The sequence below is a fragment of the Dermacoccus sp. Tok2021 genome, from assembly GCF_019895135.1.
GTDB lineage: Bacteria > Actinomycetota > Actinomycetes > Actinomycetales > Dermatophilaceae > Dermacoccus > Dermacoccus abyssi.
The window spans coordinates 1-57,671 of record NZ_JAGTHU010000015.1 but is presented as its reverse complement, the minus strand read 5'-3'; the positions used below and the strand labels follow the sequence as shown (position 1 = coordinate 57,671).

The following is a 57,671-nucleotide window of genomic DNA, read 5'->3' as shown; positions in this document are numbered from 1 at the left end:
CAAGACTGCGATGACCACGATGGTTTCGATGAGAGCGGAACCTTCTTCACTGTGGCGGTCGACGACGTCGTGACCGACAGTCCTTTCGACGCTCACGCGGAACGCTCCTCGACGATCGCGCGCCCGCTGGTGTGCAGCGTGAGCCCGACACCGAACGGCCCGAGCACGGGAACGGGCGCGTCGATGTCCACCCGAATGACGTCGAGCCCCTCCGCACTGCTGCGATGCGCTGAGATCGATCCTGCGTAACGCGGACTGAGGGAATCGGACACGAGGTCGCGGGCGCGCTCCTGTGCCACGCCGGGACCGGCATCGACCCGAGCGCCGTACCGGGCACTCTCTGCTGCTGCCATGGTGAGGGTCGAACGGACGTGGGTGGCGTAGGCGAACTGGCAGACGACGAGGAACACGCCCACGATGAGCGCCATCGTCATCGTGTACTCAGCCACGGCCGAGCCTTCGTCCCCGGAGAGCGCGGCGACGCGACGCTCCGGGCGTCGACTCATCCTCCGGACACCTTGTTCATCGCGGCGGTGAACATGTTCTTGAGCAGGGGCCCCGCCGTCTGCCACAGGAGTGTGACGAGGCCCGCGGTCATGAGGGTGACCAGCACCCAACCGGGCACGTCGCCGCGATCCGGTTGGCCTGTCAGCCGTGTCATGACGTTGCCGGCGGCTCGGCGGACTCGGCGCTGGACTGAGACGAGATGAGACATGGTGTGTTCCTTCCGGTGGGGTGTCGGTGAGGAGTTCCGACAGGGTGGGGTCAGAGGTTGAGGTCCAGGGCGGCGATGCCCGGATAGACGGCGAAGAGGATGGTGATCGGCAGCACTAGGAAGACGACGGGCGCCATCATGAGGACCTCCTTGCGCCCAGCTGATTCGATGAGTTCCCCGCGGGCGGCTTCACGGGCGTCCTGAGCCTGGGCCCGAAGAACGTCGGCAAGCGGGGTCCCCCTCTCGAGAGCGACGATGACGCCCTCGATGAAGCGGTTGACCGCCATGACGTTGGTTCGCCGAGCGACCCCCGTGAGCGACCGCGCCAGTGGCGTTCCTGCCCGCGTCTCGTCGAGAGCGCGACGCAGTTCGTCCGACAGCGGGCCGCTGCACAGGCGGGTCACGTGCTCGAGGGCGCCCAGGGGCCCCTGCCCTGCCGCTACCGCGAGCGCCAGCATGTCGGCCACGGACGGGAACTCGGTGAGCATGCGCGCCTCGCGACGGGTCGCCTGCTGCGTCAACACCTGGTCGCGAAGCACGACACCGAGCCCCGTCGCAAGCAGAATGAGAGCCGTAGCGCCCACCGGCCCGGACTGCGAAGACGACCCACCCACCAGCAACACGAAGCATGCGGCGGCGAAGCCGGTCATGCCCCATACCGCTTGGCTCGTGCGGAACATCTGAACGTCCGGGGCGAGCCCGGCTCGCTCGAGTCGGGAGCGCACGTGGTCAGCGCCTCCGAGGACCCTCCCGAGCCCCGAAGCGACGGAGTCAAGCAGAGCTCGTGCGTTACGGCGTGATCCTGGACCTCGGTCACCGGTGAGAATGCCGGTGAGGCGCTGCTCGAGAAGTGACGTTCGCGGGCGCACGAGCCATGTACCGATGAGCAGTAGCCCGGCACCGATGCACAGTGCCGGCCACCACGCTGCGTAGGTGCTCATCGCATGACTCGTTCCTCTGTCGGCAGCCGACCGATGGCGCGCATGGCGAGGTAGGCAATCCACGAGACGATGCCGCCCACCACGAGAACGGCCACTCCCGTGCTGGAGCGGTAGGCGTCGAGTCCGCCACTGCGGAAACCGACCACGACGAGAGCGAGCCAAGGCGCCGCGAGCGCCAGGCGAGCGGCACTCACCGTCCAGCTCTGTTTGGCAGCCAACTCAGTGCGTGTCGCGGCGTCCTCGCGCAGGAACGAGCTGAGTGTGCGAAGCAGACGTCCGACGTCGGATCCTCCGACGTTGCGGGCGAGTCGCAAGGACTCGATGAGCCGGTCGGCGGCCGGATCCGCGAGGGAGCTCTTGAGTACGTCGAGCGACACGTCGAAGCGGCCGTGCGCGGCATCGTGCCGGGCGAAGGCGGCAAAGTCCTCCCGCAACACCTCGGGACCGTGGTGGGCGAGTTGCCGCAGAGCTTCCGGAATGGAGAGGCCAGCGCGTACCGCGGAGGCGACGTGATCGACAGCGTCGGGCCACGCTTCACGCCGAGCCCGAAGATGGACGACGGCGCGGTGACGCACGAACATCCACGGCGCGTAGAGACCTACGGCACCACCGAGCAACGTCAGAGCCGGAACTGCGGTGGCGACGAAAACGACGCCACCTACGACGAGGGCACTGAGCATTGAGGCCGCGACGACGGCTCCGACCCCCTGCTCTCGAAATCCCGCGAGCGTCAATTGCTCACGCACGCGCTCGTACTGACGTGAGCGGCGTAGAGACGCCACCGGGGCCACGGGCTGAGGCGCGCTCCAGGCACTCCACATGAGGAGTAGACCCGTGCCGACCGCCGCGGCGCACAATAACGCCGTCATGACGACAGCTCCCGCGCCAGTGCAGCCAGGTCAATACCCGCCCGTGCGAAGCGGGGTTCGCCGTCAAAGGCCGCGAGCAGCCGTGGGTAGGTGTCCTGCCCCTCTTCGTAAAGGCTGATCGTCTCCACGGTGTCTCCTTCGACGCGGCCGGTCACGCGCAGCACCTCGCGGGTGGAGCGGCGCCCGTGCCGATCGAGGCCGAGGTGGACGACGAGGTCAACCGCGTTGGCGACCGTCGGGACAACGAACGACGAAGAAATATTGGGGCCCGCCAACAGCGGAAGTGTGCACAGCTTCGTCAGGGCTTCACGGGCAGAGTTGGCGTGCAGAGTGGCGAGGCCCGGCAGACCGCTGTTGAGCGCCAACAACAGATCGAGCGACTCGGCCTGCCTCACCTCCCCCACGACGACACGCGAGGGGCGCATGCGCAGTGCTTCCTTGACGAGCATGCGCAGCGTGACCTCGCCGTTGCCCTCGAGGTTGGGTTGGCGACACTGCATCGCCACCCAGTCACGCGCCGCGAGTTGGACCTCGAAGACCTCCTCGCAGGTGATGACCCGCTCGGTCGGCGGAATGGCACTCGCCAGGCAGTTGAGCATGGTGGTCTTGCCGGCCTGGGTCTGCCCCGAAACGAGCACGTTGAGACCCGCGCGGACACATGCGCTCAGGATCTTCGCGAGCCCCGACGGTAACGAGCCGCGACGCACGAGATCGTCGAGTGAATGACTCGTGGCGACGAACTTGCGAATGTTCACCGCCCAGAACTCGCGGGTGACATCGGGGATGACGACGTGCAGACGTGATCCGTCCGGAAGAGCTGCGTCGACGAACGGAGCGCTGAGGTCCAAGCGACGACCGGACGAGCGCAGCATTCGTTCGACCAGCGCGCGCACCTGTTCGGGCGTGAGAATCGTGTTCGTCAGCTCGGGGATTCCCGAGCGTGCCACGAACACGCGGGCCGGTTCGTTGAGCCAGATCTCCTCGATGGACGGGTCGTCGAGATAGGGCTGCAAAGGCCCGAAACCCGCCACCGCGTCGAACACGGCCTTGGCCTCGTCCTTCGCACTCGGAAGCGCCGGGAGCCCGGCTCGTGCGCGAGCGAGCTCGGTGGCTGACACGATCTCCGCAATGATCGAGCGGACCTTCTCCGGTTCGGTGCTCGGATCGACGGCACGCGAGCGCAATTGCTCACGGACCTCGTCCTCGATGAGACCGACAGCCATGGATGGTCACCTCCCGCCGACTCGCTCGTCGAGTCGATTCGTTCCTGGCGGCCATCAAAGGCTCCGGCGGAACCGAGCGGGGGTTTAGCCGAAATTCTTACCAAATTCTTACCATTCGCTTTCTCGGAGTTATCCACAGGAAGAAATTGGCTCTGTTGCCGGCTCGCGGGTTCGGCACACGCTGGTCACCATGAAGGTGAAACTGCGTCTGGCGCTCGCGAACCCCGACCAAGCCCACACCCGCGTCTTCGACATCGAGGCCCCCGCGGGCACACAGTTCACGACGCTGCGCGAACACCTCGGCCCGGCTCTCGTCGGCAAGAGACTTCGAGTGGACGACATCGACATCGACGACGGATTCCGCCTCGGCGAGCCTCCGCTCGTCGACGGCGCGTCCCTCGAGCCGCAGCGCACGACCATCACGAACTCGGTTCCCACTCCGCTTCGACTGGTGGTGTCCGCCGGGCCGGGTCAGGGACGCTCGTGCCCGCTTCCTCCGGGTGAGCACATCTTGGGCCGCGCCCACCCGCTTCTCACCGACGACCCGCTCGTGTCCCGAACACACGCTCGCGTCATCGTGCGGCGCGGCTCGGTCGAGGTGTGCGACGAAGGCAGCTCCAACGGAACCTCACTCGATGCCCGGGCATTGGATCCGGGTGAGCCCTGCGTGTGGCGGATCGGTCAACATCTACGCCTCGGGGGAACGCGCATCCGGCTCGACACCACGCTCGAGCCCGTAGCGGTGGAAGCCCGAGGGGACGGCACACTGCGCATCCCCGCTCCGGTGGCGAACCGCCTCGAACTGGCGCCCACCCGGCTGGAGTGGCCCTCACGTCCCACGGCCCCGCCCCGCAGCCCGCTCCGGTGGGTGGCAGCACTCGCTTCTGTGCCGGTGGCCCTCGTCATGGCCGTCGTTCTGCACTCCACCCTCATGCTGGCGTTCATGCTCATCGGGCCCCTGACCATCGGCCTCACGTATCTCGACGACCGCCGGCGAGGTCGGCTCGGAGGGCGAGCGGCCGCTCGTGAGTACGCGCGATCCAAGGCGGATACCGGGCGACGAATCGACGACCTCCTGAACCGCGAGCGCCTCGAGCGCACCGCACGGCTCCCGCCACCGGACGTTCTCACCGACGTCGCGGCGGGGCGTCGGCCGGGCATCGCGTCGGGTGAACGCAGCTGGCCCCTGGTTCTGCGTCTCGGACACGGAACGTCTCCGTCGATCCATTCCGTGACTCATGACGGCGTCACACGTCACCTCACCCTTGACGACGCGCCCGTTGCGGTGGCCCTCACTTCTGGCGACCTGCTCCATCTCGACTGTGACGCCGCCTCGGTGGGTGCCTGCATGGAACACGTCGTCGCCCGGCTTCTCGTCGAAGGCGTACCCGGCGCCTGCGGCCTCCACGTCGTCACGGACATGGCTGAGGGTGCGCGGTGGACGTGGTGCCGCGACACAGCTCGCCTCGAGGTGGGAGCAGCCCTACCCGAGGACACGGAACAGGACCTGGCAGAGCGGGCCGCCCGACCCGGTCACACCGGCGACGAGCTTCCGGTTTTCGTCCTCGACGCGCGCAGCGAGGGCGCACGCGAGGCGTTGAGACGCTGGCTCCCCGTGGCCTCGGGGGTTCTCGTCTGGGTCGGACCGTCGGCGCCCGGAATGCAACGCGAGAGGCGCGGCTCAAGCGGGCCGACCGATCTCGTCGTCACGGTCCGCCACGGCCACAACGCCTCCTTGCTGCCGACCGGTCACCGATTCACCTTCGACGAGCCGATCAGTTCGTGGTTCGTCACGACGACCAGGCTCGCGCGGCGGTGGGCGACCACCTCACGCCGAGGCACGAGTTCGTCCATTCCGACGACGGTGCCCGCCGACAGTCTCCTGCCTGCAGACGTCGCCCGGGCATGGGCGGCCGGACCGTCCACCGCCGTCCCGGTCGGGTTCGGGGCAACCGGCCCCGTCCACCTCGACCTCGTCCGTTCGGGGCCACACGCCCTCGTGGCCGGCACCACGGGTGCAGGCAAGTCCGAGTTCCTCCTCGCCTACCTGCGTGGCCTGTTCACACTCAACGGGCCTGGCGACGTCACCGCACTGCTCATCGACTACAAGGGCGGAGCCACCTTCGGCCCGCTCGTCGACGCTCCCCAGGTCGTCGGTCTCGTGACGGACCTCGACAACTCCCTCGCGGAACGGGCTCTGTCCGCGCTCCAGGCGGAGATCAAACGACGCGAGCACACGTTGGCTGCCGCCGGGTACAACTCCTACACGGCATATCGAGCCACCCCACCGAAGAGTGCCACGGCGCTGCCGCGTCTCTTCGTCATCGTCGACGAGTTCCGCGTCCTCGCAGAGGAACTGCCCGAATTCGTTGCAGGCCTTGTGCGGCTGGCGGCTGTCGGTCGGTCGCTGGGCATGCACCTCGTCCTCGCCACCCAGCGCCCCGGTGGCGCCGTCACCGCAGACATGCGCGCCAACCTGGACGTACGGGTCGCACTGCGTGTCCGCGAACGCTCCGACAGCATCGACGTCATCGACTCCCCCGCCGCCGCAGCGATTTCGCCTCGGCATCCCGGGCGAGCGTTCCTCGCCCACGGCGGGTCGACCCCTGTCGAGCTGCAGACGGCCTTCACCGGCGCGCCACGCATGCTCCACACCGACGAACCCCCACTCCACGTTCACGAGGTCGATCTCCGCGCACCGGGCCCCCTTGCTGCCGAGCCCGAGTGCCCCGGATGCCGGCCGGCGGGCCATTCCACGACGAACGACCTGGAAACGTTCGTCGCCGAAGCCAAGGCTGCCGCCACGCACCTACCTGCTCCGCGCCGCCCGGTGCTCCCGCCCCTGTGCGAAAACACCAGGCCTGTTGCCCACCTCGCCATGGGTGAAGTGCGCTGGCCCGACCTCCTGCTCGCGCGCCCCCAAGCAGGCGAGCGCCCGCGAAACAGCGTGCCGATCGCCGTCGTCGACCTCCCGCACGATCAATCGCAACCGGTCCTCTCAGGAGCCGGCACCGAACACATCGGCATCGCTGGGGCTCCTCGCAGCGGGCGCACACACGCTGCCATGACGATTGCGAGCGCCAGACGGTCGACGGGCGAACGCACCTGGTGGGTCGGCGACGTCCCGAGCTTCCCCGTCGACGACCACTTCGCCGCTGACGATCCGGACGACGTCGTGCGCCTGCTCACCGCCCTCAACGAGCCGAGCCCGGTCGCAGAGCGCGTCGCGATCGTCGTCGACGGCTGGGAAGCCCTCAACGACAGCCTCATGCGCATCAACCACGGGCTCGCGGCGGACGAGATGTTGCGGCACGTGCAGCGCGCGCACCAGTTCCGCAGGGTGTTCGTCATCACGGGAGCGCGATTGGTTCTCGCGTCCAAGCTCGCGGCGCTCCTCGAGGTGAAGATCGTCCTGCGTCAGAACGACCAAACGGAGTACTCCCTCGCGGGTCTCCGTCCGGCACAGGTGCCCGCAGCCATGCCGCCCGGACGCGGACTCGTTCTGCCGCACGCGCACGTCCTGCACTTCGTGTCCCCGGGCGAGCCGGGTGAATGTGACACCCTGTCACCATGACGAGTACGCGCAAGATCACCGCCGCCGTCGCGCTCACGGGCGCCCTCATCGCCGCGCCGGCCATCGCCGCCGAGACGAGCACGCCCGGCACGTCGACGCCGAGCAGTACCTCGAGCACGTCCTCCGGCTCGACCTCGAGCAGCTCGTCGTCGTCGAGCAGTACCTCGTCCTCCCCGAAGTCCCCCAAGGGGAGCGCCATCACGTTGCGCCTCGACGGCAAGGGCAAGATCGACAAGTCCGCGCTCCCCAAGGAGTCGACCCTTCTGGCTACCGAGGAACTGCGCTCGATCGTGCCGGGTCTTCGGTCGGCCGACTTCTCGGACGGCACGCTCACTCTCACCGTCAAGGGAGAGGAGAGCGACAACCGCAGCCGCATCGTCATCGAGTTCGATCGCTTCGGCACAAAGGCCGACGTCACGAAGGGTTGGGACGCGGACAAGAAGGCTCACCAGGCTCGTGCCGCCAAGAACCCCGGTATCTACACCTTCGCCGGCCCTGGCAAGAACGGTGTGGCCGACTCCTTCAGCGACGGCACGACCACACACGTCCTGCTCACCAACGGCGATGCCGCGGGCCAGATCTCGTTCTCCGGCATCGGGTTCTCCTCACTCGGAGACGACCACGCGAGCGCCCGCAAGGCTTACCGCGACACGGTTGTGCCCAAGCTCGTCCAACTGCTCGGCAACAAGGTGAAGGCCGGCGGGCCGGCCAAGACGCCGACCAAGTCGTCGAGCGCGAGCCCCTCCTCGAACAGTTCGTCGAGCAGTTCGTCGTCAACGTCGAGCAGGGCCTCTGCCTGACACGCTGCATGGTCGACCGGGCGTCAGAGAACGGCGTCCGCCTGGTCGTCCTCGTCCGGGTCGAAGCGCGGCAGCGTGAGCGCCGCGACGAACGAGACGACCGCAACAACGAGCGTCGCGACGCCGAACAGCTTGGCTCCCCCGCTGATGAGGCTGAACGAGACCGGCACGAGCATGCCGTTCCACAGCAACGTCGGGGTCTTTGCCAGGCTCTTGTGACGAAGCAGGTTGATCGCGAGCAACGCCACGCCCGCCGCCAGGACGACCAGAACAGCGGCCTCCGTGAGGGCGCGGGTCGTGGTACTGGCCTCCCCGTTGATCACGCCGTACGCCGACATCGCCGCCATGACGAGCATCGCGAGCGCGGCAAGGCCGGTGCCGGCGGCACTGACGAGCCAGGCTGCATCACTCGATCGCGCAGGTGTGCGGGATGGCGTCTCGTCGGGCAGTTCTGAGGCATTACGGGGTTTTCGCGTCACGCCGTAAACTGTACGTGGCACCCTCCGTGAGCCGACATGTGATCAGAAACTCACACAATCGAACAAAAAAGTTCGTCGAAACCCCTTGTGCGTACGCCGGGCCAGGTGTGAACCTATAGGGGAACGCCCACCCGCGCCCCGAACGATCATCGTTTCGATGCATCGCACAGCGCATCGGACCGTCGGCACCCCGACATCGTTCGCACCGACCCCGCCGGTTTCAGCGGAGACTCAAGGAGCAATGCCACATGGATTGGCGCAATCGCGCTGCGTGCCTGGACGAGGACCCGGAGCTTTTCTTCCCGATCGGCAACACCGGCCCGGCCCTGCAGCAGATCGAAGACGCCAAGGCCGTCTGCCGTCGTTGTGAAGTCATCGACACGTGCCTGAAGTGGGCACTGGAGTCCGGTCAGGACGCCGGTGTCTGGGGCGGCCTTTCGGAGGACGAGCGACGCGCTCTCAAGCGTCGCAACGCTCGCGCGCGCCGCGCCAGCTGATCGTTCTCATCGCGTCTCAGCGGGCGGCCCATCATCACGATGGCCGCCCGTTTTCGCGTCCCCTCCCCCCGATGACGCATCGAGCGGACGCAGCCGTGCACTGAACCGTGCCCTCGTGCCGCCTCCCGGTTCGGCAGCCCATTCGATCGTTCCGTGCAGGTCCTGGACGAAGGTGCGCACGATCTGAGTACCGAGACCCGACGCTCCCCCGGCCACGCCTTCCCCGGCGACGAGGCCGGACCCGTCGTCCACCACGCTGACCTCGAGGCCGTCGCCGTCACGACGCGCCTCCACCGTCACCCGTCCGCCGCGCTCCGCGAGGCCGTGCTCCACCGCGTTCTGTACGAGCTCGCCGAGCACCATGGCCAACGAGGTAGCGTCCTCGCTCGAGAGCACCCCGAAGGAACCGACGAGCCGCGCCTCGACGGGAGCGTCCGGCAGCCGTGCCACGTCGACACCGGTCGTGAGTCCTCGCTCGGCCACCTCGTCGAAGTCGACCGCTCCGCCGAATCCCGCGCTCAACGTCTCGTGGACCGCCGCAATGACCGCGACGCGACGGCCGGCATCCGCGAGCGCCCGCTGTGCCTCGATGTCCGGCAGGCGCCGCGCCTGCAGCCGCAGGACGGCCGCCACCGTCTGAAGGTTGTTCTTCACCCGATGGTGAATCTCACGGATCGTCGCGTCCTTCGTGATGAGCTCGCGATCGCGGCGGCGCAGCTCGGTGATGTCGCGCAGCAGCAGCGCCGCCCCGAAACGGCGCCCCTCGGCGATGAGTGGCACGGCGCGCACCATGAGCGCGGCCGACCCCTTGCGGAACTCGGCGTGCCACGGCGCACGACCGGCAAGCACGACGCCGCCCTCCACAGGGGCTTCCGCCGACGTCACGCCGCGCTCCTCGAACGCCGTACCGAGCCGAAGGCCGAGGGCGTTCGTCTCGATGCCGAGGCGCCGCAGCGCCGAGACGGCGTTCGGGCTCGCGTACGTGATGTGACCGCCCTCGTCGAGCGCGATGACACCGTCACCGACTCGGGGTGCACCGCCACGGCCACTGGAGGCGCCCCCTCCGTCGGGGAAGGTTCCGTCGGCGACCATCGTCAGCAGCGCGTCCGACAGCCCCAGGTAGCGGCTCTCCAAGCGCCCGCGGCGTCCGACGTTGCCACGGATCATGTGTCGACTGAGGACGGCCACCGTGGTGATCGTCCGTCGCACCGGGATGGTCTCGACCGTGACAGGCTCCCCGTCGTCGTCCTCATCGGCCGACGTCCGTTGCCCGGAGACAGAACTGCGGGTCAGCCGCGCGGCGAGTTCCTGAGAGGGCGCCACGCCGACGAGGTCCTCGGCGAAGATGCTGACACCTGTCGTGGGCCGCACGTGAGCGGCGGCACGCCACCCCTCGTCCGTGCTGACCCACAACACGAGGTCGGAGAACGACAGATCCGCGAGCAGCTGCCAGTCGCCGACGAGCTGGTGCAGCCACTCGTGGTCGGCCTCGTCACTCCACGAGGCCGACCCGAGAATGTCGGTCGTCGTCACGCTCACGCGGTCGGCTCGGCCTGCCCTGCGTCGCCGGAGGTGCCACGCGTCAGCGTGCGCAGCGTGCGCAGCGCGACCGACATCGGTGCGAGACGCGATTCGGCCCGCTCGACGCCGGCGATCGCCGCACGGCCGCGCTCGACCGCGAGCGCGTGCCGCTCGGCCCAGGCGTTCCAGCGCTCCTCGGTGGACCCGGCCTCCGGCGCCTCGAGCATGACGTCGCGTGTGAGGTCGGTGAGCACCGCGTAGGCGTCGTCACGCACCGCACCGCGGGCCAGTGCGTCCCACCGGTCGTCACGCGGCAGCTCGGCGATGGCGTCGAGCATGCGTCCCAGACCGATCTGCGCCGCACCGTGGAAGTACGTGCTCGCCACGGCTTCGACGTCGGCGTCGATCTCGTGCGCCAGATCCGTGATGTCGAGCAGGACGAACAGATCGAGCAGGGCGGCGGCCCGTCGGGCCAACTGCTCGGGAACGCCCTGTTCCACGAGACCCGCCGCCGTGTCCTCGTACTGCTCCCGGCCCACGCCGATGACGAGCTCCGGAACCTTCGGCGCGAGAAGGCTGACGGACGGCTCGTAACGCTCGATGAGCGCCGACACCGACGTGTGCTCCACCTCGTGATGGACGAACCAGCGGGTGGCTCGGTCGAGCAGACGACGCAGACGCAGAAGCAGAGAGGACTGGACGTCGGTGCTCACAACGTTGTCGAGTGCCTCGACCTCGTCGATGAACCTCTGCGCGTCGAAGACCTCACGGGCCACGACGAACGCCTTCACGATCTCCTCCGGGCGGGCCCCCGTCTCCTCGCTCGCGCGGTGGACGAACGTGATGCCGCCGCGGTTGACGAGGCCGTTGACGACCGAGTTCGTGATGATCTCGCGACGCAGTGCGTGCGCCTCGATCGCCTCGGGGTACCCGGTGCGCAAAGCGTCCGGGAAGTAGGCGGCCAGTTCACGCACGAACCACTCGTCGTCGACGACGTCGCTCGCGAGGACCTGATCCTTCAGGCGCAGCTTCGCGTAGGCGAGCAGCACGCTGAACTCCGGCGAGGTCAGGCCCTCACCGGCCTCGATCCGCTCGTCGATCTCGACGTCGTTCGGCAGGAACTCGAGCTCGCGGTCGAGGAAGCCGTCCGCTTCGAGGGCGTCGATGAGACGACGGTGCACGTGCAGCATCGCCGGCGCCTGGACGCGCGCATTGCCGAGCAGCGTGTTCTGGTCAGTGTTGTGACGCAGCACCTTGTGGGCAACCTCGTCGGTCATCGACGCGAGAAGCTCGTTGCGTTCGTCCATCGTCAACCCGCCGTCGCGTACGACATCGGCGAGGAGGATCTTGATGTTGACCTCGTGGTCGCTCGAGTCGACGCCCGCCGAGTTGTCGATGGCGTCGGTGTTGACACTGACGCCGTTCTGCGCTGCCTCGATACGCCCCAGCTGGCTGACGCCGAGGTTGCCGCCCTCACCGATGACGCGGACGCGCAGGTCACGCCCGTCGACACGGATGGCGTCGTTGGCGCGGTCGCCGATCTGCTCGCTGGTCTCGCTCGAAGCCTTGATGTACGTGCCGATGCCACCGTTCCAGAAGAGGTCGGCCGGAGCGAGCAGCACGGCGTGCATGAGCTCGTTCGGCGTCATCGTCTCCACGTCGCCCTCGATACCCAGGGCCTCGCGGATCTGCGGGGTGAGGCGCACCTGCTTGGCCGAGCGCGAGAACACTCCGCCGCCCTCGGAGATGAGGTCACGTGAGTAGTCCGACCACGACGAACGCGGCAGCTCGAACAGGCGCTTGCGCTCCGCGTAGGAGGTGGCCGCGTCCGGATTCGGGTCGATGAAGATGTCGCGGTGGTCGAACGCCGCGACGAGGCGGATGTGCTCCGACAGGAGCATTCCGTTGCCGAACACGTCGCCGCTCATGTCGCCGACGCCGACCACCGTGAAGTCCTCGCTCTGGGTGTCGTGCCCGAGCTCGCGGAAGTGACGCTTGACCGACTCCCACGCACCGCGGGCGGTGATGCCCATGGCCTTGTGGTCGTACCCGTTCGAGCCTCCGGACGCGAACGCGTCGTCCAGCCAGAAGCCTGCGCGACGAGCCACGGCGTTGGCCTTGTCGGAGAAGGCCGCGGTGCCCTTGTCGGCCGCGACGACGAGGTAGGGGTCGTCGCTGTCGTAACGCACCACGTCCTTCGGGGGGATGACCTCGTCACCGTCACGGTTGTCGGTAACCGACAGCATGCCGCTGATGAAGGCCTCGTACGCCTCGACGCCCGCGGCGAGCCACGCTTCGCGGTCGCTCGGGTCCGGGAGCTGCTTCGCGACGAAACCGCCCTTCGATCCGGTCGGCACGATGACGGCGTTCTTGACCATCTGCGCCTTGACGAGGCCGAGCACCTCGGTGCGGAAGTCCTCGAACCGGTCGCTCCACCGCAGGCCGCCGCGCGCCACCTGACCGAAGCGCAGGTGGACACCCTCGACCTTCGGGCCGTAGACCCACAGTTCGAACATCGGAGCCGGTGCGGGGATGCCGGGCACGTCGGCGCACCGGATCTTGAAGACGAGTTCGGCGACCTCGCCGGAAAGGACCCGCGGGGTGTACGCGTTGGTACGCACGATCGCCATGATGACACCCTCGAGAGTGCGCAGGATGCGGTCGTGGTCGAGACTCGCCACGTCGGCCAGTCCGTCGGAGAAGCGCTGACGCACCGCCTTCGTCTGGGCCTCACGCTCGGCGTCGTCGAGGGTCGGGTCGAAGCGCGCCTCGAACAGACGCACGAGCAGCGACGTGAGGTCGGTGTTGGCCAGCAGCGCCGCGACGACGTACTCGTAGCTCAACGAGAAGCCGATCTGGCGCATGTAGCGAGCGAGGGCCCGCAGGTGACTGATCTGGCGCCACGTGAGCCCGGCAGCGAGAACGAGCTGGTTGAGGGCGTCGTTCGCGGCCTGCCCACGCCACGCCGCGAGAACGGTGTCCTGCACGTTCGTGCGGCGGCGCGAACTCTCCTGCGGGGTGTTGCCCCACATGGCCGTGCGGTCCGCGATCAGACCGAAGTCGTACACGTACGAGGTGCGACCGTCCGAGCGTCGAACCGTGTATGGGCGCTCGTCGGAAACCTGCACACCGAGGTGGGTGAAGATCGGGAAGACCTCGGTGAGCATGAGGGGTTCGTTGCGGAAGATCTTGAGCCGACGTTCGCGGGTGTCGAGGTTCTTGGTGCCGTAGAGCGTGAGCGCGGAGTCGTCGTCACCCAGCCTCTCCAGGCGTTGCATGTCCGCCACCGCCTGGCGTGGCGAGAACGCCTCGGAGTAGGCCGTCGAGAAGCCCGTGCCGTACTGCGTGACGAGAGCGCGGGCCGTCGAACCGTCGAGCTCACCCTCCGTCTGCGCGGCATGCGTGACACGCTCGGTCCACGTCCTGGTCGTCTCCAGGACGTGAGCGCGAATCTGCTCGGGCGTGACGTCGGGAATGGCGGCGCCGCGCGGCATGCGAACCGTGTAGAAGATACGGGCGAGCGCCTCGGAGCTCACCCGAGCCGTGTAGTCGACGTTCTGCGCGCCGTAGGTTTCGCGAAGGAACTCGGCAATGGCTTCGCGCACCCGGGTGTTGTACCGGTCACGCGGCAGGTACACCATGACGGCGACGAAGCGCCCGTAGTCGTCATTGCGTGTGAAGACGCCGACGTGGCGGCGCTCCTGGAGGCGCACGACCTCGGTGGCGATGTCGTAGAGGCGCGCGGACGACGTCTGGAACAGTTCGTCGCGCGGGTAGTTCTCGAGGACGTTGAGCAAGTCACGTCCGGAGTGGGAGTCGGGCGAGTGCCCGGCTCGACGCACGACCTTCGCAACCCGCTCGGCAACGACCGGAACGGTCGACGTCGGTGCCGCGTAGGTGCGGGCCGTGTGCAGACCGAGGAAGCGGCGTTCCCCGGTGACGTTGCCTTCCGCGTCGAAGGTCTTCACGCCGACGTAATCGAGGTAGGCATCACGGTGAACACGTGAGCGCGAGTTGGCCTTGGTCAGCATGAGCAGCTGCGGGGAGCGTGCCATGGCGCGGCTCTCCGGCGTCATGCGCTCGAACCCGGTGGCCGAACCCGATGCGCTGCGCAGGATGCCGAGGGCGGTGCCCTCCACGGGCCGCAGGACGTCCTCCTCGTCCATGGTGGCCAACTCGTACTCCCGGTAGCCGAGGAAGGTGAAGTTGTCGTCGGCCAGCCAGTGCAGGAAGCGGCGCACGTCAGCCGTGGCGAACTCGGGAACACTCACGGGCGGGTCGTTCTCGAGGTCGTCGGCCGTCTGGAGGGCCATGTCACGCATGCTCTGCCAGTCCTCGGAAGCCAGGCGCACGTCGCGAAGGACCTTGTGCACGGTCTCCACCATGTCTTGGCTGCCGTCGAACTCGCCCGCCGGCGAGAGGTGGAGATAGACCCACGACTCCGCGACCTCGTGCGCGCCCGCGGGAAGTTCCTCGCTGTGACCGGGCAGACGGACCGCACCCTGACGCTTGCGATTTCGCGTTGCCGTGATGAGGCGACCAGCATCGTCACGCACGGCACGCATCTGCGGGTGGACGAGATCCCCGATGCCCGCACCTCGAGCCGTGAACGCTGCCACGAGTGAGTCCACGACGAAAGCGGTGTCGTCCGTGACAACGCGAACCACGACACCCGAGGTCAGGCTGGAGACACCCGCGTGCTCCACCGCGTCCGCGACGAGCGAGCGCGGCAGTTCCTCCTCGACGACGACGACCGGCTCCCCCTGGCGTCGCTCGGCCGCGGCCCTCCACTGCCCTCGCACGATCCACGCGAGGTGATCGAGGGATTTGCCCTCCAGCTCCGCGGCCGGAATGTCGCCCAACACCCCCTGAGCGACTTCGAGCGTGACACCGACACGTTCGGCGACTTCGGACAGGACGGGCGTGGAAGCCTCGACAGACATGACCTCTCCTGGCAGGACGAAGAAGCGGCACGACGCTGTGCCACCTAGGCGACTCTAACGCGCGCGGACACCCGAGTCCGAGTCGAGGGCGAGCGGTGTTGCCGGGCCCTCGTCCCACCGGGGTTATCCCCAGGCACGGAGGGTGCGCCGACGCCGAGATTCGCCCTGCTCATACGCTGGGGGTATGCCTGCTGCCAGCCTCGCGAGTCGTGACGTCGCCACCCACCTGACGCGTTGTGCGCTGCGCCTGCTCGACATCCCGTTCGACCCTGCGACGGCACTGAACGGTGAGGCGTTCGACCGCGTCGTCGAGTCCCTGAGCGAACAACTGAGTGACGCCGCGGGCGCCGAACTCGCCGGGCAGCCCGCACCGTCGTTCACCGCTCCTCGCACGGGGCCTTTCCCGCCCCTCGTGACGCGACGGGCCCAAGCCGGGCTGAGGCGTCAGATCGAATCCGGCCGCCTGCCGGGGAACGCGGTTTCGGTGCGTCGGGCCGGTGAAGCGATCGACGACATCCATGACGAACTGCGGGCTCTGCTCATCGGTGAAACCGGGCCCCAACATTGCGGCGCGCTCGTCACGTCGGTGGCCGACGCCCTCGACCGTCTCAGCCGCGTTCTCGCCGCGTACCGTCACGGTTACCTTCGTCTCAGCCCGCTCGTGGCCGGCCAGGAGGGGTCGTTCGACGCCCTGGGCGACTCGGCAACACGTCTCGAGCGCTTCCTCACCCGATGTCTCGACCGTGTCGGTGACGACCGGATGCTGCGTTGACCCGACCACGAGGGTGGGCGCGTCGCCCCGAGCGGTCAGCTGCTCAGGAGTGCACGCACGCTGTCACGCTCCCCTGCGTCGTACCAGCTCAGTTCGAGCTCGGCGTCCTCCTGCACGCGCTCGCCCGGGTCCGCGACGAGGAAGCACGCGACATCCCGCAGACCGACGTCGCCCAGGAGCGAGATCGCACCCACGTGGCCCTCCGCGTCCTCCACGCGCTCGGGCCGCACGTCGAACGCGAGAACCGCCACGGGGTCACTGGTGGCTGCGGCTGCGGCGAGCTGGCAGGCGAGGTGCTCGTGCAGTTCCTCGTCACCGTCCGGTGCGAGTGCTCGCACTCCGGGCGTCACGCTCACGACATGGGTGGCCGGAACCGATCCCTCACGGGACAAGATGTCAAGTGCGTCGGCGTCGACAGGCATGTAGGCACGGATCATGGGCTGGCGCTCCTCGCTGGTTTGCGTACGTGCCACACCCTAGCGAGGGGCCCGCAACCGGCGCAGACCGCGGCGGGTCGCAGGTGGCCCGGCGGTGGCCCCGAGGCTCGCCGCGACCCGTGCAACCGCCGCCACGTACGCGCTGTCAGGTCGTGTGGTCGACAACAGCTTCCCGAGCAGAAGGGCGCTGTCCAATTCGTCACGCGCATCGGGCAGCACCGCCACCGGATCGACGTCGGCGAACCGAGCAAGCGCCTTCGTCACCACCTTCTCGGGTGCGCCGCCGACAGCCTGCTCGCGAGCCTTCGAGATGACGACGCGCGTGCCCGGATGCGAGCTCCCCACCTGTTCCCACTCGACGACGAAACGCTGCAACCCGATCGGGTCGCAGGCCGCGAGGGCCAGCAGCACGTCACTGCGCTCCACCGCTTCGATGCCGGCCGCGGCGCGCACCGGAGCCACGGTGTCGTACAGCAGTGACTCGTCGACGCTGAGGTCGCTCGCGATGTCGAGGACGATCCAGCGGTACCCCGTGACGGCCTGGTCGAGAACCGCGCCGAGATGAAACCGACTGAGCTCGTGCCAGCGTGACGCGCGGCCGATGCCCGTCAGGACGTCGAAGCCCTCGTCGAGGGTGACCGTGAGCGTACGCAGCTGCGACAGGTTCAGCGTCCCTGCATCCACGAGCCTCGCTGCGGCGAGCAGACCGGGCGCTTCGTCGAGGAGACCGAGGACCGGAGCACAGGCCGGAGCCACGGTGTCCGCGTCGATGAGCAGGGTGGGGCCGTCCTGCGAGAGCGCGTGTGCGAGGTGTGTTGCGCACGTCGTGCGACCGGGAGACCCGGCCGGTCCCCACACGGTCACGACGGTCGCGCGGTGCCCGGCATTGGGCGAGGTCGAGGCGGGTCCGACAGTGGCTCGCTGCGAGAAGGTGGACGGGGTGTCCGCCTCCTCACCCACCTCTTCGGTGGTGACCGAGAGCCCCGCGCCGCCCACCGTCACGGGCGAACGCTCCAGTGACCGGACGAGCTGCTCCAGCTCGCCCGAACCGACCAGATGAACGTGACTCAGAGCCCAGGCCTCACACTGGCGGGCGTCGGTCGGGGACGTGGGAGCGACGACGCCGAGGACGGAGGTTCCGCGCAGTGCGAGTTCGGCGACGACGCTGCCGTTCATTCCCGGGAAATCAGGGCTGATCGCGGCGACGGTGACGCTCCCGGCCTCAGCCACGGTGAGGAGTTCCTCCACGTCGGCACAACGACGCACGAGTTCCGCGTCCTCGACATCCTCGAGTTCAGCGGCGAACCGCGCTTCGAGCCGGGCGGAGATGGCTGTGGCGACGCTCGTCATGAGCGTCGACTCCCGGCCAGAGGCACGAGGGTGATCCGCGAGCCCGAGTTCACCGCGTCGATGATCTCGGCGAGCGATGCTCGCGGCACGACGAGCTCGACAGGCTGACCGTCGGCAACGGCGACCACCCCGCCCGAGCCGGAGCCGATGCGCGAGACGAGAGCTCGGTCGATGACCTGTCTCGGCCGTTCGAAGCTGTTCGATGTCGTCTCGCTCGACTTGTCGGCAACCCAGACCTCGACGTCCGTGCCCGCGCGCACGACGTCGGCCTGCCCGCGGTCCAACGTCACGGAGACGGCGCGCACGTCGACACTGCTCGCGTCGGCCACCGCCGATCGCGGAACGAGCTCGCCCCGCGCGACGGGCCTCTGAACGACGCCCGAGGGCGCCGGGCCGCTGAGGTACACCGACTGGACCTCGTCGAGACGCACGGCAGTGCGCACGACATCGCTCGCCTGAAGGCGCTGCCCCGGCACGAGATTGGTACGCGCCGTCCAGACCTGGACCGAGTCGTCGAGCCCGGAGATGACACGGAGGGTGCCGATGACACCGACAGCGAGCAGGAGGATCCCGACGATCCAGCGAGCGTCCTTGATGCTCGCAGGAACGAACCGCGCACCGGATCCGCCGGCCCGTCGTGACGAATCGTTGCTCGTGCCCGACGCGTCCTCACCGTTCGAACCACGCGCCGTCGTTCTCACGACCTTCTTGCCCCACGGTGTCTGCACCGTCGCTCTCCCTTCACCGGTTGTCCACAGCCACTGACATCGTCAGCGATGAGGGTCTCGGCGCAGGCCTAGAATGATGGTCAGATTTTGGTAAGAATTCCGCAGGCTCGACTCCGAGGAGGCCCCGTGGCTCAGCGCTTCGTTCAGATCGCCGATGTCGCCGAGACGCTCAACGTCTCGGCCCGCCAGGTGTACGGCCTCGTGAAGTCCGGCGAGCTGCCCGCCATCAAGATCAACAACCAATGGCGCGTCGAAGCCGACGAGGTCGAGCGCTACATCGAGCGGCAGTACGAGGCAACACGCAACGCGGTGGCCTCGGGCCACATCGACGACCTGTGACGCTCGTTCAGCGGTAGTCCTCGCCCCGACGGGCTCCCACCTCGATGCACGCCACAGCCTGTGTCGTCAGGACGACCGGTGTTCCTGCGGAGCGTCTCACCACGGCGTGATCGACGCCGACCGCATCGACGAGACCTGTGAACTCGTTGCCACTCGTCGTCCGCCACACGACGGTGGCTCGTGAGCGGGCGAGCGCCCGGAGCAGCGAGCCCCAGGTTCGTCCCACACTCGGCGCATCGTCCTTGTGGTGCGAGGCACGCAGACCGGTAGCGCTCTCGAGCGCGGCGGTGGCCACCACGACGGAGCCCGGGCGCGCGAGGTCGTCGACTCCGAGCACCACGTCCTTCCTGGTACTGCGATCCAGCGCGATCCACCCCCTGGCCACCTCGACGAGTCGCCCCCGCACCGGATGCGCCGCAGCAACGACCTCGACGTCGGAACCGAGCGAGCCGCGCAGCCGGTCCTCCAGTGTGACGGCGGCCCGTTCGGCGCGGACGCCCTCGGCGATCTCGACACGTCTCTGTGCTGCGCGTCGGGCAGCCTCCGCTGCCTCGAGATCGGCGAGCAACCTGTCCATGCGCATGGCTGAACGCTAGCCCGGACTCGCGGGCGAGCGGGGATTCTCCGGTGCCGCATCGAGGGCTGACCGCGCACGTCGCTCAAGCATCGCTAAACATTGATCATCATTAATCGACATCATTTGTCACTGTTCGACATAGAGTGACCTTCATCAACAGCGAAGGAGATCGGTCGGAACACCTCGAACGACTCCGGCGCGATTCACGAGAGAGGCGACATGATGACCACTCACACCACTGCCGGCGAGCGACGGCTCGCGGCGACGTTCGCATGCGGCGCCTCCGCAGTGTGCTTCGGCGGCGCCGTGTGGGCGGCCGTACACCTGCTCGGAACTCGGGCACAACAGACGACGGACGAGGCCGTGGCTTCGGTGTTCGTCGCGCTGGCCGGCGCCTGTCTCGTCCGACTGGCCTGGGTGTGTGGCGCAGCCGCCCTGGACATCCTCGCGACTCCGGGTTCACGCCCCGAACCGGGTGCACACGGCTCGACGGAGCGAGCTCACCGCAACCCGGCGAGGGCACGAGCCGCTTCGCTCTTCCTCGCCCTGGCTGCATTCGTCGGGTCCGGTGCAGCGGCGGCGAGCGCCACACCCGTCGCGGGCGTCTCGGTCACAGCGGCGACGCAGGCTCCCTCCCCCGACTTCGCGCCACAGGTGCCCGACGGGTCGCCCTCGACCACACCTGACTTTGCGATACCACCCACGTCGGATTCCCACACGGTGCCGCAGGAGTGTCGGTCTGCGCCCGAGCCTGGCTGGGTGCCCTCGTCACGAGCCGCGGACGCTCACAGCTGTCGCCTCGTCGTACCTTCAGGACGCGCCGCCGAGACCGGTACGCACGTGGTCCTTCGAGGACAGAACCTGTGGTCCATCGCGGCGGCGCACCTCCCGGAAGGAGCCCCGGCCGAACTCGTGGCCGACGCCGTGGGCACCTGGATCCAGGCCAATCCGGACCTCCGGGCGAACCCGGACGTCATCCAGGTCGGCGACGTGCTTCGCGTGCCCGGCGCGACCGTGGGAGCGCTCCGATGACCACCACGTTGCAACGGGTCGGCGAGCGACGTCCCAACCAGATGCCACCGGTGCTCAGCTCGGAGGAGGTGAGCGCAGTGCTGCGCGGTGAACTCGCCGCACCCACAGCCGGCGAGCTCCGGGCACGCCTGGCCACGGACTACGCGCGACGTTGCGGCGTGGACGAGGACGTCGACCCCATGTTCGGACCACAGCACACGCCGTCGGCCGCGCTCCCCGATGCACGCGTGTGGGTCCAACGATTCGCCCTGGCACTCGTCGAATGCCTCGACGGACGAAGGCCGCCCACGCAACTGTCGCGGCACGTCGACGCCGACGTGCTCGGCCGTCTGACGCGCCGCTACCGCACCGCCCTACGGCGCGGCCCGCGTGCCGGCCTGACGCGGGTGCGCCGAGTACGGGTCTGCGAACCGTGCGACGGGGTGGCCGAGGCAGCGGTCGTCGCACGCATCGGCGGTCGTCCGACGCCCATCGCTCTACGCCTCAACGGCACCGACGGCCGATGGGTCGTCACGGTGCTCGAAATGCTCTGAGGTGGCCGCGATCGCGATCAGCGCTTGCGCTTCTTCGAGCCCTTGGTGTTCTTGCCGCCCTTGGAGCCCTTCTGCTTACGGGAGCGATCGGCGGCGCGACGCTGCTCACGCGACTTCTCCTCGTCCTCGTCCATGACGTGGCCGTCGGCCGCAACGCGGTGCTCCTCGGCGAGCCCCTCCTCGTTCGGGGCGGTGAAGTGCATCACCTGCTGCTTCGGCGCCGGCGTGGAAGCCTCGATCTCGTCGGGATCCACCTGCACGTTGAAGAACAGCTGAACCGACTCCTCCTTGACCGCCTCGGTCATGGCGTCGAACATCTGGTAGCCCTCACGCTGGTACTCGACGAGAGGGTCGCGCTGCGCCATCTGACGCAGGTGGATACCTTCCTTGAGGTAGTCCATCTCGTAGAGGTGCTCACGCCACTGTCGGTCGAGAACCGTGAGGACGACGCGACGTTCCACCTCACGCGCCACCGTCGTGCCGAGGTAGGCGGTGCGGTCGTCGAAGGCGTGCTGCGCGTCGGAGCGAAGTTCCTCACCGAGGATCTCCGGGGTGATACCCGCGCGCCCACCGAATTCCGACTCGAGCTCGTCGAGGGAGATCGAGACCGGGTACAACTCCTGGAGCGCTCCCCAGAGCTTCTCGAGATCCCAGTCCTCGGAGAAACCGGAGGCCGTGGCGACGTCGATGTAGGCGTCGATCGTGTCGTTGATGAAGTGACGCATCTGGCCTTCGATGTCGCCCTCGACGACGCGCTTGCGCTCGGCATAGATCGTCTCGCGCTGGCGGTTGAGGACGTCGTCGTACTTGAGAACGTTCTTGCGGATCTCGAAGTTCTGGCTCTCGACCTGGCCCTGAGCGGACTGGATCGAACGCGAGACGATCTTGTTCTCGATCGGCTGGTCGTCGTCCATGCCCGACGTCGACATGAAGCGGTCGACGAGGCCGGCGTTGAACAGACGCATGAGGTCGTCCTGCAACGACAGGTAGAAGCGCGACTCCCCCGGGTCACCCTGACGACCGGATCGTCCCCGCAGCTGGTTGTCGATACGTCGCGATTCGTGACGCTCGGTGCCCAGCACGTAGAGGCCGCCGAGTTCCGTCACGGCGTCGTGCTCGGCCTTGACGGCCTTCTCGGCCTTCTCAAGTGCCTCGTCCCAGCTCGCCTCGTACTCCTCCGGAGTCTCCTCCGGGTCGAGTCCGCGCTGCTTGAGCGCCGCCACGGCCATGAACTCGGGGTTACCACCGAGCATGATGTCGGTGCCTCGACCGGCCATGTTCGTGGCGACGGTGACGCCGCCCTTGCGGCCCGCCTGCGCGACGATGGCGGCCTCACGCTCGTGGTGCTTGGCGTTGAGAACCTCGTGCGCCACGCCCTTGCGACGCAGGAGCTCCGACAGCTTCTCGGACTTCTCGACGCTCGTCGTACCGACGAGAACGGGCTGGCCCTTGCGGTGACGCTCGCTGATGTCGTCGACGACGGCGCGGAACTTCGCGTCCTCGGTGCGGTAGATGCGGTCGGCCTGGTCGACACGCTGGGGCGGGTTGTTCGTCGGGATCGTGATGACGCCCAACTTGTAGATCTGGTACAGCTCCGCGGCCTCGGTCTGCGCTGTACCCGTCATGCCCGAGAGCTTGTCGTACATGCGGAAGTAGTTCTGCAGGGTCACCGTCGCGAGAGTCTGGTTCTCGTTCTGGATCTCCACGCCCTCCTTGGCCTCGATGGCCTGGTGGACGCCCTCGTTGTAGCGACGGCCCGCGAGCATACGCCCGGTGTGCTCGTCGACGATCATGATCTCGCCGTTCATCGCGACGTAGTCCTTGTCGCGCTTGAACAGCTCCTTCGCCTTGATGGCGTTGTTGAGGTAGCCGATGAGCGGCGTGTTCTCCGCCTCGTAGAGGTTCTCGATGCCGAGCAGGTCCTCGACCTTCTCGATGCCGGACTCGAGCAGACCGACCGTCTTCTTCTTCTCGTCGACCTCGTAGTCGCCGGCCTTGACGATCTTGCCTTCCTTCGACTTCTCGGCGCGCGTCAGGTGCTCGACGATGCCGGCGAACTCGACGTACCACTTCGTGGCCGCGTCGGCCGGGCCGGAGATGATGAGCGGCGTGCGAGCCTCGTCGATGAGGATCGAGTCGACCTCGTCGACGATGGCGAAGTTGTGTCCGCGCTGCACGAGCTCCTCGGGCGACCACGCCATGTTGTCACGCAGGTAGTCGAAGCCGAACTCGTTGTTCGTGCCGTAGGTGATGTCCTTGGCGTACTGCTCGCGTCGCTGTGCCGGCGTCATCGAGGAAAGGATGCAGCCGGTCTCGAGGCCGAGGGCGCGGTGCACGCGGCCCATGAGCTCCGACTGGTACTCGGCGAGGTAGTCGTTGACCGTGACGACGTGGACGCCCTTGCCCTCGAGCGCGTTGAGGTAGCTCGGCAGCGTCGCGACGAGGGTCTTGCCCTCACCGGTGCGCATCTCGGCCACGTTGCCCATGTGGAGGGCTGCGCCACCCATGAGCTGGACGTCGAAGTGACGCTTGCCGATGGTGCGACGGCTCGCCTCACGGACGGCTGCGAAGGCCTCCGGCATGATGTCGTCGAGCGTGGCACCGTCCTTGAGACGGGCGCGGAAGCGGTCGGTCTCTTCGCGCAGTTCGGCGTCGGTGAGCTTCTCGAAGTCCTCCTCGACGACGTTCACCTGAGCGGCGATCGCTTCGAGCTTCTTCAGCGTTCGGCCTTCGCCGGCACGCAGAACACGTTCGACAACCTTGGGCACTCGACAACTCCGTAGATCGATGGTCGGTGAGGGCAGCGGCCCGCGGCCTCACACTGACGTAGTACGCCCGAGACGGACGCACAGTTCCCTAAGCCTAGTCGCTCGGGCGGCGCCCCTCGCGCCCCTCCCGCGGCGAGGCGTCCGACAACGCCTCGCGGGTCAGGTCGACCGCTTCCCGACGCGTCGTGACGTCGAGCTTGCGGTAGATGCGCGCGAGGTGATTGCGCACGGTGTGCTCCGAGATGAACAGGCGCGCCGCGATGGCGCGGTTGGCCTGTCCACCGGCGAGCAGGCGGAGGACTTCGACTTCACGCGCGGTCAGGACGTCGAGCACGCTGTCCGGCCGCAGAGCCCGTCGCGCCAGACGCAGCAACGACTGGGTGAGGTCAGGGTGGGCATAACTGCCCGCGACCGCGAGCGCCCCGGCGGCCTCGGTCAGTTCGTCGTGCGAGGGCACGTAGGGGAAGAAGGCTGCAACACCGGCGCCGACCAGTCGTTCCAGGACTGCTTCGTCGGCCGGCTCGACGACCGCCGCGACGTCCTCCGTACGGGCGAGTGCGACAAGGCGTCGAAGGGAAGCGATGGACGAGGGCTCGTGCACCGCGATCTGCCGGTCTTCGACCACGATGGTCGCGACGACATCACCTGACATGCGCTCCATTGTCACCGATCCTCACGGGAGCGACCCTGGGGGCGAACGGCCGCGGGACCGCCCGCACGGTGTGCGAACGGCCCCGCGGTCGAGTCCGCCGGTCTCAGGCGGTGGCCTCGTCGTCCTGCGCGACCTCCTCGGTCACGTCGAGGTGGATGACGCCGTAGGACCAACCGCGACGGCGGTAGACGAGGCTGGGACGCCCCGTCTCCTTGTCCTGGTAGAGGTAGAAGTCGTGGCCGACGAGTTCCATTTCGCGCAGAGCTTCGTCGACGTTCATGGGCGTACTCTGGTGAACCTTCTCACGCAGCTGGACCGGGCAGTCCGGGTCCTGTCCGAGCGCAGCGGGTGCTTCGTCCGCGTTGTCGCTGAGGTCGGGCATGACCTCGAGCAGCCCGAGGTCGGCCGTTGCCTCGGCGACGGAGGTGGGGCGCGCGTGGCCGCGGTGCACACGCCTGCGGTCGTGCTGGCGACGCAGACGCTCACCCAGCTTGGCCATGACGAGATCGAGTGCCGCGTACTCCTCGTCGGCCGCTGCCTCAGCTCGGATGACCGAGCGCTTGGCGCGGCAGGTCACCTCGATGCGGTACGCCTCTTTCGCACGTCGCGGGTTCGGTTCGTGCGTGACGACGACGTCACAGCGCACGACGCGCGGGTCGAGCTGCGGAACCTTTGCCAGCTTTTCCTCCGCGTGGCGGTGGAAGCGGGCGGGAACCTCGACGTGGCGACCGGTAACGGTGATCTCCATGGGAATGACCTCCTCAGGCCAAGAACTGATGCTGCGTGAGTCGGCGGGGCCGGGCACATTCACGGCGCCGCCCAGGGAACTGAGTGCATCACCTCCTGCCAGGAGTGGATCGTGACTCCACGCTAGACCTGTGAGGGGACCCACACCAGGGTTTCGTGACGATCCGATGAACAGCGCGTGACGTGCCCAGGACCACGGACGTCTCACGCGTCGCCCCGGACACCCGCGTCGGGCGTCGCGGCGACCGCTGCGAGGAGGACAGGGTCGTACCCACCGCGCACGAGGACACCGTGAGCCGAGGCGAGAGTGGCGCCACTGGTGACGACGTCATCGACGAGGACGACGCCGCACTCCTCCGGCGCATGGCCCTCGCGGGCGCTGGCCAATGCGAAGGCTCCGGCGACGTTGGCGCTGCGCTGGGCTCGGGTGAGGTGGGACTGGTCGACCGTGCGTCGCGAAGCGCGCAGCAGAGAAGCTTCGACGAGCGTCCGCTGCTCGGCACCTGCTCGATCGCTGTGCAGCGATGCACGCACCACCTCCCCGAGAGGGAAGCGGCCGCGTACGCGCGTCGCGGCGGGCGACGACGGGACGGGGGTGAGCAACCACCTCCTCGGGATCGGCCGCTCACCGTCGACGTACTCCGCGAGTGCCGCCGCGACAGCGGCGCGCAGCAGGACGCCGAGAACGGGCGCGAGGTCACTGCGGCCCTCGTCCTTGAACACGGTCACCCCACGACGCACCGCACCTTCGAACGGCGTGGCCGCATGGACGACGAGGTGTGGCGCGAGGCTGGGACGGACTCGCAGGAGTTCGAGCCGCGTTGCCCGAGCGCATGCCTCACACCACGGCGTGGACCAGCGTTCGCAGCCGGCACAGGTGACCGGCCACGCGAGATCGAGGAGCTCCGCGAGCGCTCGACGAAGCGGCGATCGGGAATCCTCGTGCACGAACGGGCTGGGGCGCATGCCTCACGGTCGCGCCTTGGGGACCCCAGGCGCAGCCGAGAACACCGACGTGTTGTGGAAAGGCCGGTCCGACGACGTGGTGGGACGTATCTCCCGTCACGGGTTGGGGACGATGACGTCCCCACGCGAGAGAAAGCTGCTCCACGACGAGCCCAGCCGTGTGAAAACTGTCTGGTTCGACGTCCGGACGAACAGCCCGTCGGAGCCACGCAGCGTGCTCGCGAGTCCGTCGCCGTGACGCACGACGGCGAGCGGCTCGACGACGTCGTCGATCGTCTGCAGCGCCGGTCGCTTCGTCCCGTCGATCGTGCCGAGGACCGCGAGGCTCGTCGCGTCTGCCCACACGATGCTCGTCGGGTTCTTCACGCCCCGGGCCGCGACGTGGGCCGGACCGAGGCGGACGGGGCGGCCCTTCGCGTTACGTTCCACCGCCGCCAGAACGGCGCGGCGCCCCTTCGGGTCCTTGACGATCATGGCGAGACGTTGGCCCTCGGGGGACATGCTCAGCGACTCGACCTCGCCTTCGCCGAGCCACGGCACCTGCAGCCGCACCGGGGCCGCGCCGGCCTCACTCGCGGACGTGTCGACGGCCCACACCGACGCGTCGCGCACCTTCGAGTCGGACCTTCCCGGCTCCGCGTTGGAGAACGCGTGTCCGGCGGTCCACAGCCAGCCGTTGGCATCGAACGCGGGGCGTACCAGATCGGTACCGAGCGAGTCGAGCGTGACGGCGCTGCCGTTGACCCATCGTCTGATCGAGGTGCGGTCCTTCGAGACCGCCGCGATCTGACGTCCTCCTTGGCCCGCTGCCAGGAACGTCCAGTTCGCCTCGACGGCGGGAAGCGACGGTCGTCCGCGCGCCGCTGCTTTCGTCGTGCCGGAGACGGCGTCGTTCGCGGACGCCTGCGTCCAGGCGAGGTAGGTGCCGCTGCGGGAGATGACGGTGTCGACGCCGCCGGTCGGGAGGCGATATCCCACGTCCGAGACCTCGTCGACCGCGCTGGGAAGGTTCTCGGCCTCCAAGCGGGTGGCGCCCACCGTGAGGTTCAGCGTGCCCGCCTCGGGTGCCTGAAGAAGGGTGGCGGTCATGGCGGCCCACAACGCCGTGCGCTGGGCGTTGTCAGCCCCGCTGGCCTGCTCGGACAGGTCGACCTGGGCGGTGCCCTCGCGAACGGGCACGGCGTCCACGGCGAGACGTGTGCCGTCGGGAGCGCTCTGTTCGACGGCCGGTTCGAGCCATGCGGGCGGCGCGGACAAGGACGCTCGGGCGAGCGCCGTCGCAAGGCCCTGACGTGGCAGGACGCGGGGGTCGGCGATGAGGACCCGTCCGTGGCGGGGCGGATAGTAGACGTTCGCCTTCGTGAAGAGACGGGTGACATCCGAGTCGCTCATCCACACGCCGAGGTTCGGCGGCAGGTCGGTGAGGCGCCATCCTGCGGAGGTCTCGCGGACGGAGAACTCGAGGGTCCGCTCGTACTGATCGGAGCGCTCGAGGTGTCCGTCCGGAGAGATCGTCGCAACGACGGGAATCCGCAGCCGAACCTTGCCCGTCTCCGGTCGGGTGGCGACGATGTCGCTCTCTCCACTGAAAACGGTCACGGCGGAACCCGGCTTCCACGCGGTGGAGGCTTCGGCCGTCAGGAAGGTGCGAGCCGCTGCGTGGTTGTCCTGCGACGACATCTGTGCCCGCACGAACCCCGTGGCGATGGAGCGCGGATCGTCGAAGGAGGACGCCGTGAGCGGCTCCACGGCGAGCGGCTCGTCGACGGCTCCGGCGTCGACGGCCTGACCGGCGCGCACCCCCGTCGTCGAGGGCAGGCCGATGCACCCGCTGAGAGTGATGACTGCGGCGAGGGTGAGCGCGGACAGACGCGCTGGACGGCTGAGGCGGCTCATTCGTCACTCCTCGGCCGGGCGACGGCTTCGCCCTCGAGGGTCGGGGGCAACGCGTTCGTGGCCTTCTTGGTGCCGATCGTGCTTGGGTAACCCGAGACGAGGCGCGCACCGCCGTCGGAGGTGCGCATCGTGCCGCTGGCGATCTGCTTGGGCGCGGTGACGCTGGAAGGCTGCAACGGCCCGGGGCTCGAGGCGATGGGGATGCCGGGGTGGCGCGGCAGGGTGAGGCGGAAACAGGAGCCCTCCCCCGGCGCACCCCAGGCTTCGAGGAAACCGTCGTGCAGGCGTGCGTCCTCGAGGGAGATGGAAAGGCCCAGGCCGGTGCCCCCGGTCGTGCGCGCGCGAGCCGGGTCGGCCCGCCAGAATCGGTCGAAGACCTTGTCCGCCTCGCCCTCCTTGAGACCGATGCCGTAGTCGCGGACGCTGACGGAGACCGCCGTCACGTTCGAGCGGACGATGACGACGACAGGCGCGTTCTGCCCGTGCTCGATGGCGTTCGACACGAGATTGCGCAGGATGCGCTCGACACGGCGGCGATCGATGGGCACCTCGACGTCGGTGGGCGCGTCGAGCACCAGTTTGACGCCCAGCTTCTGCGCCAGTTGCTCGTGCATGTCGATGACATCGGCGGCGAGGGCGGTGAACGACACGGGAGTGCGGCTGAGGACGGCGCCACCGGCGTCGAAGCGGCTGATCTCGAGCAGGTCGGCCAGCAGCGCTTCGAACCGGTCCAGTTCCTTCGACAGGAGCTCCGACGAGCGGGCCACATGCGCGGCGAAGTCACCGCGGGAGTCGTGGATCATGTCGGCGGCCATGCGGATCGTCGTCAGCGGTGTACGCAGTTCGTGCGACACGTCGGAGGTGAAGCGCTGTTGCAGGTGCGACAGGTCTTCGAGCTGGCCGATCTGACGCTGCAGGCTGGAGGCCATGGCGTTGAAGCTCGTCGCGAGACGGGCGATGTCGTCCTCGCCGCGCACGCGCATGCGCTCGTCGAGATTGCCGGCGGCGAGGCGTTCGGAGACGTGGGCCGCAGACCGAACGGGCGTGACGACGAGCCTCGTCGCGAGATAGGCACAGGCACCGATGAGGAGCACGAGGCCCAAGCCGCCGGCGGCGAACGAGTTGCGCACGATGCCGAGCGACTGGGCTTCCTTGTCCATCGGAAAGACGAGGTATAGGTCGTAGGCGCCCGCGTTCGGGATGTTGACGCGGGAGCCGACCATGACTGCGGGCACGTCACCGCCGTCGGCGTGGTGGAGGGTGATGATCTTCGTCTGCTGGTGCGCAGGGTCGCGGGCGAGCGCGCCTCGCACGTCGGCGGGGGGCGTGATCTCGCCTGCACCCGCGGTGCTGACGCGTGGGATTCCGGGGCGTGCGTTGTCGCCGGCCCGCATGAGGACGACGAGTCGCGAGGTGTCGTCGAGGGGGCTGGAGATGCGTCGCACGGAGTCGCGCGACAGGTTGTACAAGGTGGTGAGGTCGGTCTTATCCGTGGCGTCGAAGGCGTTCTGGACGTCGGCCGTCTCGCGCAGCGCGACCTGCTGGGCGGAGCTGGTCTTGCTCCGCACGAGACCGTCGGCAATGCCTTGGTACATGAGGGCACCGACGGCGAGCACCACCGTCAGCCCCATGAGCATCGTGAGGCTGATGACGCGGAAGTGCAGCGACCGCCGCCACGTGCGACCGAGGAACGCGGCGAAGCGTCGGGCGCCGGCGACGACGGCGGAGAGCGCGCGTCTGGCGGGTCCGCGGCGCTCAGGACTGCTGGGCGGCACCGGCCTTGTATCCGACTCCGCGGACGGTCAGGACGATCTCGGGGTTCTCGGGGTCCTTCTCGACCTTGGAGCGCAGGCGCTGAACGTGAACGTTGACGAGGCGCGTGTCGGCCGCGTGGCGGTAGCCCCAGACCTGCTCGAGGAGCACCTCGCGGCTGAAGACCTGCCAGGGCTTGCGGGCGAGGGCGAGAAGGAGGTCGAACTCGAGCGGCGTGAGGGAGATGGCTTCGCCGTCGCGGGTGACGGAGTGGGCGGCGAGGTCGATGACGAGGTCACCGATGGTGACGATCTCGGGCTCGTTGTCTCCACGGCGCAGGCGGGCGCGGACTCGGGCGACGAGTTCGGCGGGCTTGAAGGGCTTGCTGACGTAGTCGTCGGCGCCCGCTTCGAGGCCGCCCACGACGTCGAGGGTGTCGGTACGCGCGGTCAGCATGATGATGGGCACGACGGATTCGGCGCGGATCTTGCGGCAGACCTCGACTCCGTTCATGCCGGGCAGCATGACGTCGAGCAGGACGAGGTCGGGCTTGAAGTCGCGGAAGGACCCGAGCGCTGCGGAGCCGTCGGCGACGTGGGAGACGTCGTAGCCTTCGCCGCGCAGGACGATGCCGAGCATCTCGGCGAGTGCCGGGTCGTCGTCAACAATCAGCACACGGTTGGTCACTATCTGCCCCTTTCAAGATGCTCGGGCGGCGTGCCCGGGCGTCGCCCGGCTCATTGTCACACACAGGTAACGGTGGGCGGCTGCACGCGAGCCCGGCGCGCCCACCCTCCGGAGTCCAGTGGGGACGCTCGGCCGACCCGGGCCAGTCGGGACACAACGCGTCGAATCGCCAATTCGGCACCCAAGCGCTGTCCGTCAGGACAAAACCAGCCACGACGCCCCAACGGCACCTGAAGCGCCATCCGTCAGGACCGAAGGTGCCACAAGGAACCGTGGGCACCTCTAGACCACGAAAGGTGACAGCCACACGAAAGCCGCCCACCTCGAGAAGTGGACGGCCGCGTGTCGCACCGAGCGGGACGAGTGAGCTTGCGAACTCGTCCCGCCGGAAGACGCGCCATGATGCGTGTCGCACCGAGACAGGCCGGCTAGGGCCTGGCCGGAAGACGCGCCAAACAACACCTGACCCGAAGATCGTGCGGGCGCCGAGCGAGCTTGCTCGCCGGGCGCCCGCACGATCGAAGTGGTCAGTACCGGTAGTGCTCGGGCTTGTACGGGCCGGCCACGTCCACGCCGATGTATTCGGCCTGGTCCTTGCGCAGTTCGGTGAGTTCGACGCCGAGGGCGTCGAGGTGGGCGCGGGCGACCTTTTCGTCGAGGTGCTTGGGGAGCGTCTTGACGAGGGGCTTGCCGTTGGCGCGGTAGGCATCACCGTTGGTGAACAGTTCGATCTGGGCGATCGTCTGGTTGGCGAACGAGTTGGACATGACGAAGCTCGGGTGGCCGGTGGCGTTGCCGAGGTTCATGAGGCGGCCTTCGGACAGGACGATGATGGAGCGGGCTTCCTCGTCACCGTCGGCGGGGAACGTCCACTCGTGCACCTGGGGCTTGATCTCGACCTTGGCGATGCCGGGGATCTTGGCGAGGCCGGCCATGTCGATCTCGTTGTCGAAGTGGCCGATGTTGGAGACGATCGCCTTGTTCTTCATGCGCGACATGTGGTCGGCGGTGATGATGTCGAAGTTGCCGGTCGTCGTGACGAAGATGTCGCCGTATTCGCAGGCCTTGTCCATGGTGGTGACCTGGAAGCCTTCCATCGCGGCCTGGAGCGCGCAGATGGGGTCGATCTCGGTGACGACGACGCGGGCCCCCTGGCCGGCGAGCGCCGCGGCGACGCCCTTGCCCACGTCTCCGTAGCCGGCGACGACGGCGACCTTGCCGCCGACGAGGACGTCGGTGGCACGGTTGAGGCCGTCGAGCACGGAGTGGCGGGTGCCGTACTTGTTGTCGAACTTGCTCTTCGTCACGGAGTCGTTGACGTTGATGGCCGGGAAGAGCAGTTCGTCGGCGCGCGAGAGTTCGTAGAGGCGGTGGACGCCTGTGGTGGTCTCCTCGGTGACGCCCTGGATCTGCTCACCGATCTTCGTCCACTTCGTGGGGTCTTCGGCGAGGGTCTTGCGCACGAGGGCCTTGAAGACGCTGAACTCCTCGGAGTCGTCCTCGGTGGTGGGCGGCACCTGGCCGGCCTTCTCCCACTCCGTGCCCTTGTGCACGAGCATCGTGGCGTCGCCGCCGTCGTCGAGGATCATGTTCGGGCCCTCGTTGCCGGGCCACGTGAGGATCTCGTTCGTGCAGTCCCAGTACTCCTCGAGCGTCTCGCCCTTCCAGGCGAACACGGGCACACCCTGCGGGTCGTCGACGGTGCCGTTCGGGCCGACGACGACGGCCGCGGCAGCCTCGTCCTGGGTGGAGTAGATGTTGCACGACGCCCAGCGCACCTCGCCACCGAGGGCGGTGAGGGTTTCGATGAGGACGGCCGTCTGCACCGTCATGTGCAGCGACCCGGCGATCTTCGCACCGGCGAGCGGCTTGCTCTCACTGTACTCAGCACGCAATGACATGAGACCGGGCATCTCGTGCTCGGCCAGGCGCAGCTGGTGGCGGCCGGATTCGGCGAGTGAGATGTCGCGGATCTTGTAGTCGAACGGCATGGTGGTGTGTTTCCTTCGCATTCGGTGACTCGAGATTCCGGCGTGCCCCTCTGGGCTGCTCTCGTGCATGGGTTATCGCCCGCGCCGAATGGCCGTGAGTCTACCGGCCACCTCCGACACGGCCACGTCGAACGGCCGCCGCACGGGACGTGCGACGGCCGTTCGAGAGGTGAGGTGCGGCAGCTCAGTGCGCGGGCGCCTCGCCCTTCGCCTTGGCACGAGCGGCGAGGATCGGCGTCACGATCAGCGCGACGATCGTGCCGACGATGAGCCCGAAGATGCCGCTCGCGACGGTGTTCGTGAGCCACCCGAGCACGCCGCCGAGTGCGCCAGTGGCCTCGTGCACCGCTTCTTCGACGTGATGGACGGCCGAGTACAGCGGGTGGAAGCCGAGTTCGTCGGTGCCGACGAGAAGGATGTGGCCACCGACCCAGAGCATCGCGACGACGCCGACGGTGGACAGGAACGCCATGACCTTGGGCATGAGGTTGACGAGGAAACGGCCGAACTTTTCGCTCTTGCCGCTGTCGATGAGGCTGAGGCCGACGTCGTCCATCTTCACGATGAGCGCGACGAAGCCGTAGACGAGCACCGTGATGAGGACGGCAACCACGGCCAGAATGATCGCGCGCGAGACGAGCGGCTCGTGCGTCACGGACTTGAGGGCGATGACCATGATCTCGCCGGAGAGGATGAAGTCGGTGCGCACGGCACCACTCACGACCTCGTCCTCGTCGATCTTCTCGGTGGCAACGTCCTCGTCCTCGCGCTCCACGGCACTCTCGTGCCCGTGCTCGCGGCGGTGCTTGAGGGCGTGGATGATCTTCTCCGCGCCCTCGAAACACAGGTACGTACCGCCGAGCATGAGCAGGATCGTCACTGCGATCGGGAGGAACTCCGAGAGCACCAGCGCGATCGGGAGGATGAAGAGCAGCTTGTTGCGTAGCGAGCCGATCGCGATGCGCTTGATGATCGGCAGCTCTCGCTCGGCCGCGAGGCCCTGCACATAGCGCGGCGTGACGGCGGTGTCATCGATGACGACGCCCGCTGCCTTGGCACTGGCGCGGCCGGCGGCAGCGGCCACGTCGTCGGTGGAGGCCGCCGCGAGGCGGGCGAGCGCTGCGACGTCGTCGAGCAGCGCGAAGAGTCCGCCGGCCATCAGTGACCGCCTCGGGTCTCGACGCGGACCGGGCGAACGTGCTCTCGATTCATGGAGCCAACCTTAGAGAACGTCGATGCGTCCCTGCGAATGCGCTGAGCAGACCTATCGGTCGTCGGGTCGCGAAGGGCCGACGTGCCACTCCCCCGGAGCGTTCTCGCGCTGGGCTGACGTGACGTGCCCGATGCCGCCGCTCGCGTCCCCGCCGGTATCGACGTCGGGCTCGAGGTAGACGAGCATCTGCAGGTCGGGATCGACGCGCCGGGCGGCCTGCTGCGCCGCGTCGATGGAGCGCACGATCTCCGCACCGCGCGCCTGCGGGTCGATGGCGATCTTGGCCGCCACCATAAGCTCGTTCGGGCCGAGGTGGGAGGTCTTGAGGTGAATGACACGCTCGATTCCGTCGGCGGATTCGATGGCACTACGGATCTCGCGCACCGTCTCCGGGCGGGCTGCCTCACCGAGGAGCAGGGAACGCGTCTCGCGAAAGAGGAACGCCGCGACGGCGATGAGGAGCAGACCGATGAGCCCGGCGCCCACGGCGTCCCAGATGCCGTTCTCGGTGAACACCGCCAGGCTGACGCCGAAGAGCGCGAACGTCAAACCGGCCACGGCAGCCGAGTCCTCGCACAAGAGCACCGGGAGTTCGGGGCTCTTGGCATTGCGCAGGAACGAGCCCCAGGACTGATCGCCCTTCTCCTTCTTGGCCTCGCTCACCGCTGTCATGAGCGAGCGACCCTCCATGAGGATCGAGGCGACGAGCACGACGATGGGAACCCACCACCACTTCTCGTGGGTGCCCGGGTGCGGCGCGTCCGGCAGAGACATCTCGTGGTACTTCTCGTACGCCTCGTAGAGCGAGAACATGCCGCCGACGCTGAAGATGACGATGCTGACGACGAAGCCCGCGACGTAGCGCTCCCGCGCGTAACCGAAGGGGTGGAACTCGTCGGCATCCTTGCGGGCCCGCTTGCCGCCGACGAGCAGCAGGATCTGGTTGCCCGAGTCGGCCACCGAGTGGATGGCCTCGGCCAGCATCGAACTCATGCCGGTGAGCATCCAGGCGATGAACTTCGTCACGGCGATGCCGAGGTTGGCCGCCAGGGCCGCGAAGATCGCCTTGTTGCCGCCCGAAGAGTCACTCATACGAGCAGCCTACGGTCCACAAGCCACCCCCACGAACGTCAGCTCCCGTATTGCCGACAAGGGTTCGGGAACGTCGAAGCGCATTCCTGGGCCAGAACTCGACGCACCCGGGCGACCTCGTGGGCGTCGTCACGCAGAAGGAGCGTTCGAGCGAGACCTCGGGTCACCGCGAGCAGGCGCCGCGCTTCGTCGTCCGGGTCGACGCCCTCTCGCGCCTCCCCGCACTCCTCGGCGTTGACAACGGCCTCACGCAGCCGTGCGAGCAGGACGTCGTCCGTGCGTTGCCACGCCTCGCGCAGGCTCGGCTGTCGAAGCGCCACGGAACTGAAGTGGTCGAAGAGGATCGTCTCGTCTCGGCGATCGGGGTCGAGCGGAAGGAACTGTGTCAGGGCGCCAAGCACCATGTGTTCGATCCGCCCCCGCGCCTGTTCCTCGCTCGCCACGAGCGTCTCGATCCGCCCTTGCTGTACCTGCAGGGTTCGGTCGTAGGCGTCGGCGAGCAGGACGTCCTTGGAGGCGTAGTAGTGCTGCACCAAGCCCACCGAGACACCCGCACTCGCCGCGATGCGGCTCATCGTCGCGGCCTCGGGCCCGTCACTGGCGACGAGGCCACGCACCGCATCGATGATCTGCGTGCGACGAGCGTCGTGGTCGGCGGTTCTCGGCATGGACTCAGCGTAGCGACCCGTGCACAATAAAAATATGCGCATATTTAAATGGCGATTGCTGGCACTCCCCTTCCTCCTCCTCGCACTCACCGTGGGCTTGCTCCGGCCCGGTGCGGCATCTGCTCTGCCGGCTGCCCCGCGTTCGGACACCGTGGTGCCTGCGAAACTACGGCGACTGGCGCGCAGGGCTCGACCCCCACAGGCGAACCTCTGTCTTACGGATTCGGTTGGCGCGCAGGCCTGCTCGACGGCGACGGCCCGCGGGTCGTCGAACACACCGGAGCGACGCCCGGTACGTTCGCCCACGTCGTCATGCTGCCGGAACAGCACCGTGCGGTCATCGTCCTCGGACGTGGCTATTCCGAAGCGCTCGCCCCGGCCAGGCAGGTCTCGGTTACGACGTGGCCCGGACGCTCGCCGGCCGCGACGCCTACCGGAGCGGGCCTGACCCGTTGCTCTGGTGGTCGCCGTGGGCACTGAGCGCGCTGGCGGTCCTTCTCGTGCTCGGTGCAGCCACGTGGGCTCGACTGACGCGGCTCGGCGGGCGCATACGTCGACATACCCGCGCCTGGGCTTGGGGGTTCTCCGTCGCCTCCGCGCTGCTGGCGAGCGCCGCCTGGTACGCACCCCGCGCGCTCGGACACGATCGTCGGCAACTCATGATCTGGTTGCCGGATCTGTGGCGAGCCACAACCGCCCTGTGCTGCGCGGGCGTCCTCGCAGCGCTCGTCGTGACGGTGAGCGGGATCAGGCGTCGTGGGGCGGGAACTCCAAGCCCAGGAGGGCGTTCTCCAGCACCTCGGTGAGGGCCGGGTGAATCCAGTACTGGCCGCGCGCCATCTCGTCGGCAGCCAGACCGAACGACATCGCCTGGATCGCCGGCTGGATGAGCGTCGAGGCGTCGGGGCCGACGAAGTGGACACCGAGCAGCTTGCGCGTCTCCTTGTCGGCGATGACCTTGCAGATGCTGGAGGTGTCCTCGAGCGCCCAGCCGTAGGCCGTCGCGCCGTAGGCCTGCACCTTGACGGTGACGTCGTGGCCTGCGGCGCGCGCCTGCGCCTCACTCATGCCGACCGTGGCGACCTGCGGGTGGGTGAAGACCGCGCTCGGCACCACGTCGTGCGGGAACGGACGGAGGTCGTTCGGGTGGACGAGGTTGTGCGCGACGCAGCGTTCCTCGGCGTTGGCGACGTGCTTGAGCTGGAACGGCGAGCTCGCGTCACCGAGCGACCACACGCCGTCCACGCCGGTGCGGCCGTACTCGTCGACGACGACGCGACCGTCGGGGCGCACCTCGACGCCGGTGTTCTCCAGGCCGAGGTCGTCGGTGTTCGGTCGGCGGCCGGTGGCGACGAGAAGCAGATCGCCGTTCACGGTGCGGCCGTCCGAGAGCGCGAGTTCGACGCCGTCGGCTCCGTGGCCGGCCGACGTCAGCTCGGCGTTGCGCACGAGCGTCCACTGGTTCTCGACGGCGTTCGTCAGGGTCTGGCTCACGTCGTCGTCCGCGTGACGCAGAACGCGCTCGCCGCGCAGCACCATCGTCACGTCGACGCCGAGTGAGCTGAAGACGTGGGCGAACTCGAGCGCGATGAAACCGCCACCGACGATGACCAACGACGAGGGCAGCTCGGCGATCCGCATGACGGTGTCGCTCGTCTCGTACGGCACGCCCGAATCGGTGATGACCGCGGGGATGACCGGGCGGGCACCTGTGGCGATGACGATCTGGTCGCCGGTGACCTCCTCGTCGTAGCCGTCGACGCGCAGGCTGTGGTCGCCCGTGAAGCGTGCGTGGCCTGAATAGACGGTGGTGTTGCCGTCCTCGGAGCCGCGCTCGCGGTACTCGCGTCCGCCGAGCGCGATCGGGTCGATGCGCCCGAACACGCGCTCACGGATGTCGCTCCAGCGCACGTGCTGCACGGACGCGTCGACACCGAGGCGCGAGGACTCGCGTGCGCTGCGGGCCACCTCGGCGGCCTGGACGAACATCTTCGTCGGGATGCACCCGACGTTGAGGCACGTACCCCCGAAGACGCCCTTCTCGATGATGGCAACCTTCTTGTCCGCGAAGTCCGGCGTGACGAGGGGGTTACCGGAACCGGTACCGATGATGACGAGGTCGTAGTGGGCCATGAGGTCAACCTTAGACCCCGACGCCAATCGGCCGCAGCACGCGAAAATCCGCGTCGTTACTGGCGAGACCGGCGTCACACCGGCTCGCGCGCAGGTCAGTCGTGCGGGTGGCGCAGGCGCTCCATGAGCACCGCGGCCTGGGTGCGCGATTCGAGCCCCAACTTGGACAGGAGGCTCGTGATGTAGTTCTTCACCGTCTTCTCCGCCAGGTGCAGGCGCCCGGCGATCTGACGGTTCGTGAAGCCCTGCGTGATGAGGTCGAGCACACGCTTCTCCTGGTCGGTGAGCGCGGCCAGCTCGGGGCGCAGCATGACGTCCTCGCCGGTCAGGCGCGCGCGAATGCGGTCGGCGTCCTCCCCCTTGAGCAGCGACTCACCTGCGGCGACGCGTTCGATCGTCTCGACGAGGTCGGCGCCGCGCACCTGCTTGAGGACATAGCCGCTCGCACCCGCGAGGATCGCCGCGAGGAGGGCCTCGTCGTCGTCGTAGGACGTGAGGATGAGGCAGCGGATGTTCTCGTCCACGCTGCGTACCGCGCGGCACACCTCCATGCCCGTGCCGTCGGGCAGACGGCCGTCGAGGATCGCGACGTCCGGGCGCGCAGCGGGGATACGACGGATCGCCTCGGCGGCGCTCCCACTCTCACCGACGACCTCACAACGCCCGGAGGTGGAAAGGAGCTCGGCGAGCCCTCGGCGCACGATCTCGTGATCGTCGAGCAGATAGACACGAACAGCCATGCCCCCATTGTGGACGCCCGTCGCCCCGGAGGGGACGTGTGCGGCGAAGTCTGCGGGGAGCCGCTCGTCACACCTGGCGCCCCTAGACTCGCGTGCATGGTCACTGCATCGCAGCCCGCCTCGCCCCGCAGCCCGCGCGACGACGATCGCAGCCCCTCCCCCGACGACGCGCTGCTCACCGCCGTCATCGACCTGAGCAAGGACCTCGCGCTGCGACCGTTGCTCCACCGTTTCGTCGAAACGGCGGTCGACCTCACCGACGCCGAGTACGGCGCGCTCGGCATCCTCGACGCCGACGGCGGTTTCGAGGACCTCGTCCTCCACGGCATCGACGCCGAAACGGCCGCGCTGATCGGCGACGGGCCGCACGGCAAGGGCGTCCTCGGCACGATCATCCACGAGCCGCACACCCTTCGGGTGGCCGACATCAGCCGTCACCCCGAGAGCGTCGGGTTTCCGCCCAACCACCCGCCGATGAGTTCCTTTCTCGGCTGCCCCGTCGTCATCCGTGGGCAGGTCTACGGCAACATCTATCTGACGAACAAGCGCTCGGCGAATCAGTTCAGCAACCGCGACGAGCGAGTGCTCGAGGCCCTCGCCGCGGCGGCCGCCTCCGCGATCGCGCACGCTCGCACGCTCGCCGAGGCAGAGGCCCGTGAACGCTGGCAGAGGGCCGCGGCCGAGGCCGTCGCCCTGCTTGCGAAGCTGCCGCCCAAGCAGGCGTGGCCGGCTGTCGTCGAGCGCTTCGATTCCATCCTCACCGCCGACCACGTCGAGTACGTTCCCGTGCATCGCATGACGGAGCGCCTCGGCCAAGACCTGGCCGACGACTTGGCGCTGCGCCCGGATGCCCGTTTCCTCTCCGGCGCCAAGGCAGCCGCGCTCGTCGACGACGCCAAGCGCTCGGCGCTGCTCGTGCCGGTGACTGCCGAGGAGGCCTCCCCCAGTCTGCTGCTCATCGCGTGGGACCGGGCGCTTCTCTCGATCGCGCCGGAACCGCTCGAGGCGGTCGGCCAGATGCTCTCCGACCGCCTGTCCGTCGCGACGCTCCTCGCCCACCAGCACGCGGAGTCCGAGCGCGTGGCCATCCTCGAGGACCGCGACAGGATCGCCCAGGATCTGCACGACCACGTCATCCAACGCCTCTTCGCCGCCGGCATGCGGGTGCAGAGCGTCATGCCGCTCGTCGGCGACACCGTGGCCTCCGAGAAGCTCGACGCCGTGGTCACCGACCTCGACGAGACGGTGACGGACGTGCGTCGCGCGATCTTCGACCTCAAGCAGGGAGGCGTCGCGCTCGCGCTGGCCCGCAGCATCGACCAGCTGGCTCAGCAGGGCAGCGACGCGCTCGGGTTCATGCCGTCGGTCGCCGTGGGCGGCGACTACTGGACGCTCGACGACACCCTCGTCATGGACATTCTCGCCGTGGTGCGCGAGGCACTGAGCAACGCCGCCCGGCACGCCGGAGCGTCGGCGGTACGGGTGGCGCTCGACGTCGGCGAGGACGTGCGCCTCAAGGTGACGGACGACGGCGTCGGGCTGCCGGAGCACGTCGAGCGCCGCTCGGGGCTCGCCCACCTCGTCGCGCGCGCCGAGCGGTGGGGCGGCTCGTGCACGGTGCGGGTGAGGCCGCGCGGCGGCACGGCCGTCGAGTGGCGGGTGCCGCGCCGCCGGCCGACCGAGGCCTGAGCACGGCCCGCGTCCGCCCCACGTCCACCCCGGGACAACGACGTACCGACGACGAAGGGCACCGACTCAGCCGGTGCCCTTCGTTGCGTTCAGATACGAAATCAGTAGCCCGCCGCGCCCTCGGCGGAAGCCGCCGACGCGTCGCCGGAGCCGCCCTCGAGACCGTCGAGCACGGCGCGCGTGCCGGACAGCCCGAGTCGCGACGCGCCGGCCTCGATCATCTCGCGGGCCGCAGCGGCGTCACGGATGCCGCCGCTGGCCTTGACGCCCAGGTTCGGGCCGACGCACTCACGCATGAGGCGCACGGCGTGGGCGCTGGCGCCACCGCTCGGGTGGAAGCCCGTGGAGGTCTTGACGAAGTCGGCGCCCGCGTCGACGGCCGCCTCGCACACGCCGCGGATCTCGTCGTCGGTGAGGGCAGCGGACTCGATGATGACCTTGAGAACGGCGTTCGGGATGGCGTCGCGCACCGTGCGGATGTCGAGCTTGACCGCCTCGAAGTCGCCCATCTTGGCCGCGCCCACGTCGATGACCATGTCGACCTCGTCAGCGCCGCGCTCGACCGACTCGGCGGCCTCGGCGGCCTTGACCGTGCTCGTGTGCTTGCCGCTCGGGAAGCCGCAGACGGTGGCGACCTTGACGCTCGTCTCGACGGGCAGCATGTTCGGCGACACACAGATCGAGTAGGCGCCCAGCTCCTCGGCCTCGCGGGCCACCGCCGCGACGTCGTCAGCCGTCGCTTCGGGCTTGAGCAGGGTGTGGTCGACCATAGCCGCGACCTCGGCCCGGGAGAAGTTCGTCATGCGCCCAAGCCTAACCAGCGAAGACGTTCCCGTCCTCACGCAGACGACACGCCCGCCGCCCCGTGCCGACCGCGGGCGTCATGCCCGACGGTCGCCGAGATGGTCGCGCAGCTGCGTCACGTGCCGCGACACATTCGGGTCGAGACCTTGGCCGAGCGCGAGGTAGGTGGCGGTGAAGTCGACCCTCTGGACGAGTTCGGCCAGTCGCGCGATGGGCGGGCCATCGCCGGGGTGCACCTCGACGACGGTGGCGCCGGCCGCGAACGCGCTGTCCTGAACGCCCGCAGCAACGCCGGCCAAGTCCGAAACGGCACCTTCGGGGTCGCTGTGGAGGCTGAGCAGCCCGAGCCCGGGCTGTCGGGGCGCGTCGAGGAAGGGGTCGGCGAAAATGTCGTCAGGGGCCGAGGCCGCGCCACTACCGCCACCGGCCGTGAAGGGGCCGTCGAGCGTCGCAACGACAGACGCGGCCGCATCCGGCAGTTCACCCCAGGTCATCGGCACCCGAGCGGTGCGGGCGAACATCGACGCGGCGCGGCGGGCCGCAACAGCGGCGACGGGTCCGTCCGCGAGCGCCATGGGCACGGTACCGGCGAGCTGCAGCGCCGCGAGCTTCGCGGGGTTGACGAAGTGCTCGGAGCTGGGGCGGCACACCTCAGCCTCACGGTCGAGGTGGGTGATCGCCTGCTCGAGGTGGCTGTCCGTGACGTCGATGAGGCCGAGGTGCCCCGCCGCCATGAGCACCGGGGTGAGCAGCGACCACATCGCCGTCCGGCTCGACGTGCGCCCGCGCCCGACCGGGATGTGCGTACCGCGGGCCCGCGCACACACATCCGCCAGGGGTGAGTCCGCTGCCCCGACGGTGAGCAGGGACGCTCCACGGCGTGCGGCTTCCGAGGCGAGCGCGAGCGGCCCGGCGGCCCGCCCGGAAAGGCTCACCGCGACGACGAGGTCGAGGGGGCCGACCCATCCCGGCAGCGGCACGTCGCGTCGGGTGATGACGGGAACGGGCGCCCCCGGCTGGGCGAACGTCTCGAGGACGTCGGCGACGACGGCGCTGCCACCGAGCGCGCCCACGAGGACGGCGCGGGGCCGCTCACCGTCGGCCGTGCGCTCCACGCCCGCCTCACGGGCCAGCGTCATCGCTTCGCGCACCTGGGCACCGGCTGTGGCCAGCGCCCGCAGGGAGTCGCGCGAGTCGCAGCGTTCGAGGTGACGGGCGTCGTCCAGCCAGCTCTCGTCGAGGTAGGGCATGTCACACCTTCTGTCGCTCGGGGGGGGACGGAACGCCCGAGGGGATCCGCGCGTCACAGCCTAGATCGCGCGATACATTGACGTCCTACTCGAAGGAGAGGATTCGGATGCCGACGACCAGGCGCAAGGGTGGGCTCGCCCTCGGCACGACCACCGTTCTCGCCGCCGGTTTCCTCACCGGATGTTCGTCGTCCAAGGGCGCCGACTACGCCGGGGTGTGCCGCGACAAGGCCACGGGTGAACGGCTGCCGGACAGCGAGTGCCGCTCCGGACATCACGCCGGCGCCGCATGGGTCTTCTACCGCTCGGGCCAGCGCGTCGCCCCGGTGGGCGGAAAGCTCGACAGCTACGCCACGTCGATTCCGAAGAACGCCACCTACGCCGCCGGTGGGTTCGACGCCCAGGGCGGCAAGGTGACGAAGTCCTCCGTCCGCGAGGGCACTCAGATCAAGGGCGCCGACGGCTCGTCGAAGGGCAGCGTCGTGCGTGGCGGCTTCGGCAAGGGCGGCGGCGGAGGCGGATGAGGCGCCTGGCCTGCGAGCCGCGCCCGAACTTCCGCGACATCCTCGATTCCGAGGGCATGCTCTGGGCGTCCGAGACCGTCGACGGCCACGACGTGCCGTACTGGACGGACAGCGCCTACTACTCCTTCTCCCCCGCCGAGATCGACCGGCTCGAGGCGGCCACGGACGAACTGTGGGGCATGTGCCTGAGCGCCGCGACGTGGATGCTCACGACGTACGACGACCGGCGTCTGTGCCTGCCCGAGGGCTCGACCCGGCGGCTCCTGGCGAGTCTCGAGGAGGGTGATCCGGGCTCACACGCCCGTTTCGACCTGTGCCTCGCCGGCGACGGCACCCCCAAGATGCTCGAGATCAACGGCGACACCCCGACGATGCTCGTCGAGTCGGCCGTGTCCCAGTGGTCCTGGCACGAGGCGAACTTCCCCGAACTAGACCAGTGGAACTCGATCCACGAAAGGCTCGTCGGTGCGTGGAAGAAGCGCGTCGCCGCTGGGCAGGACGACCTTCACTTCGCGGGGCTGCTCCACCTCGTCGAAGAGGCTTCCACGCTCGCCTACCTGGCGGACACCGCAGATCAGGCCGGCGCGACGACGAGCCTGTTCGACCTGTCCGACGTCGGCCTCGACGTCGACTCGCGCCGCTTCGTCGACGGTCAGTCGCGCCCGATCGACGTCTGCTACGCGCTGTACCCGTGGGAGGACCTGCTCGTCGAGCCTTTCGGCGCCCACATCGAGACTTCCGGCGTGCGCTGGATCGAGCCGCTGTGGCGTTCGGCCCTCTCGACGAAGGCGCTGCTCGCGGCGCTGTGGCACCTCTACCCGGGCCACCCCAACCTGCTTCCGGCCTACCTCGACTCCCCGCGCGACCTGCGCGAGTACGTCGCGAAGCCGTTCTTCGGCCGTGAGGGCGCCTCGATCCGCGTCCACGCGGAGGGTCGCGACTGGACGCACGGCGGCCAGGAACACGACGAGTCGTTCTGCTACCAGCAGTGGTGGCCGCTGCCCGACTTCGACGGCAACCGGCCCGTCATCGGAGCCTGGGTGGTCGACGGTCACGCGGCCGGCATGGGCATCCGCGAGACCGACGGCCCGATCACGGACGGCGGTGCGCGCTTCGTCCCGCACGTCATCGAGGCTCCGGCACCCGCGGAGTCGACCGTGCAGCGCTGGCTCGCCGAGGACGACGTCCGCCTCTGAGCCACGCGCCCGACACCATGCACAGCACGCGGCGAGACCGCTTCCCGATTCGGGTAGCGGTCTCGCCGTAGGTACCAGGTGGGCCGGTCAAGCCTCGGTGGGCAGAACTGTGGCCTCGTCGACGAGGAACACGGGGATGCCGTCGCGGATCGGGTATTGCAACCGGCCACCGCGCTCGGCGTCGGCTTCGGTGGCGACGAGCACGGGCTCGCCACCGTCGTCGACGCCGTCGACGAGCTCACTGTGCGTGACCGGGCAGCGCAGGATCTCACGCAGCCACGGTTCGATCGTGACGCCTCGGTTCACTGTGCTTCTCCTTCTCGGACGGCGGCGAGCGCGGCATCGCGCACGCGCTCCATCGTTGCACGGTCGGCTGCCTCGACGTTGAGGCGCAGCAGAGGTTCTGTGTTCGAGGCGCGCAGGTTGAGCCACCACATCGGATCGCTGTCACCGCCTTCGTGGACGAAGGTGACGCCGTCCATGCCGTCCTCGGTGTACTCGCCGTGGGAGGCCACCCACTCGCGAACGCGGCCAGTGGCGGCGATGGCGTCACTCACGGTCGAGTTGATCTCGCCGGAGGCCTCGTAGCGGGCGTACTCGGCGACGAGCTGCGAGAGCGTCCCCTCCTGCTCACCGAGCGCGGCGAGCACGTGCATCGCCGCGAGCATGCCCGTGTCGGCGAACCAGAAGTCGCGGAAGTAGTAGTGCGCGCTGTGCTCCCCGCCGAAGACGGCGTCGTGCTCGGCCATCTGCGCCTTGATGAAGGAGTGGCCGACGCGCGTGCGCACCGGCTTCGCCCCGCTCTCGGTGATGACCTCGGTGACGGCGCGCGAGCTGATGAGGTTCGCGACGACCGAGACGTCCGAAGCGCGGGTGCCCTTGGCGACCTCCTTCGCGATCTCACGCTGGGCAACAAGCGCCGTGACGGCCGACGGCGTCACCGCGTCACCGTTCTCGTCGATGACGAAGCATCGGTCGGCGTCACCGTCGAAAGCCAGACCGATGTCGGCGCCGTGCTCGACGACGGCCTTCTGCAGGTCGACGAGGTTGGCGGGCTCGAGCGGGTTGGCCTCGTGATTGGGGAACGTGCCGTCGAGTTCGAAGTAGAGCGGGACGATCTCGAGCGGAAGCTCGTCGAGCCCCGCATCCGTGCCGAGGACCGCGGGCACGGTGTGGCCGCCCATGCCGTTTCCGGCGTCGACGACGACCTTGAGCGGGCGTCCGCCGGACAGGTCGACGAGGGAACGCAGGAAGGCGGCGTAGTCGCCGAGCATGTCGCGCTCGTCGATCGTGCCGGGTTCGCCGTCGAAGGGAACCGCCGTGCCACGATCGAGTGCCCACTGGGCGAGGTCACGCATCTCGGCGAGGCCGGTCTCAAGCGAGACGGGGCGCGCGCCGGCGCGGCACAGCTTGATGCCGTTGTACTGCGCGGGGTTGTGGCTCGCGGTGAACATCGCGCCGGGGATGCCGAGAGCACCGGAGGCGTAGTACAGGCCGTCGGTCGAGCACAGGCCGATGAGAGTGACGTCGATGCCGTACGAGGTGGCGCCCTCGGCGAAGGCTCGAGACAGCTCCGGCGAGCTCGGGCGCATGTCGTGGCCGACGACGACGCCCTCGGCTCCTTCGGGGCGGGCCACGATCTGCGCGAAGGCGGCGCCGAGTTCGCGCGCGACGGCCGGCGAGAGCTGCTCGGGCACGAGGCCGCGAACGTCGTAGGCCTTGATGAAGTCGTTGAGTACGGGGGCGTTCACGCCGACGATCCTACCGGCCGTCGTCGCCCGCTTCCGTGGACGCGTCGTCGTCCGTGGCATCGGGCAGCGCGCGCAGGTGACGACGGCGTGAGGCCGTCGAGAGGAAGGCAGGGTCCTCGGCCCGGGCGGCACGGGCGGGCTTGCGCACCGGCTCCGGTTCGGGCTCGGCCGGTGGGCGAGCCGCGGCGCGGCGCACGGCCTCGGCGAGCGCCACGAGGTCGTCCGGTGTGGGCTCCGGCGGGGTCATGTCGACGGCCAGGCGCACGATGTCCCAACCTCGCGGCGCGGTGAGACGCTGAGCGTGATCGGCGCACAGGTCGTACGTGTGCGGCTCGGCGTAGGTGGCCAGGGGGCCGAGGACGACCGTCGAATCCGCGTAGACATAGGTGAGCGTCGCCACGGCGGGCTTCGAGCAGGCGGATCGCGAGCACTGTCTGGTCAACGTCACGTTGCACAAGGTTACGCCAGTGGGTGGCTGCCCCCGTCTGCCGCGACCGGGACACGCCCGGTCGGGCCCCGCCCGCGATCAGGTGCCCTTCGATACGCTGACGCGGTGAGGAACAAAGCAGCGCGCCCTGGCCGACAGCCCGGCCTCGACGCTTCCTCCGCCCCGGGCGCGCCCCGTCGCGACCGGCACGAGCGCCGCTACAGGGGGCCTCTGGCCTGGCCCGCGACTCCGTCCATGAGATCGCGTTCGGCCGCGTTCGACGACGCCGTCCTGCGTGCTGTCGAGGTGTGCGAATCGCGCTGGTCGGTCAGCGTCGCCGACATCGAGATCGGCGTCGAAGAGGTTCCCCCGTCCGACCCGAGCTCGTGGGAGGACTCAGTGCCGCTCGGGCGCGCCTTCCCCGCCGACGGTCGCCATCGGGCGCGGATGGTCCTCTACCGCCTTCCCATTCAGACACGCGCACGCGACCGGGTCGAGCGTGAGGCCCTCATCGAACACGTCGTGCGCACCCAACTCGCGGGCCTGCTGGGCCGCTCCCTGGACGACGAGGACGACCTGTGACGACGACCCCCACCGCTGCCCCGATCCTGCCCCCCGACGTGCTCGGCGTCGGACGCGCACCGGTTCTCGTGACGGGTGCTTCGGGCGTTCTCGGCCGCGCCGTGGTGGAGGAACTACGCGCCTCGTCCATCCCGGTGCGAGCGCTCGTCCACCGCACCCCGATCACCGACGTGACCTGCGCGGTCGGTGACATCCTGACAGGGGCGGGCCTCGACGAGGCACTTCCGGGCGTGGGGGCGGTCATCCACTGCGCCACGGATCCGTCGAATGCCCGAGTCGACCGCGACGGAACACGTAACCTCCTGCGTTCTCTCGACGCCTGGGCACCCGGCGCCCACCTCGTCCTGCCCTCGATCGTGGGGTGCTGGAACAACCCGCTGGCCTACTACCGCACGAAGGCAGACACCGAGAACCTCGCCGAGTCCTGGTCGGGGCGCGCGTCGATCGTGCGAGCGACCCAGTTCCACACCCTCGCCCACGAGGTGGTGAGCGGCGCCGCGGCACGGCTCACGGGAGCCGAATCCCGCGTCCGGGTCAGCCCGGTAGACCCCGAATGGGTGGCGCGCAAGCTCGTGGACGTCGCCCTCATTCGCACGAGTCTTGCGACGCCGCTCGAGTTGGCCGGACCGGAGACCTTCTCGCTCGGTGAACTCTCCACACTGACAGCTCACCTCGAGAGCCGCCGACCCGTTCGGTCCGTGCAAGTGCCAACGCTCGGAGGTGTTCTGCGCTCCTTCGCCCGTGGCACGAATCTGCCGGGCGAACAGGCCAAGCGCGGTGGACGTACCTACGCTCAGTGGCTCGCAGCTCGCTGACCCACGACGGCCCACAGGTCCGACCGGCGATCAGCCGGGCGGGATGAGCGGATCAGCGGGCGACGAGTGCGGTTTGCTCGCGCATCCACGGCGCAGCCGTGAGGGTGAGCGTCGTGATGCGATCCGAGGACTTGGAGCCGGTGCGGAGCACGATTCCCGCATGAAGGTGGGATTCGCCCTGCTTCGTCGGCGCGGTCACCCACACGCTCGCGTCCTTCGGAACGGAGATACGTCGAGCCGCGTTGTCGCGCACGTCGACGTGCTGGGCTGTGCTCTTGCCGTCCTTCGTCGTCACGACGACGGTCGCCCGCACCTGCGGAGCGCTGGCTGCGAGCACGAGATCTCCCCCGGTCCCCGCGCCACGTAGAGCCGTGCCGGCCGCCGGTCCGATGTCCGGCGCGGCTTGGGCCCACGCGAAGTCCGCCGAGGAGCCCGAGGCCGCAGGAGCGGTGGCTGCGGCGACGATCTCAGCCTCAGACGTGGCTCGCACCGCGACGGTCGACCCCTTCAAACCGTCCAGCGACACGTCGAGGGTCCGGCCGCGCGGCACGGAGACGACACGGTCCTTCGACGCTTCGCCCTGGGTCGACAGAGCCGACAGCTTGACGACGGCGCCGCGCCCGGCCGGGGCCGCCAGACGAACGCTGGTCTTGCCGTCCGTCACGGGCGCCGCAGGGACGATCTGAGTCGTGCCGGGCACGGCGTACTGGGCCGTCAGTTCCTCACCCTTGGTCGAACCCGAGCTCGCGCTGTCCCGCACGCTGGCCTGTACGGCACCGCTCTCGCTACGCACGTGGACGACGACACCGTCGTGGTTCTTGGCCTCGGTCGGCAGGTTGACCTCGACGCGCGAGTGCGCGGGGACAGCCTTGTCCGTGATGGCGGCACCGGCTATGTCGCCGTCGCGTGAACTGACGTCGATGTCGACCGTGGCACCGTGCGAACCGCTGTTGACGAGCACGAGGGTCGACAGGCGTGAGGAACCCTTCTGCCCCACCGGGATCCACGCCTCGTTGAGGGAAGCTGCACAGGTGCGTGCGACGAGTGGCGACTTCCCGTCGCCGCCGCTGATCTGAGCTGCGGCAAAACCAGGAGCCATGCCGCCGGTTGCCTCGACGACGAGGGGCCCACCCTTCATCTCGGTGACGGTCGCGCCGCCTCGCTCGAGCGACATCGCCTTCGGGTCGGAAGACGACTCGAGGCGTGCACTCGCTCCGCCGCCCTGCCGCGCGAACGGCGTGAGGGACTCAGGCGACGACGTCGCGTTGACCTCGGTGGAGCCGTTCGATCCGGCGCCCCCGGGGCAGACGAGCGAGGCCGCTTCGACGGCACTCGTCGTCGTCGCGAGGCGCTCGCCCGTGCTCGTGCGAACCGGAGCCGCGTGAGCCGTCCACACCATGCCCGCTGCTGCGGCGGCGAGCACGACCCCGCGCGCGATTCCTTGTGCGCTCATGTCCTCCCCTGCCTCACTGACGCCCGCGTCCGCGCGCGGACCCGAACGGAACGGCCAGGAACACGACGAGCCCGAGCAGCACGAGCTGGGCCACGCGCCAGGCCGGCCACGCCGTGCCGGGTTCGATGACGAGTTTGCCGCCGTCCGCGCCGACGCTGTAAGTGGGCATCTGGGTGCCGGCCACCGCCTCGAGCGCGCGTCCGTCGAGGGTCACCTCGGCCTCACGGGCGAAGTCGTTGCCGGCGCTCACGACGAGCCTGCGCTGCGCGTCACCGCTCGGCAACGTCGTCGAGACCCGCGCGTGCGGGCCGCGCACGGGGACGATGTGACGCTCGTCGCCGTCACGCACGACGACCCGTGCGGCACGCCCGCCCCCGGCACCGTCGATGCGGTACAGGGACGCCGTCGAGTCCGTCGCCATCGGCACGAGTCCGTCAGCGGAGTCGAGGGCAGCGAGCAGCGTGTCGGACTCCTGCGCGCGACGGTCGGCCGCGACGAAGGCGATTCCGGCGTCCCGTAGGGTCTGGCCGGCCTGGGCCCGCTCACCGGCGCCCGAGTCGACGAGCGCGGCAATGGCCTTGGTCACGGACGTCGGCGTCTGCATCGCCGGCTGGGTCGGGTCGACCGAGGGCAGGCCGGCCTCGCGGCTGCGAACGGTGAACGTCACGGCCCCCGAACGTGGCTGGAGGTCGAGCAGCATGCCGGCTCGCGCCGACTCAGCCTCGTGCACCGTGATGGCAGGAGCCGGGTTGCGCACGGCTTGGACGCCGTTCTTGCCGGCCGAGGCGTTCCACGCCGTCAGACCGATGACCCCACCCATGACGAGCGCGATCGTGACGACGCTGAGGCGCCCGAGGCGCGAGGTGGCCGAACGGGTTCCGGGTTCGGAAGAACCGTGGACACGATCTGCGCCGATGAGCGCGAGCGCGAGCATCGACAGCGCCGCGACCTGCTCCGGGACACCCGTCCACACGTGCAGTCCGGTGGGCGCGCCAAGGGAGTGACGCGGCGCGAGCAGCGCGGCAGCGAGAGCGACGAGCGCGAGGACCACGAGTGCCCAGCGCGCGAGTTCGTGACCCCGGCCGCGCAGCGCGCCCCACAGGCCGAAGAAGAGGACAGGCACCGCCAGGAGCAACGGCGTCGAGCCCGGGCCGCCCGGGTGGAACAGGAGCGCGGACAGCGGCGCGCCGCCGTCACCGTCCGTCAGGACCCCGGGGCCGCCGACGAGCTTGCTCGGGTCGGAGAAGGCCTCGACGCTCCAGTGCCCGAGCAACAACGGTACGAGCACGACCACGGCGAGCGCGCGGATCTTCGCGGCGCTCGACCCCAGCACCGCGACGACGAGCAGGGCAATCGCCAGGACGGGAAGGAGGATCGGTGTGTAGGCCCCGAGCACCGTGACGGCGAGCGCAGTGGCTGCCGTGCCGGCGACGGTGGCGCCGGAGCGGCCGAGCCGCAGAATGCCCGCCAGGGCCAGCGGGAGCACGATGTGCGCGATGACGGGGCCGAGGCGCCCGCCGAGCAGCGCCGCCGTGAGCGGGGCGAGAGAGCCCCACGCGAGGGCTGCCAGAGCTCGTGGCCACGCGAGCTTCGTCGCCGCGCGCCCCGCGAGGTAGGCCGACCACCCTGCGAGTGCCGGAGCGGCCAGGAAGAGCCATGTGATGGCTGTCGCGGTCGCGGTGGAATCGGCCACACCCGGCAGGAGCGAGACGAACCAGGAACCGATGGCGATGAACGGCAGATAGGGCACCGACGAGGCGGCGTGCCCGAAACCGGGGCCCTGCCAGGCGTCGCGCCAGGCGTGCCAGACACCGCCGGGCGAGGTGAAGTACGGCAGGAGTTCGCCACCCGCGAGGCCGTGACCGCCGCGAAGAGCGCCGTCACTCAAGGCGTCACGGAAGATGAACAGGCTCATGCCGAACAGCACGAGTACGGCCCAGAGACCGGGGTGGCGCACGATGCGCTTGAGCACGCCGCCGCGGGTCCGCATTTCCTCGGCCTCTTCGGACTGCGGGCCCGTCTCGGTGGAGATCGGCTGGTGCACCGGCTTCGAGCCACCAGGTGTCAGCGCGGCGACCACGGCGTCCCAGGCCGCGGCACGCCCCGCTTCGGCCGGGACGAAGAGGGACGAGAGTTGGGCGTTGCTCACGCCGGCACGTCCACGGAAGCGGCGTCGCGCGCCCATGATGCGGCCGAGTCCGAGACCTGCACTGGCCTGACCGAACTCCGACGCGGCCGACCGCGGGCGCTTGAGCAGGAGCAGCACGACACCCAGCAGCGCAGACGAGATCGTTGCCCACGCGAGCGCGAAGGGGAAACGGAGCGTGGAGGTCCGCGCGAGGGCGACCTGACGGTGGCGGCGCAGTGTGCTGCCCGAGTGCGCGGCCGGACGATCGGGGTCACCCGAGCGGCGCGTCATGCTGTGGCGCTGGCGACGCGTCATACGCGTCCCGCGGCCCTCCATGACGCGCAGCAGGTGCGCGGAGTCGATGTCCTGGTGTGCGGTGGCCTCGGGCACGACGACGACCGCGTGGTCGGCGAGGTGGGCTCGCCAGCACAGATCGAGACCGTCACCGTCGCCGTCGAACGCGGGATCGAAGCCGCCCAGGTCGAGGTAGACGTCCTGGCGCACGAGCATGCCGGCACTCGACACGGCGAGCACGTCACGGCGCCCGTCGTGCTGGCCCTGGTCGAGTTCGCCCTCGACGGTGCGGGCGACGTGACGCCCGCTGCGCGTGACGTCGATACCGATGTTGATCAGACGGGATGGACGGTCGAGCTCGTTGATCTTGCAGCCCGCGATACCGATGCGCTCGCTTCGACCCACCGAGCGCATGAGCGCCTTCAGGGAGTCGGGCGTCGGAGCGGAGTCCTCGTGGAGCAGCCACAACCAGTGGTAGCGGTCGCTCGGGTGGGTGGGGCGTCGGCGGGCGCGGCGGCGATCGCGCAGCGCGACGACGTGGTCGCTGCCACGCGCGGGAATGGCCTGCACGGCCCGGTCGACGAGACCGGCGAAGGCTTCCTCGTGGTTCGCCTTGACGACAGTGAGGTCGACCTCACGTAGTTCCGGGAACTCACGCGCGAGAACCTCGCGCATGTCCTGATCGGGAGTGCCGTCGACGACGACGAGGCGGTCCGCCTGTCGCGACTGGTCGAGAAATGCATCGACCGTGGCGCGAAGCCACGGTAGGTGTCCGTCCCGCGCCACGAGGACGGCGGTGACGAAAGGATGCTCGGGTGTTCCCTCGCGGGGCTCGTGGACGCCGAGTCGAGCGCTCGCCGTCACCTGATCAGACCGCGCGCTTCTTCAGCTTGCGGCGCTCACGCTCGGAAAGGCCACCCCAGATGCCGAAGCGCTCGTCGTTCTCCAGCGCGTACTCGAGGCACTCGGAGCGAACCTCACACCCGACGCAGACACGCTTGGCCTCGCGGGTGGAGCCGCCCTTCTCGGGGAAGAACGCTTCGGGGTCGGTCTGCGCGCACAGTGCGCGCTCCTGCCACGACATTTCCTCCGTGTCGTCCAGGGCGTCGTGCAGGCTGATCAACTGCATGAATTCCTGCATGTCCGTCCTTTCGTCGTCGGTGCCATGGTCAGGCGTCGGTGTACTTCGGCGAACTTCGGCCCAATACCACCCGGCGGTGACAACCCCACCGGAGCGGGACGACAACAAGGGGGACGGCGAAGCGCGACATGGCAATTACATCGATGTCATTCGAGTGAGTCAAGCCGAACGGGAATGCTCGCAACCCCCTCCCCGGGGGTGAATGGCGCCTCCACCACCTCGCCTGTCACACTGACAATATGCAACTCACGCTCCTATCTAGTGGTCCCCAGTCAGCTGCAGCACTACATGGGCTGTTCGCGCCGGGGTCGACCATCGACACGCCGATGGGTGATGTGATCTGCATCACAAATACCTCGGGGGACCTCAGTGTTGCGGGTCTGCGCTTCACCCCGGACACGGACGCCGCACTGCGCGCTTTCACGCCCTCACCCGCGCGCCCCTCCACGTCGACCGTCTCCTCGACGCTCGCAGAACTGGGCCTGGCACCCGGCGAGTGGCCGATTCTCGACGACGAGAGTGTCGCCTTCGCCGTCGCCCGCAACTACTGGCGCGCTCGAGGTGAGACCGCGGCCACGTGTGCCCAGCTCCAGAGCCCCGCAGCGGAGGCTCGCGTCATTCCCGCGACGAACGAGCCCGTCGAACTTCACGTCATCGAGGAGAACGAGGCCGGAGAGCGCAGCAGCCGCCCCGTCGCCCGGTGGCTCGGGGATGCCGACCGGGGCGAACCGCAGGGCTTCGGAGTCGCCGGGCTCGAACAGTCGACGCCCTCCCCCGGCGTGCTGGACGCGCTGCGCAGCAGCGACGTCGTCGTGCTCACCCCGATGTCACCCGTGCTCGACGGGCCGGGGCTGCTCGGGGTGCCGGGCGTACGCGACGCCCTGCGCGGCACAGCGGCCCGCGTCGTCGTCATGAGTCCGGTCGGCCTGCCGACGAGCCGCGACGGTGACGCCGAGCGCAGCGCCTGGTCGCAGGCGGGCCTCGAGATGACGTCGGCGCAGGTGGCCAAGCTCTACGCGGACTTCGCCGACGTGCTTCTCATCGACGAGGACGAGGCTCAGGGCAGCTACCCCGGGCGTCTCAATGTGACGCGTGCGCCGCTCGCGAGAGCGCTGGTCGGCGACGTCGAAGCTGCGCGCGAGGTACGCACCACGGTTCTCGCAGCCTGATCGATCGGCGACCTGCTCCCACCCGACGCCGGGGACACCCGTGCAGGTCTCTCGCTGCGCCTCAGCGCCACGCGCGCTGGGGCAGGTGTGAGGGCAACGTCATACGGGCACCATGACGTTCGCGCCGCGGAGCGGCCGCGAGGATGAGGCGCTCGGCTCGATAGCGGTGTCCGCGGTAGGGCTCGAGAAGGCCGGCCATACCCACGTCGTCGATGTCACGCCCGAGCAGCGCGTGCCCGATCTCCTTGGCCACGTGGTAGTCGGCGAAGGTGGGGGCGTCGGGGTCGCCCCACGCGCTCTGTGCAACTTTTGCCGCCGTCCAGACACCGATTCCGGGCACGAGGCGCAGCCTTGCGTGGGCCTCCGCAATCGGCAGCTCGCTCGTCTGCTCGAGACGGTCCGCGTGCTCGAGGGCACGCATGACGGTGCGTGACTGCGGCGGCTCGACACCGGCTTGCAGCCATTCCCAGGACGGAATACGTCGCCACTGTGCAGCAGAGGGTGCGGCCATGAGGCGAGCGACGGCCGGTGTCTGAGGGCCCGCCGCCCGCAGCGCCTCCGGGTCGAACGTGACAGGGGTGCCGTACATGCGCACGAGGTGGCGGAAGCCTGCGAAGGCCTGACGACCGGTGACCTTCTGCTCGAGGATGCTCGGGACGAGCGAGGTGATGACGAGGCCCGTGCGCGGGATGCGCCAATCGGCGAGCTGACGCACGCGAAGGGCGACCTTCACGGGCTCGTGATGGGCAGCGAAGCCGTCGAGGCTGTCCGCCTCACCCAGGATGGTGGGCAAACGGCCCGCGAACCACGCCGCGCCCGCTCCGTATGCCCGCAGGATGACGCGCTCGCCCCCCTCCGCGGGCTCGACCTGCCACCAGGTGGCCGCCGGTCCTGCGGGCGTGTGCACGCCCCACCACACGGCGTTGGGACGCACGACCATCGTCGGATCGCCCGATCCCCGACGAAGAGCGCCGAGGATCGAAGCCACCGGAACGCTGCGTCCGGGCTCCCACTGTTCGACGAGGTCGGGCCGGGTACTCACGCGAGTCGCGCTGCCACGTCGACCGGACGGACGGGTCGACCGAGGAACGCCGCGAAGATCTGCCGCTGAGCCTCGGAGACATCGGTGTCGAGGAAGGTGAGAGAGGGTTCGCTCACCCAGACGACGTTGGCGCCGAACATCGCGCTGAGGTTGATGAGGGCCGTGCTGGGGCCTCCGAGGACGGCGTCGGCGCCGACGACGAGCGGATCGAGCTCGGCGGTGCCGCGCGAGCGCATGACCTCGAACTCGTCGTAGCGGCGCACGTTCTCAGCAGGGTGCGCGCGCACCAGTGGCTCGAGTCCCGCGTCCGCGCAACTCGCGACCAGGCCGCGGACGTGATCGACGTACCGCTTCTCGTCGATGAGCCCCAGATCGACGAAGGGCTGAGTGAGGATGACGGCGCTGCGACGCACCGATCGGGAGGCACCTTCGGTGTGGGCGCGGAACTCCGCACGCACGGTCTCGGTCACCTCCCAGCCGTGGGAGGTGCGCCGATACGCGGGCCACCGCTCGGACGTCAACGCCTTGCCCGTCGCGGCGATGAGACCTGCCTTGAGCGTGGCCGTGACAGGCGCGGCGCCCTGCCGGCGGATGGCGTCACGGCGAGTCGTCCACGAACCGTAGGTGCCGATGCCTTCGTCGGTGACGACGACGTGGATGGGGCGCACGCCGTTCGCGCGACGAAGCGCGACGAGAGCCTTCAGGCCGGGCGTTCCCACGCTGACGTAGAGGGCCCGCGCGCCCTCGGCGAAACGCCATCCCGCCATGCCCTCCTCGAGCGAGAGGCGTGGGTCGTCCGGCAGCAGGGCTCGCGCGTCCTCGACACCGACCGCGGGCGCGGTGAGGAACGCGGCTGCCGGGACGAACGAGACGCGCAGGCGGCCGGCGTCCGAAAGATCCTGCAGGACGCGGCGAAGGTAGGAGGCGATGTAGAGCACGTGCGAGCGACTCTTGGCCCCGGTGACGACGGCGTGGACGTGGTCGTTGTGGGTTTCGCTCATGTCAGATCACCGGGGGCCGGCCGAGGCGGGTGAGCTTCGCGACCGTGCGCCACGACATGACGTGCCGCTCCCCCGCGTCGGTGCGCAGGCCCTCGGCAAGGCCGGCGAACCAGACCTTGAGTGCGGCCTTGTCCTTGACGCGAAGCAGGGTGATGGCCGCCCAGTTACCGATGTACAGCGGCACGAGGGGCGCCGGTAGGTTGCGCTTGGCCACCCACACGCGGTTTCGCGCGTTCATCCGGTAATAGACGGCGTGCCGTGCCGGAGAGGTGGCCGGGTGGTTCACAGTGATGCTGGGTACGTACTGGATGACCCAGCCCGCATCGATGAGTCGCCAGGCGAGGTCGATGCCTTCGTGACCGTAGAAGAAGTGCCCAGGCCAGCCGCCGACCTGATCGAATGCGGTGCGGCGCGAGAGGTGGATGCCTTCGAGGAACCAGGTGGCCGGGCCGGGCTTTCCGTTGTTCTTGACGTTGAGGCGCGGAATCCAGCGGCGTGGCGTCGGCTTTCCCGTGGGGTCCTGCCCGAGCGGGCCGATGACGGCGTTGTCGGCCCGCTTCTCCATCTCGGCCACCATGTCGGCGAGGACGTGGTCAGTGGGGAGGGTGGCGTCGTCGTCGTAGAAGAACAGGTAGTCGCCGCGGGCTTCCCGCGCACCGACGTTTCGGCCTTCGGGGATGCCGAGGTTCTCCGGCGAGTGGATGGTGCGCACGTTCGCCGGGAACGGCCACGGGTTCTCGGCCGGGTTCCAGCCATTGCCGAGCAGCACGATGTCGAGTTCGACTCCGCGCTGCTGGTTCAGGGACGAGATGGCCCGTTCGAGATCGTCGGGGCGGTTACCCATCGTCATGAGGACGACGCCGACGCGAGGCGGGGTGGCACCCGTCTGCGGCTCCTGCGCCATGCCTTCTCCTTCGTCGTCCGTTGCCGCGCCTTCGACTGCACTGCTCGATTTTTTGGAATGCGTCCAAGGCTAGACGGTGCCACCGACAGCCGGAGAACGCTCCTCGCTCGTGTCGGCCCGCTGAGCGTGTGCGGTGACGGCAAAGGTCACGATGACGTCGCCGAACCGCTCAGTGCTCCAGTCGGTCTCGCCGACATCGCGCAGTGCGCCGACGTGTTCGGGCACGGTGAGTCCGTGGCGGCTGAGCCAGGTGATGATGGGCAGGTCGGCGAGTTTGGCGAGAGCCTCTGCGCGGGTCCAGCGTTCGGCGAAGGTGTCGGGGTCGTCGACGCCGTAGCGCCGCACGAGAGTTGAACGCACGGGCCGTGGGATTTCGGCGTCGAGGACGAAGGTGCCGTGGCTGCGCAGCGCGGAGGGAACGTGCCACGCGAGCCCGGTGCCGTCGGACAGGTAGCTGCGCGCCGCGTCGGGGCGCGCCTGACGCGTGACCTCGCGAGAACGCTCGAGTCTCCCGTCGCGCACCGCGGCGGCTAGCAGTTCAGCCGCGTTCACCACGTCACCCACCCTCTTTCCCGGCAACAGAGCATTCCATGCCACCGCGCGCTGGAGCCGGCCACACCGTCGGACGACTCCCCCGTCCGGAACGCGACCACGCCAGAAGACGCGCCGAAGGAACCAAGGCGACCACGCTGGAAGCGGACTGCGGGAGACCGAGCATGACGCGCTCCACGGGCCGAGCGTGCGAGGCCCGTGGAGCGCGTCATGAGAGGCCGAGCGCCCCGCAGCTGTGTCGCACCGAGCGAAGGGGGGGCGGCGGGGGGGGCGGGGCGGGCGCCGGGGGGCGGCGGGGGGCGGGGCGGCCGGGG

General features: G+C 69.1%; 51 protein-coding genes (1 of these 51 running past the window's edge). 13 read left to right on the top strand and 38 right to left on the bottom strand.

The annotated features are described in order from the left end of the window. The 6 genes in view from K9D12_RS09940 to K9D12_RS09915 are tightly spaced (at most 50 nt apart) and all read right to left on the bottom strand, a layout consistent with a single transcriptional unit that may run on beyond the window. On the bottom strand, positions 1-96 hold the beginning of the coding sequence (locus tag K9D12_RS09940) for a pilus assembly protein (protein ID WP_118913694.1). Its footprint begins 366 nt before the window's first position; only the first 96 of its 462 coding nucleotides appear in the window; the start codon lies at positions 94-96; its stop codon lies beyond the left edge, outside the window. Next, entirely contained in the window at positions 93-506 is a 414-nt protein-coding gene (locus tag K9D12_RS09935) for a TadE family protein (protein ID WP_129664459.1), read from the bottom strand. The genes K9D12_RS09940 and K9D12_RS09935 overlap by 4 nt, the downstream gene beginning before the upstream one ends. Further along, positions 503-715 carry a hypothetical protein gene (locus K9D12_RS09930; protein ID WP_047311926.1) on the bottom strand — a complete coding sequence of 71 codons (213 nt, stop codon included), beginning with the start codon at positions 713-715 and terminating at the stop codon, positions 503-505. The genes K9D12_RS09935 and K9D12_RS09930 overlap by 4 nt, the downstream gene beginning before the upstream one ends. 50 nt (positions 716-765) lie before the next feature. Beyond that, positions 766-1,656, bottom strand: a complete 891-nt coding sequence (locus K9D12_RS09925; protein WP_047311925.1) for a type II secretion system F family protein — start codon at positions 1,654-1,656, stop codon at positions 766-768. Beyond that, complete coding sequence (locus tag K9D12_RS09920; RefSeq protein WP_118913690.1) at positions 1,653-2,525, bottom strand: type II secretion system F family protein; 873 nt, start codon at positions 2,523-2,525, stop codon at positions 1,653-1,655. The genes K9D12_RS09925 and K9D12_RS09920 overlap by 4 nt, the downstream gene beginning before the upstream one ends. After that, positions 2,522-3,748 (bottom strand): CpaF family protein, encoded by a 1,227-nt coding sequence (locus K9D12_RS09915; protein WP_129664461.1) that lies wholly within the window; start codon positions 3,746-3,748, stop codon positions 2,522-2,524. The genes K9D12_RS09920 and K9D12_RS09915 overlap by 4 nt, the downstream gene beginning before the upstream one ends. A gap of 190 nt (positions 3,749-3,938) precedes the next feature. On the opposite strand from K9D12_RS09915, the gene K9D12_RS09910 reads away from it, so the two are divergent. Then, the gene (locus K9D12_RS09910) at positions 3,939-7,322 is read left to right on the top strand and encodes an FtsK/SpoIIIE domain-containing protein (protein WP_223060130.1); all 3,384 of its coding nucleotides are present in this window, start codon (positions 3,939-3,941) and stop codon (positions 7,320-7,322) included. Next, entirely contained in the window at positions 7,319-8,122 is an 804-nt protein-coding gene (locus tag K9D12_RS09905; RefSeq protein WP_223060129.1) for a hypothetical protein, read from the top strand. The genes K9D12_RS09910 and K9D12_RS09905 overlap by 4 nt, the downstream gene beginning before the upstream one ends. 23 nt (positions 8,123-8,145) lie before the next feature. Here the strand turns inward: K9D12_RS09905 and K9D12_RS09900 are convergent, their stop codons facing one another. Continuing rightward, positions 8,146-8,601 (bottom strand): hypothetical protein, encoded by a 456-nt coding sequence (locus K9D12_RS09900; protein ID WP_129664467.1) that lies wholly within the window; start codon positions 8,599-8,601, stop codon positions 8,146-8,148. A gap of 248 nt (positions 8,602-8,849) precedes the next feature. Between K9D12_RS09900 and K9D12_RS09895 the strand changes: the two genes are divergently transcribed. Next, positions 8,850-9,098, top strand: a complete 249-nt coding sequence (locus tag K9D12_RS09895; protein ID WP_006943843.1) for a WhiB family transcriptional regulator — start codon at positions 8,850-8,852, stop codon at positions 9,096-9,098. 6 nt (positions 9,099-9,104) lie between these two features. Here K9D12_RS09895 and K9D12_RS09890 read toward each other — a convergent pair whose 3' ends face one another. Then, a complete protein-coding gene (locus tag K9D12_RS09890) occupies positions 9,105-10,631 on the bottom strand; it encodes a sensor histidine kinase (protein ID WP_223060128.1) in 1,527 nt (508 codons plus the stop codon). A 2-nt stretch (positions 10,632-10,633) separates the two neighbouring features. Then, positions 10,634-15,562: an NAD-glutamate dehydrogenase gene (locus K9D12_RS09885; protein WP_223060127.1), complete on the bottom strand. Its 4,929-nt coding sequence runs from the start codon at positions 15,560-15,562 to the stop codon at positions 10,634-10,636. 184 nt (positions 15,563-15,746) lie between these two features. Between K9D12_RS09885 and K9D12_RS09880 the strand changes: the two genes are divergently transcribed. After that, positions 15,747-16,334 (top strand): hypothetical protein, encoded by a 588-nt coding sequence (locus K9D12_RS09880; RefSeq protein WP_129664471.1) that lies wholly within the window; start codon positions 15,747-15,749, stop codon positions 16,332-16,334. Between the two features lie 35 nt (positions 16,335-16,369). Here K9D12_RS09880 and K9D12_RS09875 read toward each other — a convergent pair whose 3' ends face one another. The 3 genes from K9D12_RS09875 to K9D12_RS09865 are packed head-to-tail and all read right to left on the bottom strand — an operon-like array spanning position 16,370 to position 18,849. Beyond that, positions 16,370-16,771, bottom strand: a complete 402-nt coding sequence (locus K9D12_RS09875) for a hypothetical protein (RefSeq protein ID WP_047311916.1) — start codon at positions 16,769-16,771, stop codon at positions 16,370-16,372. 39 nt (positions 16,772-16,810) lie between these two features. Then, entirely contained in the window at positions 16,811-18,121 is a 1,311-nt protein-coding gene (locus K9D12_RS09870; RefSeq protein WP_223060126.1) for a hypothetical protein, read from the bottom strand. Beyond that, positions 18,118-18,849: a hypothetical protein gene (locus K9D12_RS09865; protein ID WP_052947039.1), complete on the bottom strand. Its 732-nt coding sequence runs from the start codon at positions 18,847-18,849 to the stop codon at positions 18,118-18,120. The genes K9D12_RS09870 and K9D12_RS09865 overlap by 4 nt, the downstream gene beginning before the upstream one ends. A gap of 126 nt (positions 18,850-18,975) precedes the next feature. Between K9D12_RS09865 and K9D12_RS09860 the strand changes: the two genes are divergently transcribed. After that, on the top strand, positions 18,976-19,188 hold the full coding sequence (locus K9D12_RS09860; protein ID WP_047311915.1) for a helix-turn-helix domain-containing protein: 213 nt from the start codon (positions 18,976-18,978) through the stop codon (positions 19,186-19,188). 7 nt (positions 19,189-19,195) lie between these two features. Here K9D12_RS09860 and K9D12_RS09855 read toward each other — a convergent pair whose 3' ends face one another. Beyond that, positions 19,196-19,771: a hypothetical protein gene (locus tag K9D12_RS09855; protein WP_223060125.1), complete on the bottom strand. Its 576-nt coding sequence runs from the start codon at positions 19,769-19,771 to the stop codon at positions 19,196-19,198. Positions 19,772-19,987: 216 nt separating this feature from the next. Between K9D12_RS09855 and K9D12_RS09850 the strand changes: the two genes are divergently transcribed. Continuing rightward, positions 19,988-20,797, top strand: a complete 810-nt coding sequence (locus K9D12_RS09850; RefSeq protein ID WP_223060124.1) for a LysM peptidoglycan-binding domain-containing protein — start codon at positions 19,988-19,990, stop codon at positions 20,795-20,797. Continuing rightward, on the top strand, positions 20,794-21,330 hold the full coding sequence (locus K9D12_RS09845) for an Rv3235 family protein (protein ID WP_052947037.1): 537 nt from the start codon (positions 20,794-20,796) through the stop codon (positions 21,328-21,330). The genes K9D12_RS09850 and K9D12_RS09845 overlap by 4 nt, the downstream gene beginning before the upstream one ends. 17 nt (positions 21,331-21,347) lie before the next feature. Here K9D12_RS09845 and secA read toward each other — a convergent pair whose 3' ends face one another. From secA to K9D12_RS09780, 13 genes are all read right to left on the bottom strand, one after another. Next, positions 21,348-24,098, bottom strand: coding sequence for a preprotein translocase subunit SecA (gene secA, locus K9D12_RS09840; protein ID WP_129664481.1), 2,751 nt, complete (start codon positions 24,096-24,098; stop codon positions 21,348-21,350). 94 nt (positions 24,099-24,192) lie between these two features. Beyond that, on the bottom strand, positions 24,193-24,759 hold the full coding sequence (locus tag K9D12_RS09835) for a response regulator transcription factor (RefSeq protein WP_223060123.1): 567 nt from the start codon (positions 24,757-24,759) through the stop codon (positions 24,193-24,195). A 94-nt stretch (positions 24,760-24,853) separates the two neighbouring features. Continuing rightward, positions 24,854-25,498 (bottom strand): ribosome hibernation-promoting factor, HPF/YfiA family, encoded by a 645-nt coding sequence (hpf, locus tag K9D12_RS09830; protein ID WP_223060122.1) that lies wholly within the window; start codon positions 25,496-25,498, stop codon positions 24,854-24,856. A gap of 203 nt (positions 25,499-25,701) precedes the next feature. After that, positions 25,702-26,463 carry a ComF family protein gene (locus tag K9D12_RS09825; RefSeq protein ID WP_187034418.1) on the bottom strand — a complete coding sequence of 254 codons (762 nt, stop codon included), beginning with the start codon at positions 26,461-26,463 and terminating at the stop codon, positions 25,702-25,704. Between the two features lie 96 nt (positions 26,464-26,559). Next, positions 26,560-28,359, bottom strand: a complete 1,800-nt coding sequence (locus tag K9D12_RS09820) for an LpqB family beta-propeller domain-containing protein (RefSeq protein ID WP_223060121.1) — start codon at positions 28,357-28,359, stop codon at positions 26,560-26,562. Next, positions 28,356-30,134 carry an MtrAB system histidine kinase MtrB gene (gene mtrB, locus K9D12_RS09815; RefSeq protein ID WP_047311910.1) on the bottom strand — a complete coding sequence of 593 codons (1,779 nt, stop codon included), beginning with the start codon at positions 30,132-30,134 and terminating at the stop codon, positions 28,356-28,358. The genes K9D12_RS09820 and mtrB overlap by 4 nt, the downstream gene beginning before the upstream one ends. Beyond that, the gene (gene mtrA / locus K9D12_RS09810; protein ID WP_129664491.1) at positions 30,115-30,798 is read right to left on the bottom strand and encodes an MtrAB system response regulator MtrA; all 684 of its coding nucleotides are present in this window, start codon (positions 30,796-30,798) and stop codon (positions 30,115-30,117) included. The genes mtrB and mtrA overlap by 20 nt, the downstream gene beginning before the upstream one ends. A gap of 527 nt (positions 30,799-31,325) precedes the next feature. After that, complete coding sequence (gene ahcY, locus K9D12_RS09805) at positions 31,326-32,789, bottom strand: adenosylhomocysteinase (protein WP_223060120.1); 1,464 nt, start codon at positions 32,787-32,789, stop codon at positions 31,326-31,328. Positions 32,790-32,973: 184 nt separating this feature from the next. Continuing rightward, on the bottom strand, positions 32,974-33,948 hold the full coding sequence (locus tag K9D12_RS09800; protein WP_223060119.1) for a DUF808 domain-containing protein: 975 nt from the start codon (positions 33,946-33,948) through the stop codon (positions 32,974-32,976). Positions 33,949-34,053: 105 nt separating this feature from the next. Continuing rightward, positions 34,054-35,094 (bottom strand): cation diffusion facilitator family transporter, encoded by a 1,041-nt coding sequence (locus tag K9D12_RS09795; protein WP_047311907.1) that lies wholly within the window; start codon positions 35,092-35,094, stop codon positions 34,054-34,056. A gap of 38 nt (positions 35,095-35,132) precedes the next feature. Then, positions 35,133-35,762: a TetR/AcrR family transcriptional regulator gene (locus K9D12_RS09790; protein ID WP_223060118.1), complete on the bottom strand. Its 630-nt coding sequence runs from the start codon at positions 35,760-35,762 to the stop codon at positions 35,133-35,135. Between the two features lie 747 nt (positions 35,763-36,509). Further along, positions 36,510-37,895, bottom strand: coding sequence for a mycothione reductase (gene mtr / locus K9D12_RS09785; protein ID WP_223060117.1), 1,386 nt, complete (start codon positions 37,893-37,895; stop codon positions 36,510-36,512). Between the two features lie 95 nt (positions 37,896-37,990). Next, positions 37,991-38,635, bottom strand: a complete 645-nt coding sequence (locus tag K9D12_RS09780) for a response regulator transcription factor (RefSeq protein ID WP_047311904.1) — start codon at positions 38,633-38,635, stop codon at positions 37,991-37,993. Between the two features lie 96 nt (positions 38,636-38,731). On the opposite strand from K9D12_RS09780, the gene K9D12_RS09775 reads away from it, so the two are divergent. Beyond that, positions 38,732-40,324, top strand: a complete 1,593-nt coding sequence (locus K9D12_RS09775) for a GAF domain-containing sensor histidine kinase (protein WP_223060116.1) — start codon at positions 38,732-38,734, stop codon at positions 40,322-40,324. 101 nt (positions 40,325-40,425) lie between these two features. Here K9D12_RS09775 and deoC read toward each other — a convergent pair whose 3' ends face one another. Continuing rightward, positions 40,426-41,127 carry a deoxyribose-phosphate aldolase gene (deoC, locus tag K9D12_RS09770; RefSeq protein ID WP_223060115.1) on the bottom strand — a complete coding sequence of 234 codons (702 nt, stop codon included), beginning with the start codon at positions 41,125-41,127 and terminating at the stop codon, positions 40,426-40,428. A 78-nt stretch (positions 41,128-41,205) separates the two neighbouring features. Further along, entirely contained in the window at positions 41,206-42,378 is a 1,173-nt protein-coding gene (locus K9D12_RS09765) for an SIS domain-containing protein (protein WP_047311901.1), read from the bottom strand. 107 nt (positions 42,379-42,485) lie between these two features. Between K9D12_RS09765 and K9D12_RS09760 the strand changes: the two genes are divergently transcribed. Then, the gene (locus K9D12_RS09760) at positions 42,486-42,902 is read left to right on the top strand and encodes a hypothetical protein (RefSeq protein WP_052947033.1); all 417 of its coding nucleotides are present in this window, start codon (positions 42,486-42,488) and stop codon (positions 42,900-42,902) included. Beyond that, on the top strand, positions 42,899-44,098 hold the full coding sequence (locus K9D12_RS09755; RefSeq protein ID WP_129664509.1) for a glutathionylspermidine synthase family protein: 1,200 nt from the start codon (positions 42,899-42,901) through the stop codon (positions 44,096-44,098). The genes K9D12_RS09760 and K9D12_RS09755 overlap by 4 nt, the downstream gene beginning before the upstream one ends. 87 nt (positions 44,099-44,185) lie before the next feature. Here the strand turns inward: K9D12_RS09755 and K9D12_RS09750 are convergent, their stop codons facing one another. The 3 genes from K9D12_RS09750 to K9D12_RS09740 are packed head-to-tail and all read right to left on the bottom strand — an operon-like array spanning position 44,186 to position 46,297. Beyond that, a complete protein-coding gene (locus tag K9D12_RS09750) occupies positions 44,186-44,404 on the bottom strand; it encodes a Trm112 family protein (RefSeq protein ID WP_047311899.1) in 219 nt (72 codons plus the stop codon). Next, positions 44,401-45,849 carry a phosphomannomutase/phosphoglucomutase gene (locus K9D12_RS09745; protein WP_223060114.1) on the bottom strand — a complete coding sequence of 483 codons (1,449 nt, stop codon included), beginning with the start codon at positions 45,847-45,849 and terminating at the stop codon, positions 44,401-44,403. The genes K9D12_RS09750 and K9D12_RS09745 overlap by 4 nt, the downstream gene beginning before the upstream one ends. Positions 45,850-45,859: 10 nt before the next feature. Continuing rightward, a complete protein-coding gene (locus tag K9D12_RS09740; protein WP_047311897.1) occupies positions 45,860-46,297 on the bottom strand; it encodes a DUF3499 domain-containing protein in 438 nt (145 codons plus the stop codon). A gap of 234 nt (positions 46,298-46,531) precedes the next feature. Here K9D12_RS09740 and K9D12_RS09735 point away from each other — a divergent pair, with 234 nt between their 5' ends. After that, positions 46,532-46,858 (top strand): metallopeptidase family protein, encoded by a 327-nt coding sequence (locus tag K9D12_RS09735; RefSeq protein WP_047311896.1) that lies wholly within the window; start codon positions 46,532-46,534, stop codon positions 46,856-46,858. Beyond that, on the top strand, positions 46,855-47,673 hold the full coding sequence (locus K9D12_RS09730; protein ID WP_223060113.1) for an NAD(P)H-binding protein: 819 nt from the start codon (positions 46,855-46,857) through the stop codon (positions 47,671-47,673). The genes K9D12_RS09735 and K9D12_RS09730 overlap by 4 nt, the downstream gene beginning before the upstream one ends. A 52-nt stretch (positions 47,674-47,725) precedes the next feature. Here K9D12_RS09730 and K9D12_RS09725 read toward each other — a convergent pair whose 3' ends face one another. The 3 genes from K9D12_RS09725 to K9D12_RS09715 are packed head-to-tail and all read right to left on the bottom strand — an operon-like array spanning position 47,726 to position 52,677. Then, positions 47,726-49,126: a DUF5719 family protein gene (locus K9D12_RS09725; protein ID WP_223060112.1), complete on the bottom strand. Its 1,401-nt coding sequence runs from the start codon at positions 49,124-49,126 to the stop codon at positions 47,726-47,728. Positions 49,127-49,139: 13 nt separating this feature from the next. Next, positions 49,140-52,412, bottom strand: a complete 3,273-nt coding sequence (locus K9D12_RS09720; protein WP_223060111.1) for a glycosyltransferase — start codon at positions 52,410-52,412, stop codon at positions 49,140-49,142. A 4-nt stretch (positions 52,413-52,416) separates the two neighbouring features. Then, positions 52,417-52,677 (bottom strand): WhiB family transcriptional regulator, encoded by a 261-nt coding sequence (locus tag K9D12_RS09715; protein ID WP_182434746.1) that lies wholly within the window; start codon positions 52,675-52,677, stop codon positions 52,417-52,419. Positions 52,678-53,015: 338 nt separating this feature from the next. On the opposite strand from K9D12_RS09715, the gene K9D12_RS09710 reads away from it, so the two are divergent. Further along, positions 53,016-53,858 carry a 2-phospho-L-lactate transferase CofD family protein gene (locus K9D12_RS09710; protein ID WP_223060110.1) on the top strand — a complete coding sequence of 281 codons (843 nt, stop codon included), beginning with the start codon at positions 53,016-53,018 and terminating at the stop codon, positions 53,856-53,858. Between the two features lie 61 nt (positions 53,859-53,919). Here K9D12_RS09710 and K9D12_RS09705 read toward each other — a convergent pair whose 3' ends face one another. The 4 genes from K9D12_RS09705 to K9D12_RS09690 all read right to left on the bottom strand — a co-directional run bounded on the left by K9D12_RS09705 (position 53,920) and on the right by K9D12_RS09690 (position 57,360). Next, on the bottom strand, positions 53,920-54,900 hold the full coding sequence (locus tag K9D12_RS09705) for a DNA-3-methyladenine glycosylase (RefSeq protein ID WP_129664520.1): 981 nt from the start codon (positions 54,898-54,900) through the stop codon (positions 53,920-53,922). Further along, positions 54,897-55,901, bottom strand: a complete 1,005-nt coding sequence (locus K9D12_RS09700) for a hypothetical protein (protein WP_223060109.1) — start codon at positions 55,899-55,901, stop codon at positions 54,897-54,899. The genes K9D12_RS09705 and K9D12_RS09700 overlap by 4 nt, the downstream gene beginning before the upstream one ends. Position 55,902: 1 nt before the next feature. After that, a complete protein-coding gene (locus tag K9D12_RS09695; RefSeq protein ID WP_047311890.1) occupies positions 55,903-56,805 on the bottom strand; it encodes a glycosyltransferase family 2 protein in 903 nt (300 codons plus the stop codon). Positions 56,806-56,874: 69 nt separating this feature from the next. After that, positions 56,875-57,360, bottom strand: a complete 486-nt coding sequence (locus tag K9D12_RS09690) for a hypothetical protein (RefSeq protein WP_129664523.1) — start codon at positions 57,358-57,360, stop codon at positions 56,875-56,877. Positions 57,361-57,671 lie beyond the last annotated feature (311 nt).

Coding starts and splice junctions, on each gene's coding strand:
- K9D12_RS09935 (WP_129664459.1), bottom strand. CDS start 506: ATGAGTCGACGCCCGGAGCGTCGCGTCGCCGCGCTCTCCGGGGACGAA.
- K9D12_RS09930 (WP_047311926.1), bottom strand. CDS start 715: ATGTCTCATCTCGTCTCAGTCCAGCGCCGAGTCCGCCGAGCCGCCGGC.
- K9D12_RS09925 (WP_047311925.1), bottom strand. CDS start 1,656: ATGAGCACCTACGCAGCGTGGTGGCCGGCACTGTGCATCGGTGCCGGG.
- K9D12_RS09920 (WP_118913690.1), bottom strand. CDS start 2,525: ATGACGGCGTTATTGTGCGCCGCGGCGGTCGGCACGGGTCTACTCCTC.
- K9D12_RS09915 (WP_129664461.1), bottom strand. CDS start 3,748: ATGGCTGTCGGTCTCATCGAGGACGAGGTCCGTGAGCAATTGCGCTCG.
- K9D12_RS09910 (WP_223060130.1), top strand. CDS start 3,939: ATGAAGGTGAAACTGCGTCTGGCGCTCGCGAACCCCGACCAAGCCCAC.
- K9D12_RS09905 (WP_223060129.1), top strand. CDS start 7,319: ATGACGAGTACGCGCAAGATCACCGCCGCCGTCGCGCTCACGGGCGCC.
- K9D12_RS09895 (WP_006943843.1), top strand. CDS start 8,850: ATGGATTGGCGCAATCGCGCTGCGTGCCTGGACGAGGACCCGGAGCTT.
- K9D12_RS09885 (WP_223060127.1), bottom strand. CDS start 15,562: ATGTCTGTCGAGGCTTCCACGCCCGTCCTGTCCGAAGTCGCCGAACGT.
- K9D12_RS09880 (WP_129664471.1), top strand. CDS start 15,747: ATGCCTGCTGCCAGCCTCGCGAGTCGTGACGTCGCCACCCACCTGACG.
- K9D12_RS09875 (WP_047311916.1), bottom strand. CDS start 16,771: ATGATCCGTGCCTACATGCCTGTCGACGCCGACGCACTTGACATCTTG.
- K9D12_RS09870 (WP_223060126.1), bottom strand. CDS start 18,121: ATGACGAGCGTCGCCACAGCCATCTCCGCCCGGCTCGAAGCGCGGTTC.
- K9D12_RS09855 (WP_223060125.1), bottom strand. CDS start 19,771: ATGCGCATGGACAGGTTGCTCGCCGATCTCGAGGCAGCGGAGGCTGCC.
- K9D12_RS09850 (WP_223060124.1), top strand. CDS start 19,988: ATGACCACTCACACCACTGCCGGCGAGCGACGGCTCGCGGCGACGTTC.
- K9D12_RS09845 (WP_052947037.1), top strand. CDS start 20,794: ATGACCACCACGTTGCAACGGGTCGGCGAGCGACGTCCCAACCAGATG.
- K9D12_RS09835 (WP_223060123.1), bottom strand. CDS start 24,759: ATGGAGCGCATGTCAGGTGATGTCGTCGCGACCATCGTGGTCGAAGAC.
- hpf (WP_223060122.1), bottom strand. CDS start 25,498: ATGGAGATCACCGTTACCGGTCGCCACGTCGAGGTTCCCGCCCGCTTC.
- K9D12_RS09825 (WP_187034418.1), bottom strand. CDS start 26,463: ATGCGCCCCAGCCCGTTCGTGCACGAGGATTCCCGATCGCCGCTTCGT.
- K9D12_RS09820 (WP_223060121.1), bottom strand. CDS start 28,359: ATGAGCCGCCTCAGCCGTCCAGCGCGTCTGTCCGCGCTCACCCTCGCC.
- ahcY (WP_223060120.1), bottom strand. CDS start 32,789: ATGCCGTTCGACTACAAGATCCGCGACATCTCACTCGCCGAATCCGGC.
- K9D12_RS09800 (WP_223060119.1), bottom strand. CDS start 33,948: ATGGCCGGCGGACTCTTCGCGCTGCTCGACGACGTCGCAGCGCTCGCC.
- K9D12_RS09795 (WP_047311907.1), bottom strand. CDS start 35,094: ATGAGTGACTCTTCGGGCGGCAACAAGGCGATCTTCGCGGCCCTGGCG.
- K9D12_RS09790 (WP_223060118.1), bottom strand. CDS start 35,762: ATGCCGAGAACCGCCGACCACGACGCTCGTCGCACGCAGATCATCGAT.
- mtr (WP_223060117.1), bottom strand. CDS start 37,895: ATGGCCCACTACGACCTCGTCATCATCGGTACCGGTTCCGGTAACCCC.
- K9D12_RS09780 (WP_047311904.1), bottom strand. CDS start 38,635: ATGGCTGTTCGTGTCTATCTGCTCGACGATCACGAGATCGTGCGCCGA.
- K9D12_RS09775 (WP_223060116.1), top strand. CDS start 38,732: ATGGTCACTGCATCGCAGCCCGCCTCGCCCCGCAGCCCGCGCGACGAC.
- deoC (WP_223060115.1), bottom strand. CDS start 41,127: ATGACGAACTTCTCCCGGGCCGAGGTCGCGGCTATGGTCGACCACACC.
- K9D12_RS09765 (WP_047311901.1), bottom strand. CDS start 42,378: ATGCCCTACCTCGACGAGAGCTGGCTGGACGACGCCCGTCACCTCGAA.
- K9D12_RS09760 (WP_052947033.1), top strand. CDS start 42,486: ATGCCGACGACCAGGCGCAAGGGTGGGCTCGCCCTCGGCACGACCACC.
- K9D12_RS09755 (WP_129664509.1), top strand. CDS start 42,899: ATGAGGCGCCTGGCCTGCGAGCCGCGCCCGAACTTCCGCGACATCCTC.
- K9D12_RS09735 (WP_047311896.1), top strand. CDS start 46,532: ATGAGATCGCGTTCGGCCGCGTTCGACGACGCCGTCCTGCGTGCTGTC.
- K9D12_RS09725 (WP_223060112.1), bottom strand. CDS start 49,126: ATGAGCGCACAAGGAATCGCGCGCGGGGTCGTGCTCGCCGCCGCAGCA.
- K9D12_RS09715 (WP_182434746.1), bottom strand. CDS start 52,677: ATGCAGTTGATCAGCCTGCACGACGCCCTGGACGACACGGAGGAAATG.
- K9D12_RS09710 (WP_223060110.1), top strand. CDS start 53,016: ATGGGTGATGTGATCTGCATCACAAATACCTCGGGGGACCTCAGTGTT.
- K9D12_RS09700 (WP_223060109.1), bottom strand. CDS start 55,901: ATGAGCGAAACCCACAACGACCACGTCCACGCCGTCGTCACCGGGGCC.
- K9D12_RS09695 (WP_047311890.1), bottom strand. CDS start 56,805: ATGGCGCAGGAGCCGCAGACGGGTGCCACCCCGCCTCGCGTCGGCGTC.